Raw genomic sequence first — 49,426 nt, forward strand, 5'->3', positions numbered from 1 at the left:
CTCTCCGGGAACCAGTACTACCCCTGCGCAGGACCATGTACCGAGATGTGCCTCCTCGAAGCCTCTGCTCAGTCCATGAATGACACCGCATCTGGCCGCGAAATTCTCTCAGGTGTCGCAGCCGCAAAAGGTGTCGTAACAGACAAGACCACAGGTATGGAAGCCAGGATGATGGGAGAAGTAGCAAGGGCAACCGCGGGAATGGAAATTTCCGAGGTCAACAAGATCATCAGCAAACTCGTGCCCCTCTACGAGAAGAACTACGCAAGCGCCCCGGCAGGAAAGACCTTCCAGGAATGCTACGACGTAAAGACCATTACTCCAACAGAAGAATACGTTCAGGTATACAACTCTGCAAGAAGGCAGCTTGAAGACCTCGGGCTTGTATTCTAAGCCGAAAGTTTACATTGAAAGATCCAGAAAGCCAGCGAGTTTCTCGCTGGCTAATTTTTTTTTAAAAACTCAGGCGAAACCCTTATATATATGCACAGCGAATCGTGCGGAAATTTTTTTTCACAAATAGGTGACCGAATGCAAAAAATCAGTGTATAAAAAAACATAGGGGGATATGAAAATGGATATGTGGACTATTATAAATGGACTGATATATCTCCTGGCTTTTGGATTGATGGGCTGGGTTCTGCTGGACGCCAGCAAGATTTCGAAAAAAAGGGGCTGAGACGACATGTCTGAAAACCATGAATCCGGCAGCTTAGTCAAGACTTTGCGGCCTTTCCATGTATGGGCCCTCGGAGTCGGGATCGTGCTGGTCGGGGAATATATGGGCTGGAACTTCACCGTCGCAAAAGGAGGAGTTCTGGGATCCCTGCTTGCCATGCTGGTTGCAGGAACCATGTATGTCATGATTGCCCTCTGCGCCAGTGAACTCGGATCATCAACCAAACTTGCAGGAGGCCCTTACGACTGGGCGAGACTATTTGTAGGACCGGGAGCAGCTGCCAGTGTAGGTCTTGCGGTGTACATGGAATATATCGCCCTTGAGGCGGCAGATGCCATTGTCGTCGCATTCATCGCACAAAGCATCTTTCCGGAGTTGCAGGTTTTCCCTGTAACACTGCTTGTTATTGCACTTTTGACCTTCATCAATTACCGGGGCGTCGTTGCAGCTCTAACCCTTAACTTCTTCCTGACCATGATCGCTTTCATTGCAATAGTGATCTTCTTCTTTGCAACCGCTTTTGGTGCAGTAGACATCCACCCCGAATACCTTTTCCAGGGGGCTTTGCCAAACGGCATGATAGGCCTCTTTGCAGCTCTGCAATTCGGGCCGTGGTTCTATCTGGGTATAGAAGGGGCTGCGATGTGTGCCGAAGAGTGCAAACACCCTTCAAGGGCAGTGCCTCTGGGACAACAGGCCGGAATGATCACCCTGCTCATAGGAGCAGCAATGACTCTCTACCTCTGTTCAGTGCTGATTCCTACGGATATGCTGGGCGTTTCCGTGTATCCACTCTTTGAAGCAGCCCAGAACAGCGGTGTGTTTCTCTTCATTGCTGCCCTGGGACTTGGGACATTCCTGACATGTATTGCCAGTGCCAACGGCTGCGTTTGTGACTCATCACGCTCCTGGTTTGCACTTTCCAGGGACCACTATGTATCTTCCTGGTTCTCGGCAGTACACCCAAGGTACAACACTCCTTACAGGGCTGTGATCTTCACAATGCCTGTTGCAATCGGATTTGCCTTTAGCGGATTCCTGGACCAGGTTATTACCTTCTCCATTATCTCGGGACTGCTCTGTTATGTCCTGATCCCCTTCTCCCTGATCCGCTTCAGGAACCTCTTCCCGGAAACAACAAGCAAAGTGCGCCCCTTTGTGGGTCCTCTTCAGCCGTATATCGCCTACTTTGCAATTGCAATCGCGATTACGATTCTTTCAACACTGTTCTGGGGCTACAAGTATAACCTGATCTTCGCCTTTGTGTTCTACGGTATTGCGTACTTCTATTTCAGCCACAGACACAAGAATTCAAACATAGAAAACAACTGGACTGAAATGGGCTGGCCCGCACCAAAAGGCTCGGAAATTGCGAGGATAGGAAAGGAGGTGGTTGGTGTTGGAGAAGAATAACACGGCTCTGGAAAGCAAATACCACAGCAAACTGAACGGAGACACCGCCCTTATCATGGGCATGCTTGCCCTGCTGATAGGGGTGGAAGGATTTGTCCTTTACAGGATTCTTTCCGAAACCTGGGAGATTGCTGGAAACTTTTTCTACCTCTATGTGATCTTCATAGGCCTGATGGTTGCCATCGAGGCAATCGGCTGCCTGAGTGTACGTAAATCGATAAAGAACCACATGTTCGAGTTCAGGTACTACGATTGAGGAGGCAGAAAAAATGGCAGAAAAAAGCTTAGTTGCAGAGGTTTTTGACATCGTATTTATCTTTGTCCTGGCCTTCGCCTGCGTGGTTATCCCCACGGTGCTCCAGGGAGCGGTACTTGTTTCCTGGGGGGAAGGCGGAGCAGGGATAGGCTTTGTCTGGGACCCTGTAGGCTTCTTCAGTTTCTTGCTGGTAATAATTGCTTTCTTTGTTGTGATTCTCTATCACTCGGTAAAGCATTACAAGTACTGAAAGAGACTGAAAATATAAAACGAGATTGTAAAAAAGATTTAATAAGAAGTCTGCCTGAAAGTGGAATCAGGCAGACAATACTTTTTTTAAATCAGGCAGAATATTTCATGTTATAAAGCAACTGTAGTTCAATTCTGCCGTATGAGCATGATCTCCCTGAAAAGAGGGGTTATTCAGGGAGCAATGGAGGGATTTTTGTGGATTTATACCAGAAGTACCCGAATCTGGCTTCTGCTCGAGGGAGTACCGGCTCAGAACCCTCTATAGAGAGTACAGGCACACCATGCAGATGTATCCTGAAATATCAGGTCTGTACCTCGTTTAGAAGGTATACTCGAACCCCTAAACTCCTGAGAAGCATGGGCTTCTGGCCCATTTACAATAAAAGATAAAAACTGATCCTATATATAATTTGCTGACCCTATTTCAATTAAAGGAATATAGTATATATAGTTTGGCATTTTGATAGAACATGCGACGGAATCATTTATATAGCATATTGGGAAGGAGATTAAATGGAGGGAAAGATATAAAAGAGCATGTTTCACATTTGAAACAAATTCAAAAGAAATAAGACAAAAGGTTTGATTTATAAAATAAATCAGGAGAATGTAGAAATTAGTTTTTCGAGCTGGATTCTCTCACTGCTAGCACCTGTAAGTCTGGCATCGGTTTCTGAGATTTTAACAATAAGGCGAGCAATATCCGCATCGTTTTCTCCTGAGTCTATAAGAGCTTCGGTCAGCCCTTCAAGGATATCGGTCCCCGAGAGACCTTTTTCAATAATTATTTCATCTATGAGCTGGCGCCCTCTGGAAAAGTCCCCTGCAAGAGCCGCATCAAGCAGTTCATCTACGGTTTCATCCCTGCCTTTCATAGTAGCTTCAAACACGATTTCTTCCGTAATTTCAGCATCCTCTACCCTGAGGGCAGCAAGCTGGAGAGTCTGGACAGCTCTTGCAACGTTTCCTTTAGCTAGATAAAGGATAGCTTCAAGTGCGCCGCTGGAAAGTTCCAGTTTTTCAGCAAGGGTGATTTTCTCAAGATGAGTTTTCAGGAGAAAATCCGGAACATATGAAAAAAAGACCTGAAGACCCCTTGAGCGGAGGGGAGAAATGAGTTTTGAAGGTTTTGTAGTGGAAAGAATAAACCTGCAGGTTGCACTGTATTTTTCCATGATCCGCCTGAGAGCGTGCTGTGCATCTGAGCTAAGGGATTCTGCATTATCGATATAGATTATCTTGTAATCAGCATCAATGGAAGCCATCCCGGCATATTCGTTAATAATTTCCTTAAAAATATCTATTACGCTTTTGTAGATTTTTTTCGGATCATCTGTACCCAGAATACGGACAAAACGTTTGTCCCGTACAAGATAACGTTTTCCCTGATCGAAAAAGTCCGAGGCATTGAAATATACAAAGTTGTTTTTCCAGGTATCCCCATAGAGCTGTCTGGCAAGGGCAAGAGAAGCCGTTGTCTTCCCTGAGTTTTCAGGGCCGTAAAAAATAAGGTGGGGCAGGGTCCCTGACTGTGCCAGTTCGGAAAGCGTTCTTACAGCATGTTCGTTTCCGAGCAGTCCTTCAAGGGTATCTGCCCTGTATTTTAGAGTCCAGAGATCCTGCATTAATCCACCTTGCTTTTCAGTTTTTGAATACTCAGTTGTTCAGGGATTTTATCTTTTCCCAGGCACTCACTCAGTTAAGCCTTCGCTTTCCGAGGTGCCGTTTCCATCTGCCTCAAGAAGTTCCTTGATAACCACACCGTAAACAGGTCTTGCAATAACCACACCAATGAAAACACCAATGATAGTGGTGATGGCAAATCCCTTCAGAGCTCCGAAGCCCATGACTACCAGAGGAGACATGGCAATGATTGTTGTGGCGGCTGCTCCGAAAATGATTGCGAAGGCTTTTCCGATCCTGGAAAGGAAGACCTTTGTTGGTGGAAGTTTGCCTTCGTAAAGCACCTCGTCTGTGATAATCACAAGGTGGTCAATGCCTGTCCCTATTGCGGCAATTATACCTGCAATTGCTGCAAGGTCAAGCTGCCAGCCGATAGCTGCTGCAACTCCAAGGATCATAATGACTTCACTAACGGAAGTCCCGACCATTGGCACCAGGATTTCAGGCCTCCTATACCTGCGGAAAACAACTGCAGCAACTGCTATCAGGGATAGCAACCCTGCTATGACTGCTTCGGTTTTGAACTGTTCTCCAAGGGATGCATCAACGTGCCCTGAACCTACAAGCACCACGTTTACAGGAAGAGCCCCTGCCCTGAGGTGAATCTGGAGCGTTTCGGCTTCAGTCTTGGCTACCTCATCAGTGCCTGTGGAAGCCTCCCAGGAATATATGGGAGTTTCTTTCAGCCGGGATGCTGCAGAGTAACTGAGGGGAGCTCCGTATATCTTGTTTTCATCCAGATACATGTTCAGGTAGTGAGCCTCCGGATTGTCAGCAGCCCCGGTCTCGATTGCAACTTTCTGGAGAGTCCGGGCTCCGTCTTCATTCAGGGTAAATGGAGTGTGCCACTGGTTATCGTGGAAAGTCGGAATCCCCACACTTACAATGGAATCTCCATAAAGAACATGCTGGGTTTCATTTCCTGTAGTCTGTATGCGGATTTCAAATTTACCGGGCTTTTCAGCAATATCCTTTGCCGTTGCAAGGTCGATGCCTGCAAAATCAATGAGGATATAGTCTTCTCCGACAGTCCTGACAGGAATGTCTTTCAAGCCAAGCGAGTTAAGTTTGTCATTCAGGATATCTCTGGTCAGGTCCCTTGTGTCGGTGCTGACTCCTTCTGTATATGTCGAAGTCCCGTCTTTATTCTTGAGGATTGTCCCTCCGACTTTATCCATAAGGGCTGAGAGCTCTTCTTCTGAAGCTTCAGTCCGGATTTCATAGACAATACCATCTTCGGTACTGATCGGAAGCACTTCTGCATCAAAAGCTTGTGAGAGGTAAGCCTGGATGAGGGCTTCTTTACTGGTAGTGAGCGTTACCTGGGTCGTTTCCTGATTCAGCCTATCAACGCTTACACTGCCAAGATTCAGAAGCTCAAGTTGTGATGCACTAACCGGAACGGACGTTGTGAATGTGATGGATCTGTCGGATGAACTCACTCCACCAACGTCCAGGTTGCTATCTGTGATCTTGATAGGGACACCAATGACAGGTTCTACCATTTGGCTGACTATCATTCCTGGATCTGCATCTACCTGGGCGAGAGCTCCCTGCAACTTGATCTGAAGCCAGGAGCCACCTTCAAGGTCAAGCCCGTAGTTCAGGTTAGTGGTTGCCCCTTCTTCAGAATTATAACCTGGGTGGATAACCACGATTGAGGCAAGTATGGCAAGTATGAAGATGATAACTCTTACATTTTTAAAGAGGCTTTTTTTATCGCTCATCTGTTATACCTCCCTCTGAATTCAGGTTTCGTCACATACCACCGCAGGATCCCGGTGTTGAGAAGCCAGGTGTTCATAATATCTGCAGCAAGCCCCACTATCAATACAATTGAGATTTGCGAAAGCAGGGTAATCTGTGTGAATGATGGAATTATCAGGTAAATGTAAGTTGAAACCACATACATAACCACAAGGGCTGCAAGGGTTGTTGTGGTCATGGTAATCCCTGTCTGCATCGCCCTTGAAACCTTTTCTTCCACAGTACCCCTGCGCTTGAGTACCCTGTTTGTTAGCAAAATGTCACTGTCTACGGAATAACCGATGAGCATAAGCAGGGCTGCAACCGTTCCAAGGGAAAGATCGATCCCTGCAACCCGCATGAAAGCAACGGCAATTATGATGTCCGAAAAGGCAGAGAGCACCACTGCAAAAGAAGGTATAACGCTCCGGAAAATAAGGAAAACCACAATGGACATTCCTATAAAAGATATAATAACTGCCTGAAGAGCCTGAACCTGCAGTTCCTGGCCGTAAACGGGCCCTATCTGTTTGATTTCCACGTTAGAATAGCGGCCCATTACATCTTCTTCAAGCTGGCGCTGTTCTTCATTATCCATAACCCCGAACTGTATGATAACCCTGCTTCCGGCCTGCCGGGCATCCTTGAGGGGATAAGAAGAGTACATTTCTTCAAGCATAGCGGGGGAGTCGGTTGTCTCTACCGAAATCTGGGTACCGCCCTGGAACTCCATTCCCAGGGTTACCGGCGACCCGCTGCTTGCAAAGGAAACCAGCAGTACAACTAAAGAAACTGCAAGTACTGCAAGGGGGATTGCCAGCAACTGGCGATTATCGTGCTTTTTCACGAAATTATCTAAAAATTCGGTCAAACCTGTTGCCATAATTAAATACTCCGGATGAATGCATCTATTTTTTCGAAATTATCCGAGCTTATTTTATCCGGATCTATAATCCGGAAAACATTCAGAGTCATAACACGGAAGTGTCCAGATTTACATTCCAGAACCATCCAGAATTATCGTCCGGAACGTGCCTGGTAACTTGAAATTATCAGCCCTTTTCGAACTATGGTTCCGGGAAGAAATGTTCCACATTCCATATAGTGTAAATAAGTTGATCCGTTTCAGTTCTATATACTATACATTATATTAATTATTCCTCGAGAAACAATTCTTTCTCTATATAGCGTTAATTCATCATTTAAAATTTATTGTCAAAAGTTGTACAAGTTCTAACGTTACAACTATATATACCAGTTACTGTTCATTAAAAATAATGACGGAAAGACCTTCCCTTGACGAATATTTCCTTGAAATCGCCTTCGTGGTAGGCAAACGGGCAACCTGCCTCCGGAACAATGTAGGGGCAGTAATTGTCCGGGATAAGCGCATTCTTTCAACCGGATATAACGGAGCTCCAAGCGGCATGGAGCACTGCCTTGAGACGGGGTGTATCCGGGACCTTGAAAAGATTCCCTCAGGCACGCGGCATGAGAAGTGCCGGGCAGTGCACGCGGAGCAGAACGCCATTATCCAGGCCGCAATCCATGGGGTCAGTATTGCCGGAGGAACCATTTACTGTACGCACCAGCCCTGCATCCTGTGTGCAAAAATGATCATAAACTCAAACATCAAAAGAGTAGTATATTCAACACCTTATCCTGATACCGATTCCCTGGTTTTCTTCAGGAGCGCAGGGGTGGAAGTGGAATATATACCCTTTGAGCTGAAAAATGAGAATGTAAACGGGGAATAAAACCGCAGTCCCGAAAACATTTTCATTCAGATCATTTCAGATCTTTCTTTCAATTCTTTTTCTGCAGGCAACGAAGCCCTTTTTTGATGATATCCATATCTTCAGGGCGGTATGTCTCGTTTATAGACGTATTCCCTTCGCAGTAATAATCAAGCCCGCGAATGATTACAACAGGAATCCCACCTGCCCCTTCTCCCATCAAAAGGTTGGCAGCACCTGCAAGCTCATCAGCAACTGCTTCTTCTGTAATCTCCAGGATTTTGCCGAAAAGGTCCTTTTCTCCGATCCAGCGTTTGATGGATTTTATTTTGTAAATCCCTATAGAAACTCCAGTCTGTCCGATCTTGAAAGCTCTTCCGTTTGTGTCCGTAATAATGACACTTATCTCTTTCCCGCTAAGCCTTTCAAGCTTTTCTCCGAGTTTTGAGGCACTGGCGTCCGGATATTCAGGAGGGTAGAGCAAAAATCCGTGTTCAATATTGGACTCGTCGACTCCTGCATTTACACAGGTATGCCCTGCAAGGGTTGTCACAAGCATAAAAGGCGCCTCAACAAAGACTTCCTTGCTCCTGGCAAGAACAGCCTGAATGAAGCGTGCGTCTTTCCCTGTCCGGGCTGCGACCTCAAGAGCCTGTTCTCCGGGGGTGATATCTTCGAGCCTGAAGATTTCCCCTTCGGCTTTTGCAACAATGGTTGAGGCAATAATAACAATGTCTCTGTCCTGAAGTTCAATCCTCTCACAGATAAGAGAGGGCAGGTCGTCCCCTTTCTGTATAAGGGGAATATTTTCTACAGCAATGGCTTCAAATTTCAAGAGGCTTCCTCAAGATTTTAAAATGATAAGATATGGAGTAATAAGATTTTTAATAAAATTTTGAATAGGATTTGTAATGTCGGGTCTGATTAGAATGATAAAATCTGAGTTCTTTGAGTCAGGTTGACTTCACAGAATTATGGAAACAATCCTGTAAACGAATAATTTACAGCAGTAAAGGCAGTAACCATAAATAAGACCACCGATATACAGAGTTTTGCGGCGATGATGAGAGTTACCCCAGCTGAGCAAAAGATGATGAGAACAATTTCCTGATGCCGCACTTTTCACTTTGTTTTCCGGTTTATTTTGATTTTCGGATTGCCTTATCTTTCGATTCTTTTGCTTGTATTAATCGATTTTCAATCTTATCCTGCTTAAATATCACCCACTTTCAAGGCAAATTGATAATTTATATCTAGCTTGCAAACCAATTTCTTAAGGGGTGTTAAGTATGAGCCAGTACGACCTGAATGAAATCATACAGAAAATCAAAGAAAAAAGCCCTTTTGATTTTAAAGAAAGTCATCAGGGCAAACCTCGAGCCTTGAGAATTATTGTAAGTAAACTGCACTATTCCCTGGACTATGAAAACGAGCCTCAGGCAACCCGGGAAAAGATAACTCAACTTCTACTTTACCACGGGCAGTTCAGCAGAGAAGAGATCGATGCAATCTTCCAATCGTCAGCGAAGGAAACCACTGCTTATTCAAGAGAATTCTTAAAAAAACACCCGGAGGTTGCAATAGCCGAAGCCAGGAAGAGTAAGGAGTTTCCGGATGAAGATGAGGGAGAAGAAGGAGAAAAACCCAGGGAAATAAAATACATCTTTCCGCACTATGCCTGAACCTCAATGAAAAAAAATCCTGAAAAAAGACAAAAAATAAGAAAAGTAAAACCAGAAGAAATCAACTGGAAAAAATATAAAAAATAACAGGCGGAACAACCATAAAGAAACAAAAGTAAAAGGCTGCGTGTTTTTTCGCAGTCCCTCTGAATTTGTCTCTTATTTTGTCTTATAGTAGAGTTTACCTTCCTTTTTCGGAATGGTCACTCAATTTCGATCTTCTTTTTCGGCTCTTCAATTTTCGCTTTTGGAAGCGAAATTGTCAGGACACCGTTTTCCATTTTTGCAGTAGAGCCTTCCTCTTTGACATTGGCAGGCAGGCGGACAGCACGGTAAAATTGCGTATATGCTCTTTCCCTGCGCAGGTATCCTTCTTCTTCGGATTCCTTTTCCCTGCCGGATTTTGCGCTGATCTCAAGCATATCTTCTTTGAGATTAACCTCAACGTCTTCTTTATTAATCCCTGGCAGGTCTGTGGTGACCAGGAGTTTGTCTTCTTCCTCCTTTATGTCAATGGCTGGAGTGTATACTTTTCCGCCCCCCCATTCTTCCATTGGCATGAAGTCTTCAAACAGCTGGTTCAGACGCTCCTGTGTCCTTCTGATCTCTTCAAACGGATCCCAGCGGGCGGGTCCTGAAAATGATCTTTTAGCAGGCCATTTCATCTTATATTCCCCCTTGAGTAAAAAAATGATGCAGATATGTAGTGCTATTTTGAATATATTGAGAAAGGATATATACGTTTTCTTAGATAATTTCACCAAAATGTATGGAAAAAGAAGAACCTGAAAAATAAAATTAAATGAAATAAAATGAAATTAAATAAGATTGAATAAAAAATAATAGAAAAAATCAAGAAAAAATCTCCGAAAACCCCGGATTAAGCGGAATTTCCAGAGAAATTGAAAGACTTCAGGTCTGAAAACCAGTAACAAATATTACAAAGAGCCTGAATAAAGGGTTTTTAACCTTTTACAAGCATTTTTATCAGGTCTGAGGCTTTTACCAGACCCATTGAACCATTTTTGACCGATTCCTCATCAAAGGTTTCCACCCCATCCGGATCAGCTTTATCAGTTGTGTAAACCGCAAACGGGATAGGGTCCCTTGTATGGGTCTTTATCGAAACCGGGGTAGGATGATCGGGCAGTACAAGAATCGTAAACGGTTCATCTGAAGCTTCGGCATGTTTGAGAATAGGACCAACTATCCGGCTATCAAAGTCTTCAATTGCCTGTAGTTTTTTATCAATGCTTCCTTCATGCCCTGCCTCGTCTGGAGCTTCAACGTGAACGAAGACGAGATCCCTGTTTTTCAGGGCTTCAATAGCTGCACTGGCTTTTCCTTCATAATTGGTATCCAGATAACCGGTTGCCCCAGGAACTTCAATTACATCCAGCCCTGCATAGATTCCAATGCCCTTGAGCAAATCCACTGCTGAAATAATAGCTCCTTTTTTCCCGTAAAGTTCCTGAAAAGATTTGAATTTTGGAGCATGTCCCTGTCCCCAGACCCAGATGGAATTTGCCGGATTTTTTCCTTCCTGTGCTCTTTTCAGGTTAACAGGGTGCAGTTCCAGAACAACCGTAGATGCCTCAATCAGTCCTGAAAAAAAATCTCCGTCTTTTCCTCTGGGAAGATAACTATCCTTTCTTTCACCTGTGATATCATGCGGAGGCGTACATTCCGTTTCTGCTCCCAGGTTATTCCCGGCAACAATAAGGTGCCTGTAACTTATGCCCGGATAGAACCTGACTTTATCGGTCCTGAGTTCGGAATCAAGTGTATCGATCAGGATCTTTGCTTCATCACTGCTTATATGCCCTGCACTGTAGTCTTTTATAGTCCCATTTTCTATGGTAATAAGATTGCACCTGAAAGCCACATCATCAGCTGCAAGAGCCACTCCCATGCTCGCAGCTTCCAGAGGAGCCCTTCCTGAGTAATAGACTGCCGGATCGTACCCGAGAATTGACATATTTGCAACGTCGCTTCCGGGAGGAAAACCATCGGGTACGGTCTGTGCAAGTCCGGTTTTCCCGCGCGCGGCAATGGAATCCATCGCAGGTGTTCGAGCTGACTGTAGAATAGTCCTGCCACCCAGTTTCTCTATCGGGTAATCCGCCATTCCGTCTCCTATAAGTATGGCATATTTCATTGCGTCACCTTTTTCCAACTGCTTTACCCTTTCATCTTACAGATAAAATATATCACTTTCTACCGAATACCTGCTAAGGTATTTTTCTGGCATCTGCCAGCAAGCTTTTTCTGCCGTTCCTAACGCTTCAATTCTTATACCCATTTACACAAACATTATAATATAGTATCCATATCCTATACACGACAGGTTCTCAGCGTAAAAGATATTAAGCAGCAGGAGAGCCGGAGCATGCTGTTCTTTACAGGCAGGATTATATATGAAGAAGCGACCTGTAAGCGTAACAGGATTTATTTCAGAGTTTCTCAAAGTATATAATTAGTGCTAATGTCAGATTATAATTAATGCTAATGTCAGATTAGCTGAATACTGATCAGGATGGTCAAAATTAATTAACATCAAAATTGCTAAGAATCACATATAAGAAAAAAGAAAGATTTCGGAATATCCGACTTAATGCCAAAACGTGATCCGATCATGAAAATTATAATGAAATTTGGAGGAACTTCCGTTGGAGACGGAAAAAAGATCCGTCACGTTGCCCAGCTCCTTAAAAGATACTATGAGGAGGGCAACCAGATCGTGGTGGTAACCTCGGCACTCAGTGGAGTAACCGATAGGCTTCTGGAAAATGCTCGCCTTGCCTCAACAAAAGGTAAGGTTTCACTTGTAAAAGAGTTTAGAACAGAGCTTACAAACAAACACCACGAAGCCGTGAGGGATGCCATTGACGACCCCAATGTCGCAAAAGAAGTCCTCCAGACCCTTGACCTCCGGATTGAAGAGCTCGAAAAAGCCCTGATCGGGATCTGCTATCTGGGCGAACTTACCAACAGGTCAATCGACTATATCTCCTCCTATGGGGAGCGTCTGGCAGCTCCGATCGTTTCAGGTGCTGTCCGCTCCCTTGGAATCTCATCAATCGAATACACCGGAGGAGAAGCAGGGATTGTAACTACCTCGGATTACGGAAATGCCCGCCCTCTGGAAAAGACATACGAGCTTGTACCAAAGAGGCTGGGGTGCAGGCTTGAGTCCCATGTCCTTGTGGTCACAGGCTTTATAGGGGAAAATGAAGAAGGGATAATCACCACCCTTGGCAGAAGCGGATCTGATTTCTCGGCTTCCATCCTTGGTGCAGCCCTGAAAGCCGACGAGATCTGGCTCTGGAAAGAAGTTAACGGGATCATGACAACGGACCCGAGAATCGTCTCCGAAGCAAAGACCATCCCGCAGATCTCCTATGCAGAAGCCATGGAGCTCTCTTACTTTGGGGCAAACGTGCTGCACCCGCGTACCATTGAACCTGCAATGCGCGAACATATTCCTGTGCGTGTCAAGAACACCTTTGACCCGGAGTTCCCGGGTACACTTGTGGTGGCAGAGAAATTCCAGTGCAAGCACGTGGTAAAAGCAGTAAGCCTGATCAAAAACGTAGCCCTTATTAACATCTCAGGTGCCGAAATGGCAGGGACAGTCGGGACTGTGGCAAGGCTCTTTACCGCACTTGCAAGGGCAGGAGTAAACATCGTTATGATCAGCCAGGGGTCTTCCGAGTCGAATCTCTCTTTTGTGGTAAGTGAGTCACATGTAGAGACTGCATTAAATGCCCTCCATGCCGAGTTCAACCGTGAAATCGTAAAGGAAATCACTTCGGATAAAAATGTCTGTGTGGTCGCGGTTGTGGGTGCAGGTATGGCAGGAACTCCCGGAGTGGCAAAAAGGGTATTCGGGGCACTTGGAAATTCAATGATTAATATTATTATGATCAGCCAGGGATCTTCCCAGTACAACATCTCTTTCGTGGTAAGGGAAGATGAGGCATTTGCCGCAGTCAAAACCCTGCATGACGAATTCAAACTCTACAATGGAAATGGAATTGAAAAACAGCTATGAAGCAGGCAGGAAGGGTAAGAGAGTGAGCGAAAAGCACCTAACATACGCGGATTCGGGCGTGGATATCACAGAAGAAGAAAAAACCGTCAAAACCCTGATCGACAAACTGAGTTATGTTCGAAAAGGAATTGGAGCCCCCCTTACAGGGATAGGTCACTATGCAGGGCTCCTGGACTTCGGGGAGTATGCCCTTGCCATGACAACGGACGGGGTTGGCTCAAAAGTCCTTATTGCAAACGAGATGCAGCGCTGGAACACCGTTGGAATAGACTGCATCGCAATGAACGTTAACGACCTCCTTGCAATAGGGGCTGAACCTGTAGCCTTTGTGGACTACCTGGCCCTGGAAAAGCATGAAGAGGGCTTTGCAGCACAGATAGGAGAAGGGCTGCTGAAAGGAGCTGAAATATCCAGGATGTCTATTATAGGCGGGGAAACCGCAACCCTGCCTGATATCATCAAAGGTTTTGACCTCGCAGGCACCTGCCTTGGGTTTGTCAAAAAAGAGGATGTTATTGAAGGAGGAAAGGTCCAGGTAGGGGACGTAATTGTCGGTATTCCGAGTACAGGAGTCCACAGTAACGGTTACACTCTTGTGAGAAAGATCATAGAGGAATCCGGATACTCTTACCATGACCCCTGCCCCTATGACAGTTCAAAGACCATAGGAGATGACCTCCTGGAACCCACCAGGATCTATATCGAAGTCCTTGATGTCCTTAAAGCATGTGAAGTACACGGGTTTGCCCATATAACAGGCAGCGGGCTTTTGAAACTTAGAAGGGTAACAAAGCTAGGCTTTGACTTTTATGACCCTCTGGAGCCCCAGGAGATTTTCAAACTCCTGCAGAAAGAAGGCGGAGTTGAAGATCTTGAGATGTACAGGACCTTCAATATGGGAATGGGCTTTTTGATCATCCTTCCGGAAAAAGATGCCGCAAAAGCTGCAGAGATTACCGGCGGAAAAATCGTAGGAAAAATCGTGGAAAGCGGGATCAGGGTCAAAGACCTGATAATAGAACAAGAATAATAAGTGTAAAACCCGATTTTGATGTCAATTTAGAGGAAAATGAGGTAAAACTCTCTTCCCCTATATTGAAATCCCTTTTCTGTGGTAAATCCTTTTCTGTGGTGAATCCTTTTCTGTGGTAATCTTTTTCTGTGATCTTGATCAGGGTAACCACTTGTAATTCATTTACTTCTTAGAATTCATTTTTTCCACATATCCAGGTAACTGCCAGAGGGTACCTTCGGACTCTCAGGAGACTTGCCCTTCTTCAAAGAGGTCTTTACCTTTTCCGTCTCCGTCTCCCTGAGCCGACCTATTTCCTTTGTGCTGTCCTCGTTGTCTACGGTCAGGACAAAAGTTCCATAGCAGGGCTTTGTGTAGGTGAAGATCAGAGCGTTGCCTTTAGCCCCCAGAGCAATGGGAGGTACTCCTATAATGTGGTAGTCCTTGAAGATCTTGTAGCCGGGGGATACATAGTAAATCTCGTCCGAGTTATTCACAATGTACTCTCTGGCATCCTTGTAAGTTGTCCTATCCAGGAGGATCTCGTACTTCATCTGCTCAATACAGCTCATTTGACTATCTCCTCCATCACTTTGTCCAGCTTGTTCTTGAGACGAACGGGGTTGTGAACATCCTTTGAGACGATCTTTTCACAATCGAACTCGATGGTTTCGGCCAGAGCCTCGGCGTTCCTGCCAAAAACTATGGAGTACAGCCTGGACTGAGAAATGGCGCTCATAGTCGCAGCATAGGTCATTCCGGCATCGTTATGCATAAAGGCGAAGCAGATGTCGAAATCCGTTCTTTTCTCCATAATATCCTCCAGGGTATTATCGAGACTCGCCAGCTTTTTTGCATAATAGCCGTCGGAATCAGAGACCTTCAAAAGCTGGGTTGCTGCACCTGTCCCGGCAACGGTTACATCGAATCCCAATTTAGTCAGCTTATGGGAAAGATACAGAGCAATGCTGGTTTGAATTGGGACCTCTGGACATCCCATCATGAGGAGCACTTTTACGCCGGTCATAACATTTCATCTCTCATGTATTTTATTTGAGGTATTTTATTTGATGTATCTTATCTGAGGTATCTTATCTAATGTGTCTTATCTGATGTGTTTTAGATATAAGAATGGGATATGGATAATCCTGAATTTCAACCTTTGCAATTGAGATATAGGTAGAAATCCTTGAAACCCGGACAACGTTTTAATTCAAACATGTTCCTCACAGGTCCGCGTTTCAATTCCTCTAAGGTATGATTAACCATTCTCATGTTATCATGTATTAAACTTGTTGAAACCGTCTTAAAACTGTTCACTCTTTCCATAAGCAAAAAGGTTGCAGAAATAATTTGGATTAAATAAAAGATTCCTACAGAGCACTCTATTTGTATAGAGCTCTCTTTTACTCTTTTCAGAATGGACTATCTCTATATATCATCCCCCCATAATTTTAATTTAGAGATTAATTAGCGATCATTTGAGGGCCGTGACAGCTACCAGAATCTTTCTTGCTTAATTTAAAAGAAAAAAAATCATAAAAGGTACAAAAATGGTATGTTTAAGCGAATTTGACTATGAGATCCTCCTGAAAAACGCAACCCCCAAAGAGTGTGAAAGCGTTGTTAAGGAGCATTCAGAGGATATGTACCTGGTACCCGGAGGGTACGATATAAAAGGTATTTTCCTTCTGGGTACAGCTATTCCTGTTGGTTTTTCAGGAAATGACATAATATTTCAATACATAAAGCCCTGCTTCGGTCTCTTTGTAATCAGGATGAAAAATGAAGCAGAGGAAATCAAGAAACTTAGGGAGCAGTACAAAAAGGATAAAAATGTAAAGAAGATAAAATAAAGGTTGACAAAAGAACTATTATCTGTAGCTGTTTGTTTTCCCTTTAAAGCCTCTTTTATGTTTATTATCAAGTTATTTTTACGCTGATTTTCCTGCATTTCTTAGTTTCAGATTACATTTTAGTACCAGGTCACCTTTTATTTAAGGTTATATAATACAGAGCGAAGCTTTTGGTCTAAGTTTCACTTTTCAGACCTTCACTTTTCAGACCTTCACTTTTCAAGGTTTTACTTTTCAAGGTTTTACTTTTTTCGTACATGAAGCCCTGCACTCAAAGAACCCGGCTGCAGGCAATTCGTGGATTGTGGTTGCAACAATAATGCCTTCTCCGATTTCTTTTACAACCATAACGGCCCTTCCTTTGTCATCCTCAAGAACAACTTCAGCATCGGTTTCTGAGAAATAGCCATCACATCCTGCAGGAGGAATAATGTTTTCGATAAGTTTCTGAGCTTCATGTTCGCCCACGGGATGAGGTGTGCAGGAGTTTTCTTCCATTACGTACTTCAGGGAGAAAGGCAGCCATTCATACTCGTATTCGGGGACAAGAGGGCTGAAGACAAGCAGGGTTCCACCTTTTGCCACAAATCTTTCAAGGGAACGTTTGCCGCGTTCAAGCCCAACACCTGTTTTCGTATACTGCTTATTTGCAAATCCGGTAGGCAAGATAAGAATTTTACATGCAGGCAGATAAGGAGTACCCAGGGACGTTGAAAGTGCCCTACTGCACTCGAGCCCATATTCAATAAACAGTTTTTCAAAAAGAAGAGGGCTGTCCCAGAGTAGAATTACGTCACTCATGAAAAGTGATAGGAAACTCCCGCATATGAATTTATCCATCTGGGTAAAAAATTCATGGTGTAAAGGATGGCTCAGCCTCCGCATCCACAAGTCCGGATTCGGAGATGTAGCTGAGGTCCATGTTTTTACCGAATTCGAAAACAATCATGTGGGGGCTTGAAGTGACTGTAAAAAGATAACCAATAGAGGCGAAAATATTTGAGTAGTACCGTATGAAGCGTTCACAAACTTTTCTATCAGAGTAATCGTGAATCAATTTAACATATTCATTGCCTTTCTCAGTACAGACCTCAATATCGCTTCCTATACTGTCAGTAAGGTAAAGTTCTTTAAAAATCATTATGTGCTCTGCAAGGGTGAAAGTCTCCGGCGGTTTGCCTGCAAGCAATTCGAATTCTCTTGCCATGTCGTCAACTGAAGGAAGATTTCCTGAGACAAATGCTTCAAAAACTTTTTTGTTCATGTTGAGCCGCTGGTAGTTCTGCTGCCTGTAGATCTTGATAAGATTTTTCCAGAGCTCCGGCCGTCTCTGAACCTCCCGGAAAGTACCTTCCATTGACCCGAAATGTTCTTCAAACCCTTTCGGGACTTTTTCATAATTAAGGAACTCGACCCGCCTAAAATAGATTTTAGTTACATTGGACCTGTTGAAAAGTCCCTGTACGTCCAGTTTCATCTGCTTTGCCAGATAGAGAGCAAGGCTCTGGGCAATTACTCCCCTGAAACAGGGGTTGCCGTTTGAAAGGGTCAGGATTACAGTTTCCGGTTCCGGGCTTCCAGTGCATTCAGCGTCAACTTTAATTCTCCAGCCCATTTTATCATTTAGTGCGTTTACGTAACTAACAAAATCAGGAATTTTTTTAATAGTATATGGGTTTATTAACTCATATACAGTCGATTCTTCAATAAGCAGGCCTGAGGTTTTCTTAATAAACCACTCAAGCATGGTATGATGGATAAGCAAAAATTCTTCTTCCTCAACCATTTTATTACGTGATTCGGCATTCTTTGAAGCATTACTTGAGTCTTTTTCTCCCCTCTCATTCTTATTTGTATCAAGAGCCTGAGAGGCGATTTCGATAGAATCCCTTATCGCTGCACTTAAGTTTCCATTGTTTTTGTCCAGAAAGGGCTTTAATTTGTCTATATAGCATTGATCAATCGAGATGTTTTTGCGGACTATCAAGCGGACTTCCTCTTTTCCCTTTTTGGAAGCACAGGAAATTGGGACTTTTCTCATCCCCCGTACTTTTCCATTTTTATGAATCAGTATTAGATTGTAGCTTCTACTTATTAATTTTTTTGCTAGAAAAAAGAACCGAAAATATATATATGTAGAAGAAGAGTTCAAGAAGAAAAAAGACAAGAAAACAGTTACATACGAAATAAAAATAGCAAAAATAACAACAGACTAAAAGTTCCGTTTACGCGAACAAGTGAGCCAAATTATTTAGTCTGTAAGAGAAATCAGAAGGAAGAGAAATTTCAATATTTGCAGCTACGGGAAGGATAGACATAACAGGTGTCTGCGAACTCGATAATAATAAGATTTGATACGGTCCTGACATCAATAATATAACCTGCTGTCTGGAATATATTTGAAAATAGCTTTACAAGTTTCGCAATAGCAATTTCTTCGGAAAATTGATGTCGAATTTTTATAATTATTTTTCCTCTATCAACTGTCCTTTCAACATCATTTGCAAGATTGGTAACAGAAATTAATTTTTTGAAAATGGCAAACAGTTCGTAAAGCGGAATTTCCTGAATAGGTTTGCCTGCAGATACCTCAAAAAAGCTTATCACATCAGGAATCTCCCCGGAAAGAAAGATTTCAAAGACGTCCTTGTTAAGATTTATCCGCTGATACCTCTGCAGCTTGTATTTTTCCACCTGGGAGATCCAGAATTCCGGCTTGCTTCTAATTTCTTTAAGAGTATAGTCAAGAGTTCCAAAGTTCTTTCTGATCCCCGGAGGAACCTCCATGTCAGACCTGTATGCTTTGAGAAAAATTCTGATAGAATTAGATTTCCTATGGACAAAAGAAACATCCATGCTCAGATAACGACCCAGAAAAATAGAGATTACCTCAGCAATAAAAGCTCTTAAACTGGGATCCCCGTTTTCAAGCACTATTACCTCGGTTTTATCTTCCTCCCAGGTGTTGAGGGAAACTTCAATTTCCCATCCCATATTCCGGCTACGTGCATTGAGATACTCCAGGAGGTCAGAAACATTTTTTATCTGATACGGATTGAGAAATTCACTTACAAGTTCATCATCTATCAATATCCCATCGGTATTTTCAATAAACCACCTGAATGAAAGCTGGCTAATCAATATGCACTCTCCGCTCTCGATCAGACTATTGCGAATTTCAGGATACTTTGTTGAACCCTGTGTAAAATATTCCAGGGCGTTTTCTACTGACCCGTGTCCCTGAAGGGCAGCATCTGCAAGCTCTATTGCATCCCTGATTGCAGCACTCAGGTTCCCGTTGTTTTTGTCCAGAAAGGGCTGTAGTTTCTGGAGGTATTCATCTTCCATAGAAACGTTTTTGCGAATCAAAGGTCATCCCTGCTTTATAAAGAGTGCTTTTCAACAAACAACCTGGCAGTGCCGGTACACTATGAGCTTAAAGACTACAAGCAAGTTTACAAGAGCCGTGCATATATATATAAAAGTTGTTATTTTATATTAAGAATCCATAACTTGGGAACCTTCCACAACATCTCGTTTTGAAGTATCAGGAAGAGTGAAATCAAACATAATGAGTTTGGATACGTAACTCACACTGAAGTTGTGCCAGCCGGAATTAAATACATTGGAAAACAGCTGAATCAGTGTTAAAACCACGCTCTCTTCAGAATAATTATGCCGGATTTTTATATTCTCTTTTCCTTTCTCAGCACATATTTCCACGTCATCCACTAGCTGGGAGGCAACTACAAGGTATTTAAAGAGAGGGAGCAGTTCCGAAAGAGGAATCTCACGGAGTGGACGGTCGGCTTTAATCTCAAAATATTTTGTTATATCCGGAAGATTTCCTGCTACCAGGGCTTCAAAAAAGTTCTTATCCAGGTTTACCCTCTGATAATTGAATTTTTTGTAAAGATCCGCAAGCGTTACCCAGAAATCAGGTTTTCGTTCAATTTCCCTATACAGGAGATCTTTGGAACCGAAGTGTTTCCTCACGCCGGGAGCTTTTTCCTGCAGGTCATGCCGAAAAAAACTTTTCAGGTATATGGTAATTGAATTGGACTTCCGGTGTACAGCCTCAACGTCAAAATTCATCCAGCGCGCAAGGAAGATGCAGACTATCCCCACAAGAAACTCACGGAAGTCCCGATCTCCGCCGATGAAATCCATGGTGAAGGATTCGGGTTCGACTTCTTCCTTGAAGGAACACGAGACTTCTATTTTCCAGCCCATGCTTTTACTGCCGCAGTTAAGGAATTCCTTTAACTCGGGAACTGTAGTAAGGAGGTAAGGATTAAGCAGTTCGTGGACAACATCCTCATCCATAAGTTTGCCGACACTGCTTTTCACAAGCCATTTCATAGTCTTCTGGCTCATCATTACACATTCGCCGCTCTGAATAAGCTGTTCCCTTATCCCAGGGAAACTTTCCCTTTTTCTCAGGTTTTCAGCGATCTCATCTGGAGTTCCATAGTTTTCAGGGCCAGGACTGGACAGGTCAATGACTTCACGTATAGCTGCGCTTAAATTTCCTCCATGTTTTTCCAGCAGAGGCTGGAGTTTTAGGAGGTGAGCTTCATCTAAAGAAACGTTTTTTCGAATCAACAAAATCCTCGGGTTTTCGTTTTTAAAATGTGGTTGGTGCTGGAGAGATTCCGTTTGCAGGATTTCAGCACCTGAGGGTCCCTGAGAGTTATATTTATAGCCCTCTTTCAAATCAGGCAATTAATTATTTATTATTTACATTCAAGAATTACTTATTATTTACATTCAAGAATTACTTATTATTTACATCAGTACGAAATTTGTACTTCCAGACAGTTACTGGTTAAAATATACAAAATATAAATAATTTATTATTTCATATAGAAAATATAAATTTAATGATCTCCCGGAAGTTTATTTTTGGAAGTATGGGTGACCGGAACGGCTTTAAGGTCTGCATATATTATTTACCCTCATGAACTGCAATGTAGAAAGACTTTCAAGGGTCCGTATGATTGCGGATTACCAGTTCGGAAAAGGTACAGGAAAAGAGCTTTTCCCTGAAGGATCAACGTTCCAGTTATCAAGGACAAAAAGAGTACGTCAGGTCTTTCACTCAGGTAATAGAATTGCAACAGCCAGAGCAAAGGATGGTTTTTTCACGCTCAGTATTGAAGGAGCTTCCATAGTCCACAGGCTTCTTCCCGGGAAAAGGCTCAGGGTAGTTGTTTCGGAAGATGCTGTTCCTTTTGTGGAGGCAGGCAAAACAGCTTTTGCAAAGCATGTAATTGAGATTGATCCTGAACTCCGTGCAGGAGAAGAAGTACTTATTACAGATAAAGCAGACAGGTTGCTTGCAACAGGGCAGTTGCTCTTATCCCCTGCAGAGATCCTGTCTCTTGACAGCGGGGCAGCTGTAGATGTACGGGTAGGAACTGCTTCGAAAAAAGAAGAATGACCCGTCCATGTCGGAAAAGGGGAAGCAAAAAGGTATTTTTACATTTTATACGAATTTTCATAGATCTAGATATAATATATAAGGTGTTATCTTTACTGCTCAAAAATGCCAGCATAAGCGGAAAAAATGGATAAGAATATATCATAGATAGTTATTTTTGAATGAATACTACTCGCAAAATAAATAATTGTATTTTCAGCACCGTGGTTTTAAAAACCACACTCTGAAACCTACACCAGATAACAGAAAACAGTTTCCCCGGAGAGTGAAAGTATCTCAGAGCCCGAGCAGATCCTAAAGCATCTTCTGGTTCCCGATAATACCAGAATAGAAACAAACAGGATTATAGTTGAGGGAGACGTTATTATCGGCAACCACTCCAGTATCCAGTACGGCATATCTGGAGATATGGTCATTATGGGAGAAGGGGTTGCAGTTTCCGGAGACGTGATAGCGTGCTCTGATGCCAGGATTGACATGTGGTCAAAAATGGGGGGCAGGGTAGAAGTCGGCAGAAACGCCTATCTAGGAGAATTCGTTTCCATTGATGGAAAACTAACCGTCGAAGGGGACCTGGACGTAGGAAAGGAAGTCAAAATCAAAGGCGGGTTTGAAGCCAAAGGCTGGATAGTTGTCAGGAACCCGGTCCCTGTAATCATATTTTTGTTTCTGTACATCAGAGAGATGATGCGCCTTGGAAAGGGAGAGGAAGTAGAAAAAGCCCTTGAAGAGCTTTTTGACGACTCCGAAGAGGACCTGGAGTCTGATGGGAAGGAGCCCGCTGAAAAAATACTTATCATACCCACAGGCACAAAAATAGCTCCTGAAGCCATTGAAGTTGGTGGAGACGCGGTTATCGGAAGCAACTGTTATCTAATAGGAAATTTAAGGGCACAATCTGTCGAAACCGGAAAAGACCTGATCCTGAAGGGAAGCGTTTATTCCGAGGGTAAGATCAGCATAGGAGAAAGCAGCACTATCTATGGGAATCTATCTTCAAAAGGACAGGTACATATTGGCCGTAACACCAGAGTCTTTGGGGGAATAAAAGCCGAGTCCGTCTTGTTGCATGAAAACGCAAGGGTAGACGGTACGATAAAGGCACCATCGGGAGTATCTTTCTTACGGGAAGCTGGAGAAAAGCCAGTTCTTGCAGATGTTAACGCTTTAGGGAAAGTGATTCCAAGAGAAACAAAGGAAGCTTTACCTCAAGATGGGCTTCTGAAAGCTCTGGACATAATTGAGATAGATTCACTCATAAAAACCAGTGCAAAAGCTAAAAACGGCTTTGTACCAGGCAGGGAAGGAATTTCTGCCAGGACCACGGCGTTAGGAAGGACCCGGCGCACTGGAGGAGTGAGAAGATTAAGAAGAAGACATGAAGCCGGAGAACACCAGAGCTGATCATAATTCCGGCTTACGTCCGAAGCTCCTGAATCCAGAATTCTTCGACTCAGAATTTTTTCAGATAGGCTGCTCCTGAAACATTGAATCATTCTGTGAAGCCTGATTTTGTTCTTATGCAGGAAAATTCCATAGAACATGGAAAAAATAATGCAGAAAATTTTCTTTTTTCAGAGAGAGCAGCAAATAGTCAGTAATATTCTTAGGGAATCAGGGATTCTTAGGGAATCGGGGAATAATCTGGTTTTTGGTGAAGGTAGGGGAAAAATTTAAACTGAGAAATTAGTTAATCAGGAAATTATAAAATCCAGAGATAAAGTCCTTTAGAAATCAGCAGTCCATTAAGATAATAAATACCGCTGAAACACTAATTAAATACTCAGATAAATTTTCAAGGTTAAACTTTAAAATAAGCTTATGATCACAAATTCAAGGAAAGGAATTCACTTGACAGAAAACATTATTGAATCCGGCGACCTGCAGGCAAGGTACAATTCCGTTATAGAAAAAGACTCAAAGTATGTAATGCAGACTTATGGACACCAGCCCCTTGTGCTTTCAAAGGGTAAGGGAGCGGTTGTCCAGGATATTTACGGAAAAGAGTATATCGACTGCGTGGCAGGCATCGCGGTAAACAATGTAGGGCACTGCCACCCGACAGTTGTTAAAGCAATCCAGGCACAGGCTGAAAAACTGATTCATGTTTCCAATCTCTATTATACTGAAATCCAGGCAGAATTTGCGGAAACCCTTGCCTCGATTACAGGCATGGAGCGCGTCTTTTTCTGTAACTCTGGAGCTGAATCCGTAGAAGCTGCAATGAAACTGGCTCGCGTGGCTTCGGGAAAAGGCGCCTTTGTAGCAGCCGAACACTCCTTCCACGGCAGGACTATAGGAGCCCTCAGCGTGACCCACAAAAGCATGTACAGGGACCCCTTCATGCCGCCTGTCAGTTCAGAGACTACATTTGTTCCATATTCCGATGCCAACGCCATCAGGCAGGCAATTAATGAAAATACCGCAGCAGTGATCCTTGAGCCCATTCAGGGTGAAGGCGGGGTAAACATACCGGACCCCGGATACTTAAAAGAAGTAAGGGAGATCTGTGATGAAACCGGCACCCTCCTTATCTTTGATGAAGTGCAAACCGGATTTGGAAGGACAGGGACCTGGTTCTGCAAAGAGCAATTCGGAGTCGAGCCTGACATTATGAGCATGGCAAAAGCCTTAGGAGGAGGGCTCCCCATGGGTGCCATTGCAGCTCGTAACGGGCTAAGTTTCGGGCGCGGACAGCATGCTTCTACCTTCGGAGGCGGGCCTCTTGTCTGTGCGGCAGCTCTTGCTTCTATCCAGGCAATAAAGGAAGAAAAGCTTCTGGAGCGCTCAAAGGAAATGGGAGCTTATTTCATGGAAAAGCTCTCAGACATGGCAAGGGACGATGTTGTGGAAGTCCGCGGGAAAGGGCTTATGATAGGAGTTGAAATCAAGTACCCCTGCGGCAAATTTGTAGACTTTGCAAGGGAACACGGCGTGCTTGTAAACTGCACCTCGGACTCAGTACTCCGCCTTGTCCCTCCACTTGTGATTACGAAAGAGCAGATCGATACGGTAGTTGATGTTCTTGAGCAGGCCTGAACTGATAAAAAAAGAAATCTTTGATATTGCAGAGTACGTTCCCGGAAAGTCCATAGAAGAGATAGCTTCGGCTTACGGGCTTAATCCCAGATCGATTATCAAACTGGGCTCAAACGAAAACCCCCTGGGTCCCTCCCCGAGAGCTGTCCAGGCTCTTGTAGAGGCAGCCCCAGGAGCAAATATCTACCCTTCAGCAGATGCACGGGAACTGAGAGAAGCCCTCTCTAAATACACAGGTTTTCCTGTATCAAACATTGTCGCCTCCGGACCCGGAATGGATGGGCTTCTAGATGGGCTTTGCAGGATAATCATTGAAAAGGGAGACGAGGTTATTATCCCTACCCCGACCTTTGCATATTACGAATTGCCTGCCAGAGCCTGCGGTGGAAAACCAATATTTGTCAGGCGGAACCCCGACTTTTCCCTGGACCCTGAAAAGGTCCTTGAAGCCGTATCTTCCCGGACAAAGATTATTTTCCTCTGCTCCCCAAACAATCCTTCAGGCAACCTCCTTCCCGAAGCTGACCTGAGGAAAATCGTTGAAAATACCCACGCCCTTGTGTTTGTGGACGAAGCGTATGTTGAATTTGCGGACGGGAACCTTGCAGGGCTTGTAAGGGAATATGACAACCTTGCAATTGGAAGAACCTTTTCCAAGGTATTCGGGCTTGCAGGGCTGCGTCTGGGCTATGGGATAATGCCTGAATGGCTTGTAAAGGAGTATTCAAGGGCAGCCACCCCATTTTCGGTAAGCCTCCCGGCTTTAAGGGCAGGAGTAGCCGCACTTTCGGATACAGACCACCTGAGTAAAAGCATAAATCTTGCAAGGGAAGGCAGAGAATACCTGATAAAAAAGATCCCATTTACGGTTTATCCTTCACAGGCAAACTTCGTACTTGTAGATGTTGCTCCTTTGAAAGCAAAAAAGATCACGGAAAGCCTTATGATGAAAGGAATAATCGTGCGCTCATGTGATTCTTTCAGGGAAGCTGGAGATTCTTTTATCAGGGTAACGGTCGGCACCCCTGAACAGAATGAAAAGGTAGTCAGGGCTTTTGAAATTTCAAAAAAAGAGGTTTAAAAACCCCTGATTCCCTTAAATTAAATATTTAATTTTTTTAGGCATTTAAATTCTTAAGTTTCTTCAATTTTTTAAGTTTATTTGGCCCTTAATTTTATTCGATATCCTCAATTTTCATCAATGGATAATTCAGTTCAGAATCGAATTCCATCGCAACTTTCACCCTTGAAGAGCCGTATTTTACAGTGATTTTAACTTCAAGCATGGGTCCCTGAAGTTCGGTGTATCCGAACTCACTGTTTAACTTACTTTTTAAGAGATCCCGGTCGATTTTCACGGAAATGCTTTCCACAAAAGGCTGAACTGAAATGCTTTCCTGGATAGCCTGCTCAAGGCTCGAAACTGTTTTAAGGTTTACTGGAGACCCCGTAAATTGATGGTAGAGAGCTCCCAGTTTTATTCCTGATTCGAAGAATGCGTTATCCCTATCGGTTATTTTGTTTCCGGTCAAATAAACTTCTCCTTGTTAATTCAATGTGCCAGTGAGAAACTATAGTAATCTTTGTATAGTAACCTTTGAACTGGCTTTAATGCTTTTCTTTCCGCCCTCCGGCTTTCAGTCCCTTTTTGTTCCCGTAATCTTTACTGCTAACAGCGCTAATCAGAGGGATCTTCAAGAAAGGAGAAAACAGGTAGGTCAACATCAGAATAAAGGGCAGGAAAGAAAAAAACCGCATATACTGGAGATCAATAAAGTACAGAAAACCAGTTATCCCGAAAACCGCAGCTACGAAAGCCAGGACCTTGATATTCCTTATCTTCGGATAATTTACGGAACTCACCATAAGGATAGAAAGAGCAAGAGTCAGAGCCAGCAGGAAATCTATCCTCACGATACTTTCGCCAAGCAAAAGGTACGTAACCAGCATAATGCAGCCTGCGGTGATAGGAAGCCCTTCAAATCCTGTCTTCGGGGTAGATATCGTAGAATTAAAACGAGCGAGCCTGAGCACACCACATACAGCATAAAAAACTGCAAATATCGCGACAAGAGGTTCGTTTTCCCCGAATTCCAGGAATATGAGAAGAGCAGGGGCAACCCCAAAAGAGACTGTATCTGCCAGGGAGTCAAGTTGCTCCCCGAGTTCTCCCCCTTTGAATCTGCGAGCAATGTATCCGTCCGCCCCATCTGCAACTGCCGCAATCAGGAGTAAGATCAAAGCAAAGCCAAAAGAGTTACTCTGGGCAGCTACTGCAATGGAGCCAATCCCGCAGATCAGGTTCAAAAGAGAGACCAGGTCCGGGAGTCTTAACATTTGAAATACGTTCATATTCAAAAGTCCCTGTCATTTTTTATTGTTGCTATAACGGTCTTGCCTGCAAGTACCCGCTCCCCTTTACAAACTGTAATGTCGAAATCATGAGGAATTGTTACGTCGACTCTGGACCCAAAACGGATCATTCCGATACGCTGACCCTGTTCGACAGTGTCATTCACATTTGAATATGTGACAATTCTGCGGGCGATGGTGCCTGCAATCTGTGTGACCTGTACATCCCCGTACTTGCTATGGATAAGGAACTCGTTTCTTTCATTCCTTTCCGAATCCTTACAAAAAGCAGGGAGATAACCACCTTTCTTGTAGGTAATTTCCCTGATTCGTCCGGAAATCGGAGCTCTGTTTACATGTACATTCTGAAGGAACATAAAAATGCAGATTTTCCTGTCCCTGATATCGATAATCGTACCATCGGCAGGGGAGATCATATAAGCGTCAGAGACTTCTACCTTTCTTTCGGGATCCCTGAAAAAGATAACCATAAAGAAAGTTAATGCCATCCCCATATAAGCTGCATGATTAAGAAAGGGTAAACTATTCGTTGCCCTTGAGAGAATTGCAAACAGGGCAGTTACAGACGCAGCTGTAAAAAGCCAGGGTTCAGATCCTTTTGCGATCATTGATCTCATTCCCCAGCAAATCTATGCAGAAGATATTTCAATTCTTCGGAAAGTATGACCCAAAGGCCGTCGATCATTCCCAGCAACTCAGGCAGAATCTTGAGTACTGCATATGAAATTGCAAAGAGAGCGATCCCTGACCCTGCCTTTGCAATGTAGTTGTGGGCAATTATGAAACTATCAGCACCAAACCACTGTTCTCCATAAGCTACAACCACAAAAATATCCCTGATAAGGTTGAGCACATAGATCACAGGTACGGATACGATGAAAGCCATGACCAGACGATTCAGGGGAGCTTTAACCGCACCTATTAGCCCCATAAAAAGAGCAATGCTTTCAATTGCAGTACAGGCCAGGATAATCTCAACCGTATACCCATTAAGGGTTATCATATTCCATGCTTTCATGTATGCCGGGATATCGAAGTACTGAAGAACCCAGATAACCTGTGAGGTAACGTTGCCAATTATCCAGGTGTTCAGGGAAGAGAAATTTGCAAACGGGAAATAAACAAGAGCACCAAGGGCACTTGCACTTGTAATCATTGAAGTTATGTCAAGGGAATCTCCCGCAATCTGAGTTGAAACTTCCGAGTGCATCACTTCTCTATTCTTTTTTATAAGGAGAGGGCCTTCCCTGTACTCCCTAAACATGATATATGCCATAAGTAAGCAGAACAGGGCAAATACAAATGTAAGGCCCACATTGGCATAGTCCAGGGTCTCAATGTAGTGGAGAGGCTGGTAACCCCAATGGATGGAAAAAACACCCCACCCTATACCCCCTACCAGTTTATGAACTCTTGAGGTTCTGGGGATAACGGATGACGCAATCATTAACCCAACTGCGAGCCAGAGTACACTTTCTATCATTTTTCACGCACCTTTTTGCCTGGGATGAAAACATTCCAGATTCTATAGTTCTTCTGTGATATTGGAAAATCCCAAGCAAATTCTGAAGTTTCCGGAAAGTAGAACATGAAATTCTCTAAAATAATTAATAGATTTCCATAGAGCTTCTACAAAGGACTTAAAGTTTTCATAACCATAAGTATTAAGGAATTCAAAGGTTATGGATTTTACTTTCTGATATAACGAATTTACAGTCTTGAGAATTATTACCCCCTGAGAAGCCATGCTAGGGCACTGGCAGATACAACCTGAAAGTAAATATCTACCAGATGAGGCAATCCCAGTATTATAATGTAGACGGTTTCAGGTTAGGTAACTATTCATTGGTCATCGGTTAAGGAATTTTCTTGCCCTAAAGCTATCGATTTTGTACTGGAAGCCAGCCTTAAGTTTTGGCATAATTACATGAAATCGATACCTTGTTCCGGCCTCCAATTGAATCAAATATTTGACAAATGTTGTGGAAGTGGAGGCAATTTATCACGATTCATCACTTAACCGAAGACGCATGGGTAACTATTGAGTATTATGGATTACAGGCATCTGACCTAACTCTAGATATATAAATACCTGCCCAGATTTCTGCAGTCAGGCATTTGAGGATATTAAGAACCCTGTAGATAGATAACAAATTACATTGTAGATAGATAACAAATTACTATTATAGAAAAATAACGGATTATAAAGCATTTCCATATACAAGGAAAAATTACCCAGATTAAAAAGTTCTGAAAAAATATATAAAGAGCTTTTTGGGAATGTGACGGCTCCCGACAATGAATTGGCAGGCATCTAAGGGATTGCACCTATGCTATACCGCCCTAGAGCAAATAATGTTTGTCTCGCCAACACCGTTCAAACTTTTACCTATAGAACTCCTCTATAGAACCTCATAGTTTAAGTTCAGAGCAAAGTCAAGCGACTTCTGTAGCATTCACAGCTTCCAGAACAAAACTTGACAATAGAGTATAGGTTTGAAAGTTTAAAAACGTTGCCAATAAGCGTATTATTGAAGAGTTGACGGCTGTATCCCGCCATTAAAATGACAGGGATTAGCCTTAGACGCTCCTAAATTTATTCCTCGCCAAAATACTTCCTGGCAAGAAGAACTGTGCTTGAACCTGTAAGGACAAGCAGGAAGAAAGCAATTATCATCCCTTCTGTTGTGAAGTCCTGCCAGGAATGCACCGATACCCACAGCCCGCTTCTTGTGACAAAGGTCGAGAAAATGACCAGGATAAAAGAGACAAGTGCAAGCATCGGGAGCATAAAACCATATTCTCCCTGCCGGACCCTGAGCTTTGCATGCAGATAAGCTGTTGCCGTAAGCCAGGGAATCAGGGAAGAAGTTTCTACAGGGTCCCAGGTCCAGTACCAGGCACCCCAGCCAAGCACTTCATATGCCCAGAATGCTCCGAATCCGATCCCAAGTGTAAGGAAGAGCCAGGAAACGCGCATCCAGCCTGTTGCAAGTTCGGACCACCTGTTGTCCTTGAGGGCAAGGCCTGCAATTGCAGCAGAGAAAGGGAGGGTGAAAGCTGCATAGCCGAGAAACAGCAGAGGGGGGTGGATAGCCATCCAGAGGTTCCTGAGCAGAGGGTTCATGCCCTGTCCGTAAGAAACAACGAAAGGTTCCACTAAGAGGTTCCAGTTTGTAACTTCAGGTATTCCTGCACCTGTTAGATAATACATTGAAAAAGGGTTTTTCAACGCCAGAAGTAGCAGGAATACAGAGGCTACAAAAAGTGAAACCGATCTCATAAGGGCAAAGAGATTTGTCTCCCGGAGAATTTTCCCAGTGCCTGTAAAACGCGTTATTGCAAGCATTATGAAGATAAAACCTGTCCAGATCAAAAATGACCCTTCCTGTCCTGCCCAGAGCGCCGAAAATCTGTAGTGCCAGGCAAGGTCAGTGCTGGAGTGCTGAAAGACATAACTGTATTCCGTGTCCACACCAAGCAGGTGGTAGACAAGCAGGAATATCGCGATCACTATTCCCGCCCCTCCTGCAAGTTCCAGCTTTTCGGAAAGGACCATAAATTTCCGGTCCTGCCTGAAGAAGGAAAACAGGGAAGTTAAAAAAGCAAGCAGTCCGGAAGCTCCCGCTATCCAGATGAGCCCCATTCCAGTATTCATACGATCACCATCTGCACACCCGTCTCATACATTTTTTTTACTAACTCGCTTCTTTCGATTATCATTTTTAGTTTCATTTCCCTGAGAGCTTCTTTCAGATGAACGGTTTCCCGGAAGATCATCTCCTGAGGCACCTTTTTCTCTCAGGAGGGAATCCGAGAGGAAGAGTATCAGGACGCCCAGCACCATCAGATAAAACCCACCCCAGAGAGCGGTCATGAAAGGCACCTTCCGGACATAAAGTTCCACGGTCCGGGCTTTTGTATCCACGGATTTTGGAGCGATAAACAGTTCTTCCAGAAGCCCTCTGTGAATATAGGTCTCGGTGTAGGACTGTTCCCACTTGAAATCACTTATATACCTGACCTGTCCGCGGTCAAAAGGCTGGCCCCACCTGTACACATCAAAATATACGGTACTCACGTAAGCCGAACCAGGATAGCCCCCGTAGGGAGCCCCTTCAATTCCCGATGTGATGTTGGTAACATGAACGCTGTAACCCATAGATTTAAAAGTGCCCACTCCTCCCTGGGGGACAACAGCAGAATCTTCAAGATTCATGTTCGTGCTGAAGAGGATGCCAACCAGAAGCAGGACTGCCCCGAGGTGGATAATATGGGAGCCAGCCCCCCGTAGAGTCCCTTTCAGGGTCTTTTCCCGCAAAGAAAGCAGCCTGTACACAACCGCAAAAAAGGCTGCTGCAAGGAGTGGAAATGCGAGGTCAAGAGGCAGGCTTGAGAAGGGGGAAAAAATAACCGAGAGCACAGAACCGACAGTTCCAAGCCCGAGGACAAGCAGAGCCTCCTTTCTCCCTGCGCTTCTTAGGAGAAGACACAGGGTCAGCAGCATGACCAGAGCAAGGGTGGGCAGGGCTGCACGCAGGTTAAAATATGCAGCATCGAGAAGGATCTCTTCTCCTGTACTGATCCTCAAGATAAAAGGGGTTAAAAGACCCATTGTTATCAGAGCTGCGAGCAGCACCAGGACAAAGACCGTGGCAAGCATGGTGCTGCGAACTGTGAGAATATTGTTGAGTGGCTTCATAAAAAACCTTGAAAAATGTGATATAAAATATTACTTTATAAAATAAATACCATTAAATAGGAATTAATATTTACTTAAGCACATTATTTAAAAGTACCTAAAAAAAGTTGAAGAATACGGGGAGAGGAAAGCGGAAAATAATTATCTGGCTTACTTTGTAAACAAGTCATACAAATAAATAAAAAGGATAAGGATATGGAAGGAAGTTAACTTCTGCCTTAGGAAAGAATGAACCGGAAATTAGAGAGTTATTAGAGAGTTATTAGAGAGTTGATACTACGATAGAGCTGATAATCAAGGCATTCTGGCTGATGATTCCTGCATACCTTCCCAATCCCTTCGCAGCCGTCTTTGGGGGCGGAAAGCCTATTGACGGAGGCAGGACGTATAAGGACGGGAAAAGGATTCTGGGAGACGGAAAGACCTATAGAGGGCTCTTTTCAGGCATATTTTGCGGGTTTCTTGCAGGATGCATTGAGATCTGGCTGAGTATGAATGGCTTTGAGATTATGGGAATTGAAATGCCCGGCTTTGGTCCGGACTATGCAAGCGCGTTGAAAGTTGTTCTCGCCCTTGCCTCAGGCGCCCTGTTCGGAGATATGTTCAAGAGCTTTTTCAAGCGCAGGATGGGCCTGAAAAGGGGAGCGTCCCTGCCTCTTGTAGACCAGCTGGACTTTGTTGTGGGGGCCTGGGTTTTTACATACCTTGCAGCTCCTGAATGGTTCGTGAACAATTTCACCACAGGAATCATGCTTACTGTCCTCATAATGACGCCTCTGCTCCATCTTACGACAAACATAATCGGATACATTATAGGTGTGAAAAAAGAACCCTGGTGAAATATCCTTGGAAAATTTATGAAGGCCCTGTAAGGAAAATATTGCATAAAAAGATGAGAAAAACCCTGTATAACGACTGAGAATAAACCACAGGAAAAAACTTAAAAAATATTTATCGCGCTAATAAGGCTGCAAACACCGGTGAGATAATGAGTCAATCAAAACCAGAAACAGGAAATGAATTTGAATCACAAAAACAGGAACTGATCGCAGCCCTGAAAGCCTGCGGAGCTGTCCGCTACGGGGACTTCACGCTCGCCTCGGGAAAGAAAAGCAAGTATTACATCGATATTAAGAAAGCCAGCACCGATCCCAAAACCCTGAAAATTATTGCCAGGCAGGCAGCCCTCAGAGTAAAGGAAATGGATGTGGACACAGTTGCAGGTGTGGAACTCGGAGGCGTCCCTCTGGCAACCGCGGTTTCCCTCGAAACTGAGCTTCCCCTGCTGATTGTAAGGAAATCTGTCAAGGACTACGGCACAAAAAGCAGGTTCGTAGGCGAGCTTAAACCGGAAGACAGGCTTGTAATGCTCGAAGACGTAACAACCAGCGGGGGCTCGGTCAGGGACGCGATCGAGGTAGTCAGGGAGACCGGAGCCCGTGTTAAATACGTAATCACCGTAGTGGACAGGGAAGAAGGAGCAAGGGAAAAACTGAATGAAGTAGATGCCGAACTTGTGCCTCTGGTAAGTGCGAGTGACCTGTTAAAGTAAGGAATGATCTGTTAAAGTAAGGAATGATCTGTTAAAGTAAGGAATGATCTGTTAAAGTAAGGAATGATCTGTTAAAGTAAGGAATGCCCTGTTTAAGTAAGGGAAGTGCTGGAGCACTTTCCTGAACCTCATTCGGTTGCGTTCAGCCTGTCAGCCAGAAAAACAACTGTTCAACTTATAATAATACTATTTATAGAGACTGAATGCTATAGAGAAATATCTTACCTTGCACGAGAGATACTTCCCTTTATCCGGAAACTGTTTTTCAATCAAAAAATTATAAAGTGCTCCCGCCAGCTTGTCTGGCGGCCCTTCAAAATAAGAAAGAGCGCGTTTCAATCTTTTTTGAAATCTCTTCGTTTGAAAGTCTACTCTTGTTTTTGGTTAAATGCACTTAAAGTATGACTACTCAGGATTATCTTTTGAGCAAAACGTGTTTAAAAAGAGGTATTTAAAGCTTTTAAATAGAAAAAGAATGATTTTGGGTGCTATTGAAGGGAATTGTCGGATAGCCTGTAAAGGACGGGGCATTCTTGATTTTCCACACTCCCCAAAGTGATAAAAAGCTCCACCAATATTTCGAATTAAGTCCTCTTGAGCGCAGTTCACTGCTAAAACCCATAAATTAGTCCTCTTGAGCGCAGCGAAAAGGACCGCGTACTGTTGCACTTGCAGTGCAACTCCCAGAAAATTTTCGATTTCCTGTGATCCCCCCGCGCAATTCGGGCGAGGCGCAATTCGAGCGGCGAAACTCGGGATTTGAAGCTTAACAATGAGAAGATATTTATCAGAAGAAATAGAGAATTAGGGAATCCTTTATTGTATTGTTGATTAAAAATATCGATTATAAAGATAAAAATGCTTTTGAAATAGAAAGAAAGGTATTGCGAGCCTAATAATCCATCACCTTTTCTTCACTGTATTTCCTCATCAGGTATCAAGAACAAATTTCAGATTAAAAAATAATTTTTTTTGAACAAGGAGAATGAAAATGAAGATTTTGCTTATCGGTGGCGGCGGAAGGGAACACGCAATTGCCGAAGGAATTAAGAAAAGCAAGCATAACCCCAGCCTTTATGCGTTAATGGCAAAGAAAAACCCCGGAATTGCCTCACTCTGTGAGGATTTCCTGCTTGAAAAGGAAACCGAGGTTGTAAAAATTGTTGAATATGCAAAAGCCAGGAACATTGAGATGGCTTTTGTGGGTCCTGAAGCTCCGCTTGCAGCAGGAGTTGCAGATGCCCTCTGGGAAGCCGGGATCCCTGTTGTAGGTCCTAGAAAAGCCTGTGCAGTTATTGAGTTTGATAAGGCATGGGCAAGAAACTTCATGAAGAAATATGGAATCGAAGGCTGCCCTGCCTATGAAGTTTTCACGGATGAGGTTCCTGCACATGCTTTCATCGAAAAGCTGGGCGATGTTGCAGTCAAGCCCTCCGGGCTTACAGGCGGTAAAGGCGTAAAGGTGATGGGTGACCAGCTCCCTGACCTCAAAGCTGCCAGGGAATATACAAGCGAGCTTCTGGAAAAAGGGTCTGTGGTTATTGAGGAACGTTTCATAGGAGAGGAATTTACCCTCCAGGCTTTTGTGGACGGAAAAAACCTTGCTTTTTTCCCTGCAGTGCAGGACCATAAGAGAGCTTATGAAGGAGACCTCGGACCGAATACAGGCGGTATGGGCTCATACACCGATGCAGGAGAAATCCTTCCTTTCATGCTTTCTGAAGACCTTGAGAAAGCAAAAAAGATTATGCAGCATACCGTAACAGCGCTGTATGAGGAAACAGGGACAGGGTACCAGGGCATTCTTTACGGGCAGTTTATCCTGACGGCAAGCGGCCCCAAAGTCGTGGAGTTCAATGCACGGTTCGGAGACCCTGAAGCCATGAATGTTATCCCTCTTATCGAGACTGATTTTGTAGAAATTATGTCTGCTGTGGTAAAAGGAACCCTCGAAAGCCTGCCTGTAAAGTTCAGCAGGAAAGCGACAGTCTGCAAGTACGCAGTTCCCGCAGGCTACCCGGATAACCCTGAAAAAGACAGCGAAGTAGTTGTAGGAGATATAGGAGAGGCTTCAGTCTACTATGCAAGCGTGTATGAAAAAGAGGGGAAAATTTACACTACCGGTTCCCGTGCCGTTGCTGTCGTCGGGTGTGCCGAAACAATAGAGGCTGCAGAAAAAATCGCCCAGAACGCTCTTGAAAATATTCGGGGCAAACTTTTCTTCCGGAAAGATATAGGCACTGCCGGTCTTATCCAGAGAAGAATTGACCATATGAAAGAAATTAGAGGCTAACTGTTTAAAACACTATGCAGGAGTAGCGCGTGTAAATAATTACTATGCAATAATGTGAACTGCCCGCTAAATCTAAAGATTTAACGGGCTTCCTAATTCATAGACTACCTTCCGGAATCTCCAAAGGCATTAATTCGGGCAGTCCCTGCCCTACTATGTCCCGCTCCGTCGCTTGTTTCGGCTTTATCTGGTTTCAAGCTAGAGACGGTGTATTTTCCATGATCTGTGAGTCTGAAGGTGAACATATATTGCATTGGCCACTTGGTTCTCGTAACCATTGCTTAATATTATATTGGTTTCGATGCATATCAAGTCAAAGGATAACGAAACGAATCTTGTGGAAGTTGACGCTTATATCCCTCAGGCTAAACCGGGGGTTTAACGCTTCTTCTTATAAAGTTTAAATTCAGCCAGAAATAATTCGGGGTTTGAGACTATGAAGAAAGATGTACTTTCTATAACGGACCTGTCCCGGGAGGAGATCTACGAACTCCTTGAATCGGCCGTGGACCTGAAAGCAAAGCGTAAGGCAGGAGAAAACACAGAGTACCTTAAGAACAAAAGCCTTGGGATGATTTTTGAGAAGTCATCAACAAGGACCAGAGTTTCCTTTGAGGTTGCAATGACCGATTTCGGGGGACATTCTCTCTACCTGAATTTCAGGGATATCCAGATAGGTAGAGGTGAAACCATTGAGGACACCGCAAGAACCCTTTCCGGGTACCTGCACGGAATCATGGCCAGAGTAATCAGCCACGATACTGTGGAGAAGCTTGCAAAATACTCAAACTTGCCCGTGATCAATGCCCTCTCAGACAGGGAGCATCCCTGCCAGATCCTTGGCGACTTCATGACCATCCTGGAGTTCAAGAAAAAGTTCGAAGGCCTGAAATTCGCCTGGGTAGGAGACGGAAACAATGTCTGCAACTCTGCCCTACTGGGTTCGGCTATCATGGGAATGGAGTTTGTCGTTGCCTGCCCGAAAGGCTATGAGCCAAAAGCCGAGTTCCTTGAACAGGCAAAAGCTCTGGGAGGCAAGTTCACAATCACAGATGACCCGAAAGCTGCCGCAAAGGATGCTGACATTATCTATACGGATGTCTGGGTCTCCATGGGTGACGAAGCCGAACAGGAAAAGCGCCTGAAGGACTTTACCAGGTTCCAGATCAATACCGAACTCCTTGGAGTTGCAAAGCCGGACGTACTAGTAATGCACTGCCTGCCTGCACGAAGAGGCCTGGAAATTACGGATGAGGTCATGGACGGCCCGAACTCTGTAATCTTCGAAGAGGCAGAAAACCGCCTGCATGCCCAGAAAGCCCTTATCCTGAAATTGATGAGATAATATTTCATCAATTTTCCCTATTATTGGTGAGGGAATGCCAGAAAAATAAATATATTTTCCCGGTTAGAGGGATTTTTCACCCTCTGAGAATGCATTCAAGGAAAAAGTTTAAGAACAAAGAATACTACTATGTGCTGCTGAACAACGCAAAGTACATCATGCGAGAGTTGCCCAGCCAGGTCAAAGGCGCTGGATTCAGAGTCCAGTCTTGTAGGAGTTCGTGCGTTCGAATCGCACCTCTCGCACTAAACTTTTTTAATTATATCGAGTAAAACTGATTATTTCATTTGTTGGCATGTTATTAAGATATTATAGACCTTTTTCTTAACACTTTTATGAGAAATATAAAATTAATAAACGGCCACTATTGGTTAATTTGCATCAATATTCTCGATCAAAATTTTTAGTTTATGATTTATTCCTTTTCATGAGGACACATTTCAATCACTTATATTATATATTTTTTAATTCGGAACTTAACTTTTCACATTTGCACCGATCTGTTTTGTAAATAATGTCTCTTAACCAGTGGTCCGGATTTTGGGATGAAAGTTGTTCAGATTTTTTGAGAATATGCAAGATTACTATCTTTTCAGGCAAGGACATCTATATATCTTTAAATAAGTCGGGCCGTATTTAGGCGAAAAGTTATATCAATGTCTTGCGTTTACGAATCCTATGAAAAAAAAGTTTTCCAATAAAATCCTCATTATAGGTTATGGCTCAGTTTCACAATGTACTCTACCCATTTTACTGGACAAACTCGATGTTCCGCTAGAAAACATTACCTTAATTGATTTTGAAGACAAATCAAAAGCCCTGAAAAAATATACTAATCAAGGATTAAGATTTGTCTGTGAAAAGATTACCCCTACAAATTTGGATCAAGTTTTGTCACAATATATGGAAAATGAAGGCTTGATCATTGATCTTTCGTGGAATATAGGTGCTAATGACATCCTTAAGTGGTGCCATGATCACAATGTATTGTACGTTAACACTTCGGTTGAAGTATGGGATCCTACTGAGGATTTTTTGACCAGAAGTCTATTGGAAAAATCTCTTTATTTGCGGCAAATGAGATTACGTGAACTTTCCCGTGATTGGAAAGATGCACCGACTGCTGTTGTTGACCATGGCGCAAATCCTGGCCTGATAACTCATTTCGTAAAGCAAGGCTTGCTGGATATTGCCGCCTGCACCTGTGCTGATAAGAAAGTCTCTCCTGAGGATGAACAGGAAATTACCCTCCTTGCAAAGAACAGGGATTTTGCCCGCCTGGCTCAGAAACTGGGAGTCAGAGTGATCCATTGTAGCGAGCGAGATACTCAAGTAGCAAACCGGGCAAAGGAAGTTAATGAATTCGTAGGGACATGGAGCATTGAAGGATTGAGAGAAGAAGGAACAGCTCCTGTTGAAATAGCCTGGGGAACGCATGAGAGCAAACTGCCGCCCCTGGCACATATACCTCCTTACGGACCGAAAAATATGATTTTCTTGCCCCAGATGGGCATGAATACATGGGTCAGATCGTGGATACCGGATGAAGAAATTGTAGGTATGGCGATCCGTCATGGCGAATCATATGGCCTTTCAAAACTGTTAACTGTTCGGGAAGATGGAGAGGCGGTCTATAGGCCTACCGTACATTATGCTTATATGCCCTGTCATGATACACTTTCTTCTCTTTGCGAATTGCGAGGCCGAAATTATGAGCTTCAACCCAGACTCAGGATTATGACAAATGAAATCGTGTCCGGCGAGGACATAATAGGGGCACTCTTGATGGGCCATTCTTATAATTCCTGGTGGACCGGGAGCTCATTGAGCATTGAAGAGGCCAGACCCCTTGCTCCCGGTCAGAATGCTACTACTCTTCAGGTAGCTGCAGGCATTGTTGCTGCTATACTCTGGATGCTTGAAAATCCGCGAGAAGGTATTAAAACACCTGAGGACTTACCTCACGATTTTGTCCTGGATATTGCCAAACCGTATCTTGGAAAATTTATTTCCACACCTTCGGACTGGACACCGCTTAAAAATCGCAAAGTATTTTTCAAAGAAAATCCAGCTGTGAAACCCGATCCCGATCCATGGCAATTCGAGAATTTCCTTTTCGTAGGTTAATCCTTGGTAAACTACCCCTCCAGGGCAGACTGATGTCTGTCAAGGCAGGGGTATAAAAGTAATTTGCCTGTGTTCTCACTGAACTGGATACAAAAGGACCCAAAAAGGATACAACTATATCATAAAAAATTTAATCCGATACATGCCTGAAGAGAAGAGGAAAATAAACTGCTGGATACCTGTAAGCCTCTATGAGAAGATTTAGAGCCTGGTCTTGTAGGAGTTCGTGCGTTCGAATCGCACCTCTTACATCATTTTTTTTAATTTTCTTGTGGTTTACAGGTCATGCCTGAGCCAAAATCTTTTCCGGGTTGTTTCTCCGAATCTACCTGCATATCTACATCCACATGTGCTCCTGATTTGTTCCCTATTTTAGAAGCTATCAAAATTTAATTGTTCTTTTTCCTAAAAAGTAATTTCAAGCAAGGGAAAGAGATAAAAAAGATATTTTGTTGGGGTTTTCCCGCCTGATTGCACATTTCAAGCGGGAGGTCTGTTCACACAATTTAAGTAATTATAATAACATCTCTCTAAATATATAAATATTTGTATGCAGTTGGACTTAAGATCTAGAATCGAAGGATTTTGTGGATTCGAATCACAACTCTCTGACCCCCCCAAATTCAGGGCTAAAAAGATCCCGTTCGTTGTTTTCCCTATCAAGTAATGAACAAATTCCCTAAACTTAAAAGATCAACATGTTTGTGCTCTACATGACCCTGAAACACAGGAGTGGCTTGTCAGAAAAGCAATTTTCTCCAGGTAAATGGGCTCTCAATTGGTGTGCAACAGGCTGCCCGGCTGAAGAGCCATTTTTTTCAATCCGTCCTCGGGCTGGAAGAAGGTGTCGATTTCCGGTAATAAAAGCAAAATCTGCAAACGATTCTTGATAATTTCTTATATCTGGTCGACACCCTTCAGGCAAGAATATTTCTTACCGATAATCAATGAATGAAGCTTTGTATCAGATTTCCGGAGCTTCGCTATCAGGTATTGATTCAAGTCCGGGTCCATTAGATTTCCAATAGTATTTGATTCTGTACTCAGAACCGGATTTCAAAGTATCCTGTTGAACATAATACCATGAACCTGCTCGGAGGTATTCATCAAAAATACCTGAAGGACTTGTAACCGAGCGGGTTTGTCCAGTGGGAACGTTCACAACGAAAACGGGTTTTTTGGAATCTACCTTTGTCCAGACTACGACGATATCCATTATTGAACAATGCAAACATTTTTTTCAATATGCCAAATAATTTCAGGATACAAAACAAAATGAATGCTGGGAGATTTCTTGGCATCCTTTGAATACGTCAGGACCGTAAAGCCCGGCCATGTTTTCAGGGACTGGCTTATCGAGGTGCTCGGGGATAGAATACGGAATAAAAACTGTGAAGTCCGTATCTTTAAACTCAGTAATGCATCGCACAGGGTCTGCAGATATGAGTTTAAAGGGGAAGGGTTCAGTGTTGTAGCTAAATTTTTTGCAATACCCACGGGAATGATCAAAAAATACGATAGTTACGTTTTTATGAAAAAGGAATATGAATACCTTAAAAAAGCCAGAAAAATAATTGACGTCCCGGAACCGATCGCAATACATAACGATTTTTGTTGCGTCCTGGTCAGCAAATACGTGCCTGGAAGGTCTTTATTCTGGTATTTTGAGCACGGAAAAGAGCCTAAGGAAAAGTTAGAACTTGTGGCAGGTATGCTAAGAAAGCTTCATGAAAATACGCAGACATATTATGATAAAGAGAATGAATTTTCAAAATTTAATTATGTTTTGAAGCATCTCAAAATAGACCGGCATGAAAAAGAAAAGTATAAACATCTGCTTGAAAAATGGCGGCAGAGTCCCCTGCTGGACAGAGAAAGCGGCTGTATGACCCACAATGATTCCACCCCTGTAAACTATATATTCCATAGGGGAAGACCATTTCTTCTTGATTTTGAACTGGCATCCCGGCATGGGCATTTAGCATGTGACATCGGGATACTTTGCGCCGAGCTAAAGCACTATTTTGCGCGGAAAGGATCGAGCCAGAGGGCAGAGCCATATATTCGTCATTTCCTGAAGCATTACAGCAGAGATGAAGAAGAATTTCATAAAATAACCAGGGTTATCCCATTTTACATGGCTTATGGCCTGCTGAGAATTGCCATATTAAAATGGAATGCACGTTACAGAAAGTATCTCCTGAGAGAAGCAAAGAACTGTCTGAAAGCAATAGAGAAAATGTAACACGCTCCCCCGCTAAACTTGTGGTCCGCCGACTTCATTTTCCAAACCTTCCCCCCAGATTTGATAGGGAAGTATTATCCTTGAAAGTATTATCCTTGAAAGTATTATCCTTGAAAGTATTATCCTTGAAAGTATTATCCTGGAATGTATTATCCTTGAAAGTATTATCCTGGAATGTATTATCCTTGAAAGTATTATCTCGGGAAGTATTATCTCGGGAGGTACCATTAAGCATATTATCCTCTGGAAAAAACGTGATCATTATATGCGATACTACGTAAAAGACAGCACTCTTGTAATCGAAGGCGATTTCGAAGCCGTGAGCACAGGCTTAAATGGTGGCCGCGCACGGGTAAACTATCTTTTCAACAAACAGGTGTCAAGGACCTTCAACCCTCCTGACCCTCGGGAATTCGTAAAAGAAGAAGCCCTGAAACTGGGACTTGAAACAGCCAATTTCGGCCTCCTTACAGCTGTCAAAATGGAATACCTCCAGGTCGTTGAAGACGACTATCTAACAGCCTTTATAACCGCTGGCGTAAGCAACGGCTCGGAATTCAGAGCAAAGGTAGGAACCATAAACATAATTCTAATCTCAAAAGCAAGACTATCTGAAACAGCTCTCTTCGGTGCGATCATCACAGCCACCGAAGCTAAAGGGCTTGCGCTTCTTGAAAAAGGATACACTTTCCTGGGCACGAATACGGATGCCGTAATCGTTGCCTATGAAACGGGTTCCTCAGGGTCTGATCCTGGAAATCAGGAAAATAAGGAAATCCCTTATGCAGGCTCAAGTACGGAGTTTGGAAAACAGATTACTGAAGCGGTTATGAGGGGAGTTAAAGTAGGGCTTGAGCTGAGAGGAGAATAATTAGCTGCTGTACATGAAAACTACCTTTTGTTGAAATAAAAATGGAAAAAAAGAAATGTCAGATAGACAGGCTATCTTACATTATCTATCCATATTTGAAAAATGTTCAAAATGTACGATCAAAAACAGCAATTTTTACTTCCATTAAACTTAGAAGAGTTTGTTCCTGAAAACCATGTTGTGGGAATGGATGTAATTATCATGATTCCTCACTTAACCGAAGATGCATGAAATGGATCCGGGTTTTCAGAATTCGGGTCTAGGTTTATATAAGGGTGCATTTAATATTGGGCTTTACCTCTTTATTTTACAGGAGAATTATCTACCCATATCTGCTATTTTCGGCTTTTTCGGAATTGCCGGGAAGGTTTCTTCTCGTTTCCGGATCTATATCGAATATCCTCCGCTTGAAATGGATTTACAGGAATAGGTTAGCAGGAATAGGTTAACAGGATCAGTTTGAAATACGAGAACGGAGTTTGAAATTAGATTTCTCGGAGAATTTGCCGCCCATCAGGGGAGGTTGGGTGTGTACCGAATTCTCATTGCAAAAAAGAGTTACTCTAAACCTAATTACACGGGACCGATACTATGGCAAATGATTTTAACAAAAATAAAGGCAGTACAGGCAAGACAGGTAGGCCAAGCAGTACAGGCAAGACAGGTAGGCCAAGCAGTACAGGCAAGACAGGTAGGCCAAGCAGTACAGGCAAGACAGGTAGACCAGGCAGTACAGGCAAGACAGGTAGACCAGACAGAACAGGCAAAACATGTAAGACTGGCAAGACAGGTAGGCCAGACAGAGCAGGCAAAACATGTAAGACTGGCAAGACAGGCAAGACAGGCAGAACTCCCCTGAAAGGTGGAGGCAGGCCCGATAATGCTGGTGACACAGCCTATGAACGCCGGAATAAAGCACTTGCTCCTTATGATAAAGCACTTCAGAATAACCCTGGGGATGCAGCCGCCTGGGCAGGCAAAGCCGCAGTGTTTCTAAGGCACAGGATGTACAGCGATTCCCTGAAAGCCTTTGAAAAAGCTCTTGAAATCGAACCTTCGAATCCTGCTTACCTCTACGAAAAAGGTTTCGTGCTCCTTCAGCTCAAAAGGGATGAAGATGCCCTGCAGGCTTTTGACAGGCTGCTTGAAATAAAGCCTAACAGCGACAAGACCTGGAACCTTAGAACCTCAGTCCTTTGCAGGCTCGGACAGCACGAAAAAGCCCTTGAAGCTTCTGAAAAAGCCCTTGCTGCCAATCCTAAACTCGCGGGTGCATGGAACGCAAAAGGCTCAGTCCTCGTTGACCTCGGCAGATACGAAGAAGCCATAATAGCTTACGATGCCGCCCTCAAAATAAACCCGGACCTCTCCCGTGCCTGGGAAGGCAAAGCCTTTGCTCTCTACAACCTGGACAGGCCTGTGGAAGCCACAATAGCCTATGATGCCGCCCTCAAAATAAACCCGGACAATGCAAAGATCTGGGTCGGAAAAGCAATGGTCCACCTCAAGCTCGGCAAACATAAAAAAGCGCTTGGGCCCTGCAGTCAAGCCATTTTAATAAAGCCCGATCTTGCGGAAGCCTGGTACTGCAAAGGCCTGGCTCTCGCCGGTCTGGAAAAAGGTGAAGAAGCCCTCGGAGCCCTTGATAGAGCCATCAGGCTCAATCCGGACTATGTCGAAGCCCGAAAAGCCAGAAATTCCTTAAGCTCAAAACTAGGATTCGATCTGGATGACGATGAAGACGAAGATGAAGATGAAAGAGAAGAGGGAAGGCCGGAAGTCAGGAAGAGCGTATGGACAAAGAGGGAGCCAACAAGCGAGATAATTAAGAAAAGTCGGGGATACGGAAGAGACCAGAGAGGAGAGGGGCCTAAGAAGAGCGAATGGACGAGGAAAGAACCAAAAGAAGAGAAGACTGAGAAAAGTTGGGGTCAGGGAAGGGAGCAAAGAGGAGAGAGAACTGAGAGAAGTGTACGGACAAGGAGAGGACCAAAAGGAGAGGAAACTGAGAAAAAAGTGGGTAGAGGAAGGGAGACAAAGAAATAACTTTTAATCCTTCCATATTTTGGTTAGCTGCTTAACCACCTGTTTATAAATGACTGGTTAGTTGCTTAACCACCTGTTTATAAATGACTGGTTAGTTGCTTAACCACCTGTTTATATGTATATGGTTAATCTGCTTTATAAAGCTAAAAAGTAAGTCCTCTCCTTCAGGGGCAAGAATCAGGTTTTACGGGGGGTTCAATTCTTTTTTAATATATTTTTTCTGCCATCGGCCAGGAGAAAGAGTTTCTTGCACTCCGGTTAGTGAAATCTATTCTACAGTTATATGCCAGAATTCTTTTTTTGGAGAAAATGGATTGAATTATATCACTGAAAGCACGGAAAATACGGAATAAAGAACGTATCTGAACAGAGATTTCCGTGCTCTTCTATGTTCTCCAGTTGATACATTTTTATTCACATCTAATTCTTTAGATGGATTTTTATATATTGAAGTCTCTTCATCCAGAAAATTAGCTCAATTCCATAAGTTTGCAATAATTTCTTTGATGACCTGGAAGGTGATCTTACGCTTCAAAATGTGACTCAAGTGTGTGATGTAAACTGCTCAAAGGAAAATCCTTTAGGGCATGGTCCGAATGTTTTGTTAAACATTTTTCACGAGATGGAATTTAATAGCCCGCTGTATTATTTTACTCTGCCAGGTTTCACTCTTGTAGCAGTCGGGTTGTATATACACCTTAATCATGTACAAACCTTTTATCCTGATGGAAACTTTAATCTCGAGACTGCTGTTTTGATGTTGCTGCTGACTTTCATCGGGATTTTTATGGCTTTTACCGGAATTCTGCTGCATTCGATAGCTGGTTTGATCAGATATAAAATGAATAACCTGTGAAAGCTTGCTAATTCACTTAAATTATCTCCTGCTGCAGGCAATCGTGGAGATTATGCTTAAAATGTAAGTTCAATGTCTTCAAATAAGGAGAAAACACACCTTATTTCCTTTTTTATCCGAAAAAACACTTTAGAAAAATGAGACTTTCCACTATTCAATGGACCATTTGAATTTAAGGTGAAATTCTTTGTGTGGGAAACCCCAGCTCAAGAGGACTATTTTAAGTACATTTCTTTGCTAATTTCTCCTAAAGATAATACCTGGAATAGACGTAAACCGGTACTATTATCACTCTATTTTTATTTTAAACATCGGCAACGATAACAACATAATTTTTCCCGTATTTTTCGGCACAGGCGGGACAGGTAGTGTACCACATATACCATTTCTTGATTTCGAGCCCCCGGCCTTTTGCATAGCCTTCAAAGTCCGCACACCATTCCCCTGTTTTTTCAAAATCTCCCTCGTACACTTTGCTCAAGAACTTCCCGCTCAGGGTTAGATTTTCAGCCCCATCGACCTCTCTGTCAACAGCCAGATAGAGGTCCATATTGCTTTCGGAGGTATGGTCCGACAGACAGAGCCCGTCAGGCATTTCCGCACCAGCCCTGGCAACTTTCTCGTTCATCCTCATTATTACTTCCCCGAAGTTCAGGGGCATGTAATTCTGTGTGGTAACGGAATCCTTGATGAACCTTTTATTGTTCCAATCAAAGACTTTTCCATCCCAGGGGGCGGGGTCAAATCGAGGGCAACATTCTGGAGTTTCGGTTTCGCTGGTCATGACTATTCTCCCTTGTAAATAATTACTTTGGGGGTTATTTTAGGTTTTGGTTTTAGCATTTTTTATGGAAGCTACTTCTCGACAGAGGCATTGTCGGGATAATGGAAATACAGGAAGAGTTTCAATCCTTGTTTTAGTGGATCTTGCTCGCGAATGAAAACTTTCTTTGGTCACCCGTTTGGCATTTGTATGTTTCAATCCTTGTTTTAGTGGATCTTGCTCGCGAATCCTGGGGAGAATACAAGGCAGACGAAGCCCGTCTGGATGTTTCAATCCTTGTTTTAGTGGATCTTGCTCGCGAATATTACATTGGCCCCCGGGGCAACGCGGCCTGGGGTTTCAATCCTTGTTTTAGTGGATCTTGCTCGCGAATATAAAACGTTTAGGGAGTATTGTATCGAGCGTAAATAGTTTCAATCCTTGTTTTAGTGGATCTTGCTCGCGAATCTTACGATAAAAAGTAGTTCAGACGCGAGCCATTCTTGTTTCAATCCTTGTTTTAGTGGATCTTGCTCGCGAATTTACTTTTCTGACCGCTCTTATCCTTGAGTGCCAGGGTTTCACTCCTTGTTTTAGTGGATCTTGCTCGCGAATCTTCCTAAAAACGAAAAAAAACTTACGAAAATTTTTGTTTCAATCCTTGTTTTAGTGGATCTTGCTCGCGAATGTTATGAGCGAAACCACATGGAACTGCCTCTTGATGTTTCAATCCTTGTTTTAGTGGATCTTGCTCGCGAATGCCGTTACTGAATCTGCCCCGGTCGAGCCTCCTAAGTTTCAATCCTTGTTTTAGTGGATCTTGCTCGCGAATCCTGTACGGATTTTGCTGGATCGGGCGCGCAATGGTTTTGTTTCAATCCTTGTTTTAGTGGATCTTGCTCGCGAATTTTATCTCAACCTTGAAGACTCAGCAGAAGCCGCAAGTTTCAATCCTTGTTTTAGTGGATCTTGCTCGCGAATACCTATTTTCCCATCTTTATATCCTTTATTTTTTATGTTTCAATCCTTGTTTTAGTGGATCTTGCTCGCGAATATTTATGGTAGCAATTATATTTACAATCGTCATAAATAGTTTCAATCCTTGTTTTAGTGGATCTTGCTCGCGAATATTGTATTTGCGCCTGCGAGGCTTGAGGTCTGTATGTTTCAATCCTTGTTTTAGTGGATCTTGCTCGCGAATAGGGCAAAAATTTCCGGCGTTTGGCCAGAAAAGGCTTGAAATGAGCTCTTTTTCGGGGCTAAAATTCTTGCTGGAAAATTATCAAACCTTTTATAAATACAAGAAAATCAGGGTTTTTGATGGTTTGGAAACATCTGGACATATGCTTTTCTTTCTATTAAACTTTTGTTTTTTATTATCGGCTCATGTTAATAATCAATGATCAATCCAACGAAAAGCCCACTATAAAGAGTAAACATTATATTCCACCAACAACCGTCTGGTATGGAATTCTATAAAAACTGACTAAAAAATAGAATGTAGAAAATAGAATGTAGAAAATAGAATATAGAAATTTATGATTTGGTGGTGCGAATATTTTTTAGTTTCTTTTTTATTTTAGTGGATTTTCTTTTTGCTTTAGTGTATATTATATCTGTAATTATGTGTGCTTCAATAGAAATAACGATTCCAGTTAATAATGAAATAATATATTTTGTCGGGATGTTAGTAATTTCTAAGTTGAACAATTTGACAACTGGTGCTATGATGAATAAACCTACAGTTGAAATTATGATGATAGGGCCTAATAACGGATGGTGCAATTTTCCACGGTGCTTACAAATTTTTTGATAAGGCCACCAGATATATTTAAGAATTCCCCATCTTCTGAAGGGATCACTTTGAATATCCAGATCAGGACTGAGATAGTACGTCCCAAATATAAGTGCAAATGAAAATATTGCTATAGTGTCAAATTCAATATATTCCGGTGGAATATTCGATTTTATATAATTTATATGTAAACTTAGCAATATACCAAGCAGCAGCGTAATATTTACTTTTATATGAGTTTTTCCATTAGGCATTCCGAACACCGTTTTTAAAACTGGAGAACGTGTATAATACTCACAAAACCTATTCCATGAAACCGATTCATATAAGTCCTCATATTTTATAAAACTTTTTTATATATTTTGTTATCTAGTAGGTGATAATAGTTAATATTTAATTCGGTCGTTGCCGCTGGATTTTTACTAAATGGATTTCAGTTTCAAGTCCTATTTGGCAGGTATTGCTAACGAATTTGCAAATCCCGGCCCGGTATATCCACGTTGTGTACTATGAAATGAAAATTTCATATCAGGTGCCACAGACTTTATAAATAAAACAACAAAGAAGCTGAAAACGGTAGAAGATCAGAAACAGAAATGGAAAATTGTGGGTGCTCAACTACTATTACTGAGGTGAGGGGTTTGACTATTCCTGCTTTTAGTGGGCTCTGGTCGCAGACCGACCATCAAGAGCCCAATAACACCTGCTGCGGACCGACCAGCACCTGGCCAGTGATACCGGCACTTGCCAGCTAGAATAGAAAAACCTTACTGTATCCTTTTTTCAATTTTGGCTTCGAATAAGGTTCAAAAACTCTCAAGCTTGAAACAATAGCACTTTACTGAATGAGACCTTTTTTATTGCTTGAATTTCCAGGCCGATTGATTGCATTAACCATGCTCACAAAATTTGTACCCGCTTGCTTCAACTTCCCTCTTACAGAATAGCCATGTTTTTTATATAATTTTAGAGCTTCTGTGTTCTCGGGTTTAACAATCAATGAGGTCCTGGAAATGCCAAGTTTATGAGATTTGAGAGTTGCTGCCTTTAGCAATCTGCTCCCAACCCCACAGGCCCTGTACTGTGGATAAACGGCAAGTGAATCTATATAATATTCCCCGGGCTCTGCCTCTTTTGTTTTTAACATGGGAATTACTTTTCCGCGGTAATCCGTGGCATTGGATTTATATAATTTTGGAAGTTTTTCTACCAATAATTTATTCAAGCGTGGGAAATGGTCTGAGGGAAAGGACAAAACTAAACCTGCTATACCATTACGTCCCTCGGCAACATCTATATTTTGATAACTCAAAATATTATCAGGCTGTTTATAGAACTTTTTAATAACCTCTTGCACAGCTTTCCGATTCGTAGAACCCACCAGCACATAAGCACACTCTTCCCAGGCCATACAGATTAATTCTGCAGCTTCATCAGCATCTTCAATTTTGGCCTGTCGAATAAACACAATTATCAAACCTCCATAAATAAAGTTAAATATTATAGTTTATGGGAAGGAGCGTAAAACCCCGAAGTCTTCAGCTTCGTGGGATATAAGCGTCAACTTCCTCACGTTCTGCTGTTATTGATTCTGCAAACTTATTTCT

At 43.1% G+C, this 49,426-nt stretch carries 45 protein-coding genes, 1 tRNA gene and 1 CRISPR repeat array; of the genes, 22 read left to right on the forward strand and 24 right to left on the reverse strand.

Going from position 1 to position 49,426, the window contains the following annotated elements; all coding sequences use genetic code 11:
• The 4 genes from EO93_RS00190 to EO93_RS00205 all read left to right on the forward strand — a co-directional run.
• Positions 1–393, forward strand: a 393-nt coding sequence (locus EO93_RS00190; protein ID WP_048160471.1) for a monomethylamine:corrinoid methyltransferase, incomplete at its 5' end; no start/stop codon positions are given.
• Between the two features lie 292 nt (positions 394–685).
• Positions 686–2,092 carry an APC family permease gene (locus EO93_RS00195; RefSeq protein WP_048132063.1) on the forward strand — a complete coding sequence of 469 codons (1,407 nt, stop codon included), beginning with the start codon at positions 686–688 and terminating at the stop codon, positions 2,090–2,092.
• Entirely contained in the window at positions 2,076–2,348 is a 273-nt protein-coding gene (locus tag EO93_RS00200; RefSeq protein ID WP_235284055.1) for a monomethylamine permease, read from the forward strand. Before EO93_RS00195 ends, EO93_RS00200 begins: the two co-directional genes overlap by 17 nt.
• 13 nt (positions 2,349–2,361) lie before the next feature.
• Positions 2,362–2,598 carry an efflux RND transporter permease subunit gene (locus tag EO93_RS00205; protein WP_048128719.1) on the forward strand — a complete coding sequence of 79 codons (237 nt, stop codon included), beginning with the start codon at positions 2,362–2,364 and terminating at the stop codon, positions 2,596–2,598.
• Between the two features lie 601 nt (positions 2,599–3,199).
• Here the strand turns inward: EO93_RS00205 and EO93_RS00210 are convergent.
• The 3 genes from EO93_RS00210 to EO93_RS00220 all read right to left on the reverse strand — a co-directional run bounded on the left by EO93_RS00210 (position 3,200) and on the right by EO93_RS00220 (position 6,912).
• Positions 3,200–4,225 (reverse strand): AAA family ATPase, encoded by a 1,026-nt coding sequence (locus EO93_RS00210; RefSeq protein WP_048132058.1) that lies wholly within the window; start codon positions 4,223–4,225, stop codon positions 3,200–3,202.
• Between the two features lie 66 nt (positions 4,226–4,291).
• Positions 4,292–6,010, reverse strand: a complete 1,719-nt coding sequence (locus EO93_RS00215; RefSeq protein ID WP_048160474.1) for a preprotein translocase subunit SecD — start codon at positions 6,008–6,010, stop codon at positions 4,292–4,294.
• Positions 6,007–6,912 carry a protein translocase subunit SecF gene (locus EO93_RS00220; protein WP_048160475.1) on the reverse strand — a complete coding sequence of 302 codons (906 nt, stop codon included), beginning with the start codon at positions 6,910–6,912 and terminating at the stop codon, positions 6,007–6,009. Before EO93_RS00220 ends, EO93_RS00215 begins: the two co-directional genes overlap by 4 nt.
• A 394-nt stretch (positions 6,913–7,306) precedes the next feature.
• Here EO93_RS00220 and EO93_RS00225 point away from each other — a divergent pair, with 394 nt between their 5' ends.
• Positions 7,307–7,786, forward strand: a complete 480-nt coding sequence (locus EO93_RS00225) for a cytidine/deoxycytidylate deaminase family protein (RefSeq protein ID WP_048160477.1) — start codon at positions 7,307–7,309, stop codon at positions 7,784–7,786.
• A 49-nt stretch (positions 7,787–7,835) separates the two neighbouring features.
• Here EO93_RS00225 and EO93_RS00230 read toward each other — a convergent pair whose 3' ends face one another.
• Positions 7,836–8,600 (reverse strand): coenzyme F420-0:L-glutamate ligase, encoded by a 765-nt coding sequence (locus tag EO93_RS00230; protein WP_048160478.1) that lies wholly within the window; start codon positions 8,598–8,600, stop codon positions 7,836–7,838.
• A 454-nt stretch (positions 8,601–9,054) separates the two neighbouring features.
• On the opposite strand from EO93_RS00230, the gene EO93_RS00235 reads away from it, so the two are divergent.
• Positions 9,055–9,447: a hypothetical protein gene (locus tag EO93_RS00235; protein WP_235283195.1), complete on the forward strand. Its 393-nt coding sequence runs from the start codon at positions 9,055–9,057 to the stop codon at positions 9,445–9,447.
• Positions 9,448–9,650: 203 nt separating this feature from the next.
• On the opposite strand, the gene EO93_RS00240 is transcribed toward EO93_RS00235, so the two are convergent.
• A complete protein-coding gene (locus tag EO93_RS00240) occupies positions 9,651–10,112 on the reverse strand; it encodes an Hsp20/alpha crystallin family protein (RefSeq protein ID WP_048132046.1) in 462 nt (153 codons plus the stop codon).
• Positions 10,113–10,411: 299 nt separating this feature from the next.
• The gene (locus EO93_RS00245; protein ID WP_048160525.1) at positions 10,412–11,605 is read right to left on the reverse strand and encodes a cofactor-independent phosphoglycerate mutase; all 1,194 of its coding nucleotides are present in this window, start codon (positions 11,603–11,605) and stop codon (positions 10,412–10,414) included.
• A 477-nt stretch (positions 11,606–12,082) separates the two neighbouring features.
• Here EO93_RS00245 and EO93_RS00250 point away from each other — a divergent pair, with 477 nt between their 5' ends.
• Both EO93_RS00250 and purM read left to right on the forward strand, forming a co-directional pair.
• A complete protein-coding gene (locus tag EO93_RS00250; RefSeq protein WP_048132072.1) occupies positions 12,083–13,501 on the forward strand; it encodes an aspartate kinase in 1,419 nt (472 codons plus the stop codon).
• Positions 13,502–13,523: 22 nt separating this feature from the next.
• Entirely contained in the window at positions 13,524–14,531 is a 1,008-nt protein-coding gene (gene purM / locus EO93_RS00255; RefSeq protein WP_048132070.1) for a phosphoribosylformylglycinamidine cyclo-ligase, read from the forward strand.
• 179 nt (positions 14,532–14,710) lie between these two features.
• Here purM and EO93_RS00260 read toward each other — a convergent pair whose 3' ends face one another.
• Positions 14,711–15,085, reverse strand: a complete 375-nt coding sequence (locus tag EO93_RS00260; RefSeq protein ID WP_048160480.1) for a DUF1894 domain-containing protein — start codon at positions 15,083–15,085, stop codon at positions 14,711–14,713.
• Positions 15,082–15,516: a DUF1890 domain-containing protein gene (locus EO93_RS00265; protein WP_235283196.1), complete on the reverse strand. Its 435-nt coding sequence runs from the start codon at positions 15,514–15,516 to the stop codon at positions 15,082–15,084. The genes EO93_RS00260 and EO93_RS00265 overlap by 4 nt, the downstream gene beginning before the upstream one ends.
• A 550-nt stretch (positions 15,517–16,066) precedes the next feature.
• On the opposite strand from EO93_RS00265, the gene EO93_RS00270 reads away from it, so the two are divergent.
• Entirely contained in the window at positions 16,067–16,369 is a 303-nt protein-coding gene (locus EO93_RS00270) for a DUF1894 domain-containing protein (protein ID WP_048142611.1), read from the forward strand.
• Positions 16,370–16,603: 234 nt separating this feature from the next.
• Here the strand turns inward: EO93_RS00270 and EO93_RS00275 are convergent, their stop codons facing one another.
• The 4 genes from EO93_RS00275 to EO93_RS00290 all read right to left on the reverse strand — a co-directional run bounded on the left by EO93_RS00275 (position 16,604) and on the right by EO93_RS00290 (position 20,974).
• Positions 16,604–17,170 (reverse strand): hypothetical protein, encoded by a 567-nt coding sequence (locus EO93_RS00275; protein WP_048160483.1) that lies wholly within the window; start codon positions 17,168–17,170, stop codon positions 16,604–16,606.
• Between the two features lie 52 nt (positions 17,171–17,222).
• On the reverse strand, positions 17,223–18,410 hold the full coding sequence (locus EO93_RS00280) for a hypothetical protein (RefSeq protein ID WP_235284056.1): 1,188 nt from the start codon (positions 18,408–18,410) through the stop codon (positions 17,223–17,225).
• 245 nt (positions 18,411–18,655) lie between these two features.
• Positions 18,656–19,717 (reverse strand): hypothetical protein, encoded by a 1,062-nt coding sequence (locus EO93_RS00285; protein ID WP_235284057.1) that lies wholly within the window; start codon positions 19,715–19,717, stop codon positions 18,656–18,658.
• A gap of 150 nt (positions 19,718–19,867) precedes the next feature.
• Positions 19,868–20,974: a hypothetical protein gene (locus EO93_RS00290; RefSeq protein WP_048160486.1), complete on the reverse strand. Its 1,107-nt coding sequence runs from the start codon at positions 20,972–20,974 to the stop codon at positions 19,868–19,870.
• Positions 20,975–21,329: 355 nt separating this feature from the next.
• Between EO93_RS00290 and EO93_RS00295 the strand changes: the two genes are divergently transcribed.
• The 4 genes from EO93_RS00295 to hisC all read left to right on the forward strand — a co-directional run bounded on the left by EO93_RS00295 (position 21,330) and on the right by hisC (position 25,932).
• Positions 21,330–21,812, forward strand: coding sequence for a PUA domain-containing protein (locus tag EO93_RS00295; protein ID WP_048160488.1), 483 nt, complete (start codon positions 21,330–21,332; stop codon positions 21,810–21,812).
• A 417-nt stretch (positions 21,813–22,229) separates the two neighbouring features.
• A complete protein-coding gene (locus EO93_RS00300) occupies positions 22,230–23,216 on the forward strand; it encodes a hypothetical protein (protein WP_394297226.1) in 987 nt (328 codons plus the stop codon).
• Positions 23,217–23,663: 447 nt separating this feature from the next.
• Positions 23,664–24,851 (forward strand): acetylornithine transaminase, encoded by a 1,188-nt coding sequence (locus EO93_RS00305; RefSeq protein ID WP_048160527.1) that lies wholly within the window; start codon positions 23,664–23,666, stop codon positions 24,849–24,851.
• Positions 24,832–25,932 carry a histidinol-phosphate transaminase gene (gene hisC / locus EO93_RS00310; protein ID WP_048160491.1) on the forward strand — a complete coding sequence of 367 codons (1,101 nt, stop codon included), beginning with the start codon at positions 24,832–24,834 and terminating at the stop codon, positions 25,930–25,932. The genes EO93_RS00305 and hisC overlap by 20 nt, the downstream gene beginning before the upstream one ends.
• Positions 25,933–26,026: 94 nt before the next feature.
• On the opposite strand, the gene EO93_RS00315 is transcribed toward hisC, so the two are convergent.
• The 6 genes from EO93_RS00315 to EO93_RS00340 all read right to left on the reverse strand — a co-directional run bounded on the left by EO93_RS00315 (position 26,027) and on the right by EO93_RS00340 (position 31,926).
• On the reverse strand, positions 26,027–26,383 hold the full coding sequence (locus EO93_RS00315) for a dihydroneopterin aldolase family protein (protein ID WP_048160493.1): 357 nt from the start codon (positions 26,381–26,383) through the stop codon (positions 26,027–26,029).
• 76 nt (positions 26,384–26,459) lie between these two features.
• Entirely contained in the window at positions 26,460–27,203 is a 744-nt protein-coding gene (locus tag EO93_RS00320) for an archaetidylserine synthase (RefSeq protein ID WP_048160495.1), read from the reverse strand.
• Between the two features lie 2 nt (positions 27,204–27,205).
• A complete protein-coding gene (locus EO93_RS00325) occupies positions 27,206–27,832 on the reverse strand; it encodes a phosphatidylserine decarboxylase (RefSeq protein ID WP_048160497.1) in 627 nt (208 codons plus the stop codon).
• A gap of 5 nt (positions 27,833–27,837) precedes the next feature.
• Positions 27,838–28,707 (reverse strand): archaeosortase A, encoded by an 870-nt coding sequence (artA, locus tag EO93_RS00330; RefSeq protein WP_048132019.1) that lies wholly within the window; start codon positions 28,705–28,707, stop codon positions 27,838–27,840.
• Positions 28,708–29,820: 1,113 nt separating this feature from the next.
• On the reverse strand, positions 29,821–30,882 hold the full coding sequence (ccsA, locus tag EO93_RS00335; protein ID WP_048160499.1) for a cytochrome c biogenesis protein CcsA: 1,062 nt from the start codon (positions 30,880–30,882) through the stop codon (positions 29,821–29,823).
• 24 nt (positions 30,883–30,906) lie between these two features.
• Positions 30,907–31,926: a cytochrome c-type biogenesis CcmF C-terminal domain-containing protein gene (locus tag EO93_RS00340; protein WP_235284059.1), complete on the reverse strand. Its 1,020-nt coding sequence runs from the start codon at positions 31,924–31,926 to the stop codon at positions 30,907–30,909.
• Between the two features lie 311 nt (positions 31,927–32,237).
• On the opposite strand from EO93_RS00340, the gene EO93_RS00345 reads away from it, so the two are divergent.
• The 6 genes from EO93_RS00345 (at position 32,238) to EO93_RS00375 (ending at position 39,243) form a co-directional block, all read left to right on the forward strand.
• On the forward strand, positions 32,238–32,765 hold the full coding sequence (locus EO93_RS00345; RefSeq protein ID WP_048133829.1) for a CDP-2,3-bis-(O-geranylgeranyl)-sn-glycerol synthase: 528 nt from the start codon (positions 32,238–32,240) through the stop codon (positions 32,763–32,765).
• Positions 32,766–32,914: 149 nt separating this feature from the next.
• A complete protein-coding gene (gene pyrE / locus EO93_RS00350; protein WP_048160501.1) occupies positions 32,915–33,478 on the forward strand; it encodes an orotate phosphoribosyltransferase in 564 nt (187 codons plus the stop codon).
• Positions 33,479–34,469: 991 nt separating this feature from the next.
• On the forward strand, positions 34,470–35,771 hold the full coding sequence (purD, locus tag EO93_RS00360) for a phosphoribosylamine--glycine ligase (protein ID WP_048160504.1): 1,302 nt from the start codon (positions 34,470–34,472) through the stop codon (positions 35,769–35,771).
• 436 nt (positions 35,772–36,207) lie between these two features.
• Positions 36,208–37,116, forward strand: a complete 909-nt coding sequence (gene argF, locus EO93_RS00365) for an ornithine carbamoyltransferase (RefSeq protein WP_048133836.1) — start codon at positions 36,208–36,210, stop codon at positions 37,114–37,116.
• 160 nt (positions 37,117–37,276) lie between these two features.
• Positions 37,277–37,361, forward strand: a tRNA-Leu gene (locus tag EO93_RS00370).
• Positions 37,362–37,794: 433 nt separating this feature from the next.
• The gene (locus EO93_RS00375; protein WP_048160507.1) at positions 37,795–39,243 is read left to right on the forward strand and encodes a saccharopine dehydrogenase NADP-binding domain-containing protein; all 1,449 of its coding nucleotides are present in this window, start codon (positions 37,795–37,797) and stop codon (positions 39,241–39,243) included.
• Positions 39,244–39,503: 260 nt separating this feature from the next.
• Here EO93_RS00375 and EO93_RS18375 read toward each other — a convergent pair whose 3' ends face one another.
• Both EO93_RS18375 and EO93_RS17110 read right to left on the reverse strand, forming a co-directional pair.
• Positions 39,504–39,629 (reverse strand): hypothetical protein, encoded by a 126-nt coding sequence (locus tag EO93_RS18375; protein ID WP_255350184.1) that lies wholly within the window; start codon positions 39,627–39,629, stop codon positions 39,504–39,506.
• 578 nt (positions 39,630–40,207) lie between these two features.
• Complete coding sequence (locus tag EO93_RS17110) at positions 40,208–40,459, reverse strand: hypothetical protein (RefSeq protein ID WP_156161184.1); 252 nt, start codon at positions 40,457–40,459, stop codon at positions 40,208–40,210.
• A gap of 78 nt (positions 40,460–40,537) precedes the next feature.
• Here EO93_RS17110 and EO93_RS00380 point away from each other — a divergent pair, with 78 nt between their 5' ends.
• Complete coding sequence (locus tag EO93_RS00380) at positions 40,538–41,488, forward strand: phosphotransferase (RefSeq protein ID WP_235284060.1); 951 nt, start codon at positions 40,538–40,540, stop codon at positions 41,486–41,488.
• A 12-nt stretch (positions 41,489–41,500) separates the two neighbouring features.
• Here EO93_RS00380 and EO93_RS00385 read toward each other — a convergent pair whose 3' ends face one another.
• Entirely contained in the window at positions 41,501–41,716 is a 216-nt protein-coding gene (locus EO93_RS00385) for a hypothetical protein (RefSeq protein ID WP_156161185.1), read from the reverse strand.
• Positions 41,717–41,753: 37 nt separating this feature from the next.
• Between EO93_RS00385 and cbiZ the strand changes: the two genes are divergently transcribed.
• Both cbiZ and EO93_RS00400 read left to right on the forward strand, forming a co-directional pair.
• Positions 41,754–42,359: an adenosylcobinamide amidohydrolase gene (cbiZ, locus tag EO93_RS00390; RefSeq protein WP_048160513.1), complete on the forward strand. Its 606-nt coding sequence runs from the start codon at positions 41,754–41,756 to the stop codon at positions 42,357–42,359.
• 591 nt (positions 42,360–42,950) lie between these two features.
• Positions 42,951–44,405 (forward strand): tetratricopeptide repeat protein, encoded by a 1,455-nt coding sequence (locus tag EO93_RS00400; protein ID WP_082107509.1) that lies wholly within the window; start codon positions 42,951–42,953, stop codon positions 44,403–44,405.
• Positions 44,406–45,565: 1,160 nt separating this feature from the next.
• Here the strand turns inward: EO93_RS00400 and EO93_RS00410 are convergent.
• The 3 genes from EO93_RS00410 to EO93_RS16395 all read right to left on the reverse strand — a co-directional run bounded on the left by EO93_RS00410 (position 45,566) and on the right by EO93_RS16395 (position 49,287).
• Positions 45,566–46,045, reverse strand: a complete 480-nt coding sequence (locus EO93_RS00410) for a hydrolase (RefSeq protein ID WP_048160519.1) — start codon at positions 46,043–46,045, stop codon at positions 45,566–45,568.
• A 118-nt stretch (positions 46,046–46,163) separates the two neighbouring features.
• Positions 46,164–47,225: direct repeats of the CRISPR family, unit length 37 nt; unit sequence GTTTCAATCCTTGTTTTAGTGGATCTTGCTCGCGAAT.
• A gap of 335 nt (positions 47,226–47,560) precedes the next feature.
• Positions 47,561–48,073: a metal-binding protein gene (locus tag EO93_RS00420; RefSeq protein WP_048160523.1), complete on the reverse strand. Its 513-nt coding sequence runs from the start codon at positions 48,071–48,073 to the stop codon at positions 47,561–47,563.
• A gap of 584 nt (positions 48,074–48,657) precedes the next feature.
• Positions 48,658–49,287: a GNAT family N-acetyltransferase gene (locus EO93_RS16395; RefSeq protein WP_052734250.1), complete on the reverse strand. Its 630-nt coding sequence runs from the start codon at positions 49,285–49,287 to the stop codon at positions 48,658–48,660.
• Between the last annotated feature and the right edge of the window lie 139 nt (positions 49,288–49,426).

The sequence above is a fragment of the Methanosarcina sp. 1.H.A.2.2 genome (genome assembly GCF_000979975.1).
Taxonomy (GTDB): Archaea; Halobacteriota; Methanosarcinia; order Methanosarcinales; family Methanosarcinaceae; genus Methanosarcina.

Coding starts and splice junctions, on each gene's coding strand:
- EO93_RS00195 (WP_048132063.1), top strand. CDS start 686: ATGTCTGAAAACCATGAATCCGGCAGCTTAGTCAAGACTTTGCGGCCT.
- EO93_RS00205 (WP_048128719.1), top strand. CDS start 2,362: ATGGCAGAAAAAAGCTTAGTTGCAGAGGTTTTTGACATCGTATTTATC.
- EO93_RS00210 (WP_048132058.1), bottom strand. CDS start 4,225: ATGCAGGATCTCTGGACTCTAAAATACAGGGCAGATACCCTTGAAGGA.
- EO93_RS00215 (WP_048160474.1), bottom strand. CDS start 6,010: ATGAGCGATAAAAAAAGCCTCTTTAAAAATGTAAGAGTTATCATCTTC.
- EO93_RS00220 (WP_048160475.1), bottom strand. CDS start 6,912: ATGGCAACAGGTTTGACCGAATTTTTAGATAATTTCGTGAAAAAGCAC.
- EO93_RS00225 (WP_048160477.1), top strand. CDS start 7,307: ATGACGGAAAGACCTTCCCTTGACGAATATTTCCTTGAAATCGCCTTC.
- EO93_RS00235 (WP_235283195.1), top strand. CDS start 9,055: ATGAGCCAGTACGACCTGAATGAAATCATACAGAAAATCAAAGAAAAA.
- EO93_RS00240 (WP_048132046.1), bottom strand. CDS start 10,112: ATGAAATGGCCTGCTAAAAGATCATTTTCAGGACCCGCCCGCTGGGAT.
- EO93_RS00245 (WP_048160525.1), bottom strand. CDS start 11,605: ATGAAATATGCCATACTTATAGGAGACGGAATGGCGGATTACCCGATA.
- EO93_RS00250 (WP_048132072.1), top strand. CDS start 12,083: ATGAAAATTATAATGAAATTTGGAGGAACTTCCGTTGGAGACGGAAAA.
- EO93_RS00260 (WP_048160480.1), bottom strand. CDS start 15,085: ATGAGCTGTATTGAGCAGATGAAGTACGAGATCCTCCTGGATAGGACA.
- EO93_RS00265 (WP_235283196.1), bottom strand. CDS start 15,516: ATGATGGGATGTCCAGAGGTCCCAATTCAAACCAGCATTGCTCTGTAT.
- EO93_RS00270 (WP_048142611.1), top strand. CDS start 16,067: ATGGTATGTTTAAGCGAATTTGACTATGAGATCCTCCTGAAAAACGCA.
- EO93_RS00275 (WP_048160483.1), bottom strand. CDS start 17,170: ATGAGTGACGTAATTCTACTCTGGGACAGCCCTCTTCTTTTTGAAAAA.
- EO93_RS00280 (WP_235284056.1), bottom strand. CDS start 18,410: ATGAGAAAAGTCCCAATTTCCTGTGCTTCCAAAAAGGGAAAAGAGGAA.
- EO93_RS00285 (WP_235284057.1), bottom strand. CDS start 19,717: ATGGAAGATGAATACCTCCAGAAACTACAGCCCTTTCTGGACAAAAAC.
- EO93_RS00295 (WP_048160488.1), top strand. CDS start 21,330: ATGAACTGCAATGTAGAAAGACTTTCAAGGGTCCGTATGATTGCGGAT.
- EO93_RS00300 (WP_394297226.1), top strand. CDS start 22,230: ATGGGAGAAGGGGTTGCAGTTTCCGGAGACGTGATAGCGTGCTCTGAT.
- hisC (WP_048160491.1), top strand. CDS start 24,832: ATGTTCTTGAGCAGGCCTGAACTGATAAAAAAAGAAATCTTTGATATT.
- EO93_RS00320 (WP_048160495.1), bottom strand. CDS start 27,203: ATGAACGTATTTCAAATGTTAAGACTCCCGGACCTGGTCTCTCTTTTG.
- EO93_RS00325 (WP_048160497.1), bottom strand. CDS start 27,832: ATGATCGCAAAAGGATCTGAACCCTGGCTTTTTACAGCTGCGTCTGTA.
- artA (WP_048132019.1), bottom strand. CDS start 28,707: ATGATAGAAAGTGTACTCTGGCTCGCAGTTGGGTTAATGATTGCGTCA.
- ccsA (WP_048160499.1), bottom strand. CDS start 30,882: ATGAATACTGGAATGGGGCTCATCTGGATAGCGGGAGCTTCCGGACTG.
- EO93_RS00340 (WP_235284059.1), bottom strand. CDS start 31,926: ATGAAGCCACTCAACAATATTCTCACAGTTCGCAGCACCATGCTTGCC.
- EO93_RS00345 (WP_048133829.1), top strand. CDS start 32,238: ATGATTCCTGCATACCTTCCCAATCCCTTCGCAGCCGTCTTTGGGGGC.
- pyrE (WP_048160501.1), top strand. CDS start 32,915: ATGAGTCAATCAAAACCAGAAACAGGAAATGAATTTGAATCACAAAAA.
- purD (WP_048160504.1), top strand. CDS start 34,470: ATGAAGATTTTGCTTATCGGTGGCGGCGGAAGGGAACACGCAATTGCC.
- argF (WP_048133836.1), top strand. CDS start 36,208: ATGAAGAAAGATGTACTTTCTATAACGGACCTGTCCCGGGAGGAGATC.
- EO93_RS00375 (WP_048160507.1), top strand. CDS start 37,795: ATGAAAAAAAAGTTTTCCAATAAAATCCTCATTATAGGTTATGGCTCA.
- EO93_RS17110 (WP_156161184.1), bottom strand. CDS start 40,459: ATGGATATCGTCGTAGTCTGGACAAAGGTAGATTCCAAAAAACCCGTT.
- EO93_RS00385 (WP_156161185.1), bottom strand. CDS start 41,716: ATGGTACCTCCCGAGATAATACTTCCCGAGATAATACTTTCAAGGATA.
- cbiZ (WP_048160513.1), top strand. CDS start 41,754: ATGCGATACTACGTAAAAGACAGCACTCTTGTAATCGAAGGCGATTTC.
- EO93_RS00400 (WP_082107509.1), top strand. CDS start 42,951: ATGGCAAATGATTTTAACAAAAATAAAGGCAGTACAGGCAAGACAGGT.
- EO93_RS00410 (WP_048160519.1), bottom strand. CDS start 46,045: ATGACCAGCGAAACCGAAACTCCAGAATGTTGCCCTCGATTTGACCCC.
- EO93_RS00420 (WP_048160523.1), bottom strand. CDS start 48,073: ATGCCTAATGGAAAAACTCATATAAAAGTAAATATTACGCTGCTGCTT.